Raw genomic sequence first — 57455 nt, 5'->3', positions numbered from 1 at the left:
CCGGCCGATGATCGCTCTTCGGCGGAATGGCGTCCGTCTGCCTGAAGGGTTCGGGCGCGATCTCGCCCTTCCTGCCCTCGGTCGTCAGGCCGTCTTTGGCGAAATCATAGCGGTCGATCCAGGCCTTGGCGGAATAATTGTCGACGACAAGGATTTCGTCCGGCAGGTAGAGCACCATGTCGCGCTGATCGGAAGGGCGCGTGAGCTTTAGATTGATCGCATCGAACTGGAAGGCGAGATCGTAGCCAAAGGCGCCATATAGGCCAAGACTGGCGTCAGCCTGCGAATAGAAGAGGTCGGTGACGGCGCGCAGAACGGTGAAGACCGTGGGCATCTTCGAGCGTTCTTCTTCGGTGAAAACGCGATCGGGCATCTTCACCTTGAGCTCGAGGCGGCGCGCGGTGGTAGCACCAAGCTCCAGCTCGGTAACGGTCTTCAGCCTCTCCGTCACGAAGGCGAGCAGCACTTCGCCACGCTCGTTATAGGCTTCGATCCAGACGTCGCGCCCGAAAGAGGAGAAGCCGAGCGGCGGATCGACGACGGCCGTGTCCCAGCGTGTATAACGACCCGGATATTCGTAGTTGGAGGAAAAGACCGCGCCGCGACGCTCATCGAGCTTGTCGACATAGGAGATCACGGCATCGGCATAGGGGATCGCCCTGCGCTGCCGGGTAACGGTAACGCCGCCCCTCGTCTCGTAGATTTCCGCACCATCGTCCCGAAGGATCGTTACCATTGTTCCACTCCGTTATCGGGGCCTGGACGACAGGCGGCCTTAAAAAACAAAAAAAGCCGCCTCGAAGTCTCGGGCGGCTCACTCGTCGTCTTTGAACACGATTGGTCGAGGCCGCCTCAGCGAGCCCACCACCAAACAGCAATGTTCAACGACGTCTTCATGGGAGGATTGTTAGCGTGAGATTGGGGGAAGCGCAAGAGCGGTTTTGAGCGGGTTCGGGTTCGCTTTCGCCGGCTGGCACCAGTTGAAGCGAACCCGCTAACCCGAACTACCAATCGAGCTGCTTGCTCAAAGTGATCTTGAACGTGCGCCCCTTGGCGTAATCGTTCGACGTGTTTTCCCGATAGTATTGATCGAAGAGATTGTTGACGCTGGCCTGGACCTGCCATCCCTGCATCTCACCGCTCTGCGGCCTCCAGGAGGCGAAGATATCCACTGTCGTCCAATCAGGTGCCGGCACGACGAGATGGTTGGGCGTGGAACCGGAGGATGCAGCCGTTCCGCGGACGCTGTTCTGCGCCTCGAAGGCATGCGTTACGCGGGTGCCGTATTCGATGTCGCGCTCGGGAAGCCGGCCGCCCAAGGTGAAGGCGATCTTGTGGGCCGGCACGGTCGGCAGCGGCTTGTTGTAGTTCACCCCATCACTGCGGTCCTGGCCCTGCGTGCCGGTATAGGCAAGCTTGGCGAAAGCGTAGTCCGATTCGTACGCCCCTTCGACTTCGACGCCATAGATGCGGGCCTTGCCGACATTGTAGAAATAGGAGGACGCGCCCGTGCCCGTCGTAGCGATGAGGTTCTCCAGGTCATTGTAGAAGGCCGTCGTCTTGAAACTGATGTTGTCCCCCGCCTGGAATATGTCATCGCGTGTTGCTGTAAAGCCAACTTCGTAGTTGTTGGACTTTTCCTTCTTGAGGTCCAGGCTTGTTCCCTTGCTCCAGGTGTAAAGCTCATCCAACGTTGGCAGACGTTCCGTGTGGGCAATCGATCCAAAAACGCCGAATTCGTCGGTGAGCTTGTAATGGGCGGCAAGCTTGGGCGAGAAAGCCTGATCGTTGACGTCGACGGCATTGCTGAAAGCCGCCGTGGAATCGCCGGGCTCTCTCCAGACGAAGTCGCCGCGAACGCCGCCGATGATGGTCAGCCGCTCGTTATAGACGAATTCGTTCTGCGCGAAGAGTCCGACCTTGTTGTCGGTGCCTTCGGGATGTGTGGCGATCGCACCGGGCGTCGGGCTGGTCGCAAGCGGCGAATCCGCGGTGCGGTCCTGATGGCTCAGTTGGGTACCGTAGGTCAGGTAGTTTACCCAGCTATCGCCGGAGAACTCAGATGTATTCTGGAGATTGGCCTGCCATGTGCGGTAGCCGTAATCGGCATCGATGATGTTCGAGAAACCGCCGAGCGTTCCATCGCTCTGGTCAACCGAAGTATCAGAGTATGAGAGACTGGCCTTGAGGTCGAGCCACGGATTGTCGCTGACGGGATTTTCATAGCTCAGTACCGCTGTATCATCGATTACATGGCGGTCAACAGTACCGAATGCGGCCTGTGTGCCGGTCTGTGCATAGTCCTGGTCGTTAGCATCGCTGTCCCAATGCTGATAGGACAAGCGCAGCGTCTGCTCGTCGCCATCGCCGAAATGGAAAGTCCCTTTGGCAAGACCTGACCACGACTGGAAGTCGGAACCCGACAGGTCGCTGCCGTCTCCCAACTCGAATTGGCTGGACCCACGCTTGTTAAGCATGCCGAGGAATTCGGCGCCTTCGTTGAAGCGATGCGCGAAAATAGACGAGCCGAGGTAGCCGTTGCCATTTGTTTCGTAGCTGCTCTTGAGCCTGAGAGCGTTGTCATAGCCCTCCTGCAGAAAGTCGGAGGCATCCTTGGTGGTGAAGTTGATGACGCCGCCGAGGGCACCGGCGCCGTAAAGCGTGGAAGAGGCCGGCCCGCGCAGTACCTCCACGGATTTGTAGAGCTCAGGGTCCGAGAAGAACGATCCCATCCGGTACTGTTCGTAGAATTTCTGGGCTCCGTCCACATTCACCACGATGCGCGAGCCGTCGGCGGAATCCTCGGTGGAGCCGATGCCGCGGATATTGAACGCCTCGCCGAAGACACGGTCGCTGCCGGCTATGGAGACGCCAGGCACATCCTTGAAGATATCACCGATCGTTTCGGCCTGGAGGTCATCGATATCCTTTTGATCGAGAACGGTAACGGCCTGCGGCGTATCTATGGCGATCTTGCGCTGTCCCGCACCGACGACGATCTTTTTAAGCGGCGTTACGCGATCGGTCTTCTGGGAAGCTGCCTCCTCTTCCTGGCTTTGCGAGTATGCCGGGAAGCCAGCGCCAAAGACGAACAATGCAGTGCAAGCCAAAAGAATGGCGCGCGAATTGCGGACTATCATTAAACCAACCCTCTAGGATGAATCGCTACCGGGCTGGCTGGTCGGTGCGCGTCAGGCGCTCGAGGGGCTGGCTAGGCTTTTCGGATTTGCGGCGGGACCCAACATTCCGCCTTCTTTCTGCCGCATAAAAAACATGAGTATGATTGTCAATATAAACGCTCGGTTTATGTTGAATTAAATCATCAAGTTTTGACGGCGTACCAAATCGTTGCGAAATTGCAACGAAATCCGCCCTCATGCGTTGCCCCTTTTCCATCGGCAGCCATGGACGGTTGAAGCTTGAAGAACATCGCAATTGCAGCGGCCACCGCAACCCTGATCATCCTTACTGGCGCAAGCCTCCCAGACAAAGGTCCCGTCCCGCACAAAAAGCCGCAGATTGCCGGCGAAGCCGAAACACCAGCACAAACGGCGCCAACCCCCGAACCGAGGCCATCAACCGTTAACGATGCACAGAGCACACCCACCCCTCAAAATGAGACGCCGTCGGAGGCGGCAAAGCCGCAGGACAAGAAGCCGGAGAAGTTCGGCCCGCCGGCACCCGGCACGTTGGAAGCTCAGAACTTGACCATCGAGCCGGAAAGCGAGGCCGATCACGCGGAATGCGTGAGGGAATTGCAGGCGCTTGGCTCGGTCTTCAAGGATATCCCGCGCATCGATGATGGCCACGGCTGCGGCATCGACAAGCCGATCAGTCTTGTGGAGGCGCTTCCCGGCATCAAGGTGAAGCCAGAAGCGACATTGCGCTGCCCGACGGCTCTGGCGCTTGCCCGCTGGATGAAGGAGAGTGTCGTTCCCGCCGCCAACGCCGCCGCGAAGGAACAGGGCCGGATCACGGCGGTCAATCAGGCGTCGTCATACGTCTGTCGCCTGCGCAACGGCGCGGAGATAGGAAAGGTTTCCGAACATGCCCGCGGCAATGCCATCGATATCGCAAGCTTCGGTTTCGAGAAGGGCGATGCCATTGCGGTAAAGCCGCGCCGGGATGATCCGACCCTCACCGGCGCCTTCCAACGCACAGTCAGCGCCTCCGGCTGCCTCTATTTTTCCACCGTGCTAGACCCCGAAAGCGATAGCGCGCATGAGACGCATTTCCACATGGACGTGCTGCAGCGCAAGGGAGGATTTCGGTATTGCCACTAGCGAGGGTCGCTAATGCTCCGATATCTGGATCTGGTTGCCGAGCCGATCGCCACCTCAGTTGTTTGCACGTCGCGTGCACACATACGGCTTCTTGACGCAGGCGATCTTTGGCGTGGAGCATTCGGCCCTGCCGTCGATCATGGCGCAGATCGAACACTGGTCGCTGAACTCCAAGCAGCCAGGGGTGTTCTTGATGAAATCCGCCATGCTCTGTTGCTCGGCGGACGGCGCATCGGCGGCCATGGAACCAGTCGCTGCACACATTGCAAGGACCGCCACTGCGGTGAAAATAGAGTTCCGCAGCAGACTCAAAACAATCCCTCGATATAACCCTGCTCATTTAGGAATATCCGCTCGGCGGATGGCGATTTCGGCAACCCCGGCATTGTCATGATTTCTCCTGTTATGACGACGACGAACCCGGCGCCTGCCGAAAGCCGCACTTCGCGCACCGATACGATATGGCCCTCGGGCGCGCCGCGAAGGTTCGGATCTGTCGAAAAGGAATACTGCGTCTTCGCCATGCAGACAGGCAGGTTGCCGTAGCCTTGCTCCTCCCAGATGATGAGCTGGTCGCGAACCGCCTTGTCCGCCGTCACCTCGCCGGCATGATAGATCTTCGAAGCAACGATCTCGATCTTTTCGAACAGCGGCACGCTGTCGGCATAAAGCGGCTCGAATCTCGCCTGGCCGGATTCCGCCAGTTCCACCACCTTGTAGGCGAGATCCTCGATGCCAGCCGAGCCCTCCGCCCAGTGGCGGCAGAGGATCGCTTCGGCGCCGTGGCGAGCAACGTATTCCTGGACGGCTGCGATTTCCTTGTCCGTGTCCGAAACGAAATGGTTGATCGCGACCACGACCGGGACGCCGAATTTCCGCACATTCGCGAGATGCCGCCCGAGGTTCGAACACCCCTTGACGAGTGCCGCGACGTTTTCTGCCGCCAGATCCTCCTTCTTCACGCCACCGTTCATCTTCAGCGCGCGCACCGTGGCAACGATCACCGCCGCATCGGGCTTCAGCCCCGCCTTGCGGCATTTGATATCGAAGAATTTCTCTGCGCCAAGATCGGCCCCGAACCCCGCCTCGGTCACGACATAATCGCCGAGCTTCAGAGCCGTCTTCGTCGCAATCACCGAGTTGCAGCCATGGGCGATATTCGCGAACGGCCCGCCATGGACGAAAGCCGGATTGTTCTCCAGCGTCTGGACAAGGTTCGGCTGCATCGCGTCTTTCAGGAGCACCGCCATCGCGCCGTCCGCCTTCAGGTCGCGGGCATAGACTGGCGTCTTGTCGCGGCGATAGCCGATGATGATGTTGCCGAGGCGGGCTTCGAGATCCTTTAGGTCCGTCGCCAGGCAGAGGATCGCCATGACTTCCGAAGCGACGGTGATGTCGAAGCCGTTCTGGCGCGGAAAGCCGTTGGCAACGCCGCCGAGCGAAGACACCATTTCGCGCAGCGCCCGGTCGTTCATGTCCATCACCCGGCGCCAGGTTACGCGGCGCAGGTCGATGTCCAGTTCGTTGCCCCAGTAGATATGGTTGTCGATCATCGCGGCGAGCAGGTTGTGCGCGGCGGTGACCGCATGGAAATCGCCGGTGAAATGCAGGTTGATGTCTTCCATGGGAATGACCTGCGCACAGCCGCCGCCGGCAGCACCACCCTTGACGCCGAAGCATGGCCCGAGTGACGCTTCGCGGATGCATACGACGGCCCTCTTGCCGATCCGGTTGAGACCGTCGCCGAGGCCGACGGTGGTCGTCGTCTTGCCCTCGCCCGCCGGTGTCGGGTTGATGGCGGTGACAAGAATCAGCCTGCCATCCTTCTTCCCCGCCTGCGCGGCGATGAACTCCGCGCGGACCTTCGCTTTGTCGTGACCATAAGGTGCGAGATGTTCTGCCGGGATGCCGAGCATCGCGCCGATCTCGAAAATGGGCTTCTTACTTGCCGCACGCGCAATTTCGATATCGGACTTGATGGCCACGCTGGTCTCCCCGGGAGCTTATGCTTCTCACCCCGGAACATGCCGCGATCCCCGCGCCGGAAACAAGACCCCGAATGCCGCTTTTTCACTGCCTCCACCACAATCGCACGTCACTCAGGGACGCAGCTTTCGAGAGCGTGTTCTAACGTTTAAAGTGCGGAAGCTTTCCCGAGGTGAAAACGGCAAAGGATCACGGCGTGCCGAGCCCGACCTATGTCGTTCAGCTCTATAACGCCCCGGCGCCATCAGATGTCGAGGGAATGGAACAGAAGGCTTGTTGTTACCAGGGCATCGGGACTGACGGCACGTGGTGGGACAAGGCGCTCGGCGGCAGCACCGGCAATGGGCGATACGGTCGGCTCGCTTGGCATTCCCGATGACATTGCGTTTCTCAATCTTTAGTTGCTGCCCGCTGCCGCCTTGTTGACCGAGATTACCTGTTCGAGCGCCAAGCTGCAGATTGTCGGGGCAGCCGCCGGCCATTGACCCGCGACGGCTCCGATATTTAAGCGGACCCCGTGAAGCATTCCGACGAGATCATGGAGTGCCCATGGTCAAAGGCGGCTTCGATTTTCTTGTCAAGGCACGCGTCGCCGGTATGGAGGCCCACCGGGCAATTTCTTTGCGAAGTGATTCTGCCGCTGCGCGGCGTGCGCAAGCCCACACTTATGCAGTAGAAGAAGAAACAAAGCCAGCCAGACTGCTACCTGTATAATACTAAAAACAACCACAGAGAGTGGCGGTGTGATTAATTTTTAACAGTATGATTTAATCAGCGTATCCCAAGTCGATTAGGGCTAGCGTGACCGCCAATTAGCGTATTTTATAGCTTTAATATGAAGGCAAGGCGGGGCGCATTATGTCTTACATGACTACCTCCGAAAGGCAGTCACTTTTATCGGCAGAATTGGCATCGGCGCGAACGCGCGCTCTTTTTGTCCAGGCCTTGCACAGGATTGCAGATGCTTTTGGGTTTGCCCACTATACGCTGATGAATAAGCCGTCCGCGGGAGACCTGTTTCTCAAACCGCTAGTAATCGAAACCTCGCTGACGGGCACGTATCTCAGAGAATTCGACCGCGCTCATACGTTGCGCGCTTGTCCATTTTCGATGGTGCTCGGAGAGTCCGTCGCCCCGCAAAAATGGAGCCTCTCTGATCCACCAACGTCTGAGATGTTTCGCTGCGAACTCCGAAGCCTGATGCTCCAGCACAAAATGCCGGTCAGCGTCGTTTTGCCGGTCAATGGGGCAGACGGCAAGCGGCTGGTTTTCTGGTTCTCGGGCGACCGAGCAGCGCTCAGCCAGAGCGAGATGAACGAACTCACGGTGATCGTGCTTCACGCCTTCGACGCCTTCAGTGCGGTCAAGCGCAACGAAGACAGCACCTATCATGCGCTTTCCGCACGCGAGCTCGAAGTTGTTCGCTGGACAGCCCAGGGCAAGACCTCGGTGGAAATCGGCCAGATCCTCGCCCTCTCCGATCACACCGTAAACGCCTACATGACGAACGCCATCAAAAAACTTGATTGCGTGAACCGCACACAGTTGGTTGCAAAGGCTATCCGATTGAAGCTCATCACCTGAGAAACCATAAGCCAATCAGGTAGCGCAGACCTTCGAGCACGAGAACCTGCCCACGGTTGGATTTCACTGCGCTGCAGGGTCGACAACCGGCGCGGCCGCTACAAGATGGCGATATCGATCAGACGTTTCCGCGGCACCGAGATCGTCCGCGTCACCGACGAATTGGTCGAAGCGGTTCGCATTGCGGAGATCAAAGACAATTCGACTCGACCCTGACGATCAGCGGTCGAGGACGGAACGCATTTCCACGAGGTTCGACCGGACCCGGAGGATGTAAAAGCCCATCGTCGCCAGATGGCTCGGCATGATCCAGCCGTCCTCGCGACCATTGGAAATGATCGCCGGCTGGATGCGCAGGGCCGCTCGAAACTGCTTTGTCGTGCCGCTCCAGATTGCGCCAAGATTGCGCTCAGCCACCACCTGCGAAAAGTCCGACTGTGCTGCCGAAAGGATGGCGTAATAAGCGTAGAGCTGCCCATAGGCGAACCAGAAACGGTCATCAGCGCGCGTGTCGAACCAGCCGCGATTGTGATTTTCGGAGCGCTCCGCCAGCATGTCGGACGTGCCGCCGAGATCGTTGGCAATGCGGTCGATGAACTGGATGAGGTTGTCGGCACGGCCGTCAAAAACAGCATTGCAGCTGGCAAGGTCGGCATTGAACTTGCGCAGGCTGCCGATGGCCGAACGGTAGTAGCTCGGCGTCGGCGTCTTCGGCCCGAACGGATTGAGCCCGAAATACCAGCTGTATTCGTCGAATTGCAGATTGCCGCGGGCGCTCTGAAGATCGTTGTTAATGCCGGAGGTGCCGCGCACGCGCCCGAGCGTATCGACAAGCTCGGCCGATGTCCGCCTGGCCGCCTGATTGACTCCGCGCTGGAAGGACGCCTTGTTGTCGAGGAACGGCGTATGATCCCAGTCGATGCCGAAAAGCCCGAAACGGTAGAGCAGCATGGACGATATCCATGCGTTCTGGTTGACGTTGAAGTCGGTCAGATCGGCAGCGACATCGACGATCGCAGAACGCTGGCAGGTCTTGGCCGCAGGTGCTGCACCGCCGGCAACAGGCAGCTCCTGGCCGGCCGGGACCTTGCGCTCCGAAAGACGGTACTGGTCGACGAAGGACGGATTGAAATTCGACCAGACCTGCGTCTGCCAGAAGAAGTAGGCGTAAAGGACCGCAAGCAGCGCCGCGAGCGCAATGATGGGAATTCGGATCATCCAAGTCCGGCGCTGATACCAGCCATGAGCGGCAAGGAAGGGCCAGAACGCCCAGGCGGCAAGAAGGCTGAACCAGCGGGCGATCGTGCGGCCGATCAGCCTGAAGAAACCGGCGATCCGGTCGAGCATGCCCTTCTCCTAGCAGAACGTCAGAAATTTCTGCTTTCACATATGTGTTTGCTCGATCGAGCACAACATGAAGGAGAGATTTTTAACGGATCGCGCAGGCCAGAAAGATCAGGGATCGCGATTATTGCCTTTAAGCCGTCATCTGGAGCGCAGGAAGCGCAGGGTGAACCTCGAAGGCTTTTGCGTCAGGTCGATGATCGGGGCATCGGCCGCGTCGTGGCTTTCGGCAAAAGTTGCGAACTTCCTGGCGAAGTCCGCATCCGCTGCCGCCTTGCGCCGTCCGATTTCCTGGGGAACAAGCATACCCTTTTCGAAGAGCGAGATCGGCCCGGCGATATGCGGAAACAGCTCTTGCGTTATCTTCCGTTTCGAACCCGGAGCGTCGGCATCCACCTGCGCCTGATAGATGATCAGCCGCTCTTCCGTATCGATCGAAAGCTTGCGGGCCAAGGCATTGCAAAGACCGATCTGGCTGTTCAACCCGTCGACAAGCGCCTGGAACATTGTAATGAAGCGTTCGCGGCGCTGGCTTTCGTGGCGCATCGTCTGCTCTTCTTCGACGATCTTGTCGGCCTCCACCTTGAGCGCGCGCCGCTCCGCCTCCATTCGCTCCCATTCGGTCTTGCCGCCGTAGAGGCCGATGCGCCCCTGCGTCGTCAGCGCTTTTGCGTTCAGCTCCTTTACGCGCAGCCGCGCAATATCGATGGCATCGACAAGGCGGCGGCGCTGCCCGACAATCGTGACAACGCCGCGCTCAGCCGCCTTGTGGCAGGCAAGTGCGAAGTCGCGGTGGCTGCCGACCAATCCCGCAATGGTGTTCGATTTCGACAGCAGGTCGAGCAGACGCTCGATCACGGGGGCTGCGCGCACACGTTGACTGTGGAGATGCCACATGCGCTGCCTCGAAAACCAGCCGGTCAGCTTCTCGCGCGCGGTCAGGCCGCGGAAGCTGTCCAGATCCGCCGAAACCTCCGCCGTCATGCGGTCGAGGCCGGCCATCATTTCGCCAAGCAGCCCATCGAACTCCACGCGCGCTGTGGCAAAAGCCTGGAACCGATCGCGCTGCGCCAGAAACGCCTCGTCGTCAGATTGCGCTGCGTTGCGCGCAAAGTCCTCGATGAAGGCAGCACACGCGGCTGCGTCGGTGCGCAGGGTTGAGACAAGCGCATCGGCTGCTTCAAATAGACTGTCGAACGAGGGAGTTTTGCGCACCGGCTTCTCCAGAGAATCTCCGAGCTTAGCCTAGCCGCTCGGAGGCCGAAGCTCAAACCGCCTCGGCGCGCCATTCGCCGTTCATTGCATCGTCCCAATGCCTGCGGCAGAGCGATACGTATTTCTCGTTGCCGCCGACTTCGATCTGCGCGCCCTCGCGCGCAACCTCGCCGTCAGCACCGAGCCGCACGACCATTGTCGCCTTGCGGCCGCAATGGCAGATTGTGCGCACCTCGCGCATCTCGTCTGCAATCGCCAGCAGTTCCTCGGAAGCCGGAAACAGCTTGCCCTGGAAGTCGGTGCGAAGCCCGTAGACCATGACCGGTATGTTCAGCCGGTCTACCACGCGGGCGAGCTGCCAGACGTGCTCGCGCGTCATGAAATTCGCTTCGTCGACGAAGATGCAGGCGATCGGGCCGCCTTCGCTGCTCAATTCCTTGATGAGACCGAAAAGATCGGTATGCCCCTCGAAAGCGATCGCGCTCGCTTCCAGCCCGATGCGCGAACCGATGATACCCTTGCCGGTGCGCTCGTCGAAGGCTGCGATCAAAAGCACGGTGCGCATACCGCGTTCCTGGTAATTATACGACGCCTGCAGCAGCATGGTCGATTTGCCGGCGTTCATGGTAGAGTAGTTGAAATAGAGTTTTGCCATCGATTTCTCCGTATTTTGCTTCCTGAACGCTGGAAACGGCAAAGAAAAGACCGCAGAATCGATAATCACAGGAAATCCGGAGGCAAAAATCGTAAAATGCCCGGGAAACCGGCCGTGTCATGAAAAATGCGACACGTCGCATTCGGGGTAGCCAATGCGGCGCAAACACACTGAGGTCGCTTGTAAATGTCGGCTATTGATGCTTGGCTTGGGAACCTAAGACTGGGAGTCTAAAATGAAAACAACAAGCGCATTCAAACTAATCACCGCCACTGCAGTTGCCGCACTTTCCATCGCAACCGCATCATTTGCCGCAGAACCCGAAAGTTGCTCTACCGTCCGTTTCTCGGACGTAGGCTGGACGGACATTACCGCAACAACCGCCGCCGCCGCGGTCGTTTTGAAGAGCCTCGGCTACGAGCCGGACGTCAAGGTCCTCTCTGTACCGGTCACTTATCAGTCGCTGAAGAACAAGGACATCGACGTGTTCCTCGGCAACTGGATGCCGGCACAACAGAAGGACGTCCAACCTTATCTCGACGACAAGTCGGTTGAATCCATCGGAGCCAATCTCGAAGGTGCCAAGTACACGCTTGCCACCAACGCCAAGGGAGCCGAAATGGGCATCAAGGACTTCAGCGATATCGGCAAGCACAAGGACGCTCTTGACGGCAAGATCTACGGGATCGAACCGGGCAACGACGGCAACCGCCTTGTCATGACCCTGATCGAGAAGAACGAGATGGGAATGGGCGGACTTGAAGTCGTCGAGTCCTCCGAACAGGGTATGCTGGCGCAGGTTGCCCGTGCCGAAAAGGACGGTAAGCCGGTCGTATTCCTCGGTTGGGCACCTCATCCGATGAACGAGAACTTCAAGATGACCTATCTCACGGGTGGCGACAGCACCTTCGGCCCCAACTTCGGCGGCGCGACGGTCTATACCAACACCCGCGCAGGCTTCGTCACCGAATGCCCGAACGTCGGCAAGTTCGTGTCCAACTTGAAGTTTAGCTTGGAGATGGAAAACCAGATCATGGGCAAGATCCTCAATGATGGTGAGGATCCGCAGGTCGCGGCAACCGAATGGCTGAAGGCAAATCCGACAGCAGTCGAGCCCTGGCTCGCCGGCGTCACGACCAAGGACGGCAAGGACGCCGCCGCGGCCGTCAAGTCCGGCCTCGGCCTTTGAAACTGATGAACGGGGCGGCCCACGCGCCGCCCCTTTTTGTTTCATCCTGATCTCTGCTCTTTCGGATAGGCGCGCTCGTTGAACTGGATCACCGACTACAAAATCCCTATTGGCCCCGTCGCCAAATCCACCGTTGACTGGCTGACGTCGAGCGGCGAATGGTTTTTCGATAGGCTAGCCTTCGCTCTCTCGCACGTGATCGGCGCATTGCTCTTCATTCTGCAGGCGCCACATCCGCTGATCGTGCTCCTCGCCATCACGGCGATTGCCTATTGGCTCCGTCGCTCGATCGGCGTTGCGGTCTTCACCTTGCTCGGTTTGCTGCTGATCATGAACCAGGGCTACTGGAAGGAGACGACGGAAACGCTGGCGCTCGTTCTCGCCTCCACATTCGTCAGTATGGCGATTGGCATTCCGCTCGGCATTGCCGGGGCAAGACGCGCCTGGGTCTTCTCCATCATGCGCCCCGTGCTCGACCTGATGCAGACGATCCCGACATTCGTCTACCTGATCCCCGCACTCATTCTCTTCGGCCTCGGCATGGTGCCAGGCCTGATCGCGACCGTGATTTTTGCCATCCCTGCGCCGATCCGTCTGACCCGCCTCGGCATCATCTCGACACCGCCCTCCCTCGTGGAGGCAGCCGAGTCCTTTGGCGCAACGCCGACGCAGGTGCTGCGCAAGGTCGAGCTGCCCTTCGCGATGCCGCAGATCATGGCCGGTCTCACGCAGACGATCATGCTGTCGCTGTCGATGGTGGTCATCGCTGCGCTCGTCGGCGCCGATGGCCTTGGAAAGCCCGTCGTTCGCGCCCTAAACACGGTGAATGTCTCCATGGGCTTCCAGGCCGGTCTCTGTATCGTCATCTTGGCGATCATTCTGGACCGCATGTTCCGCACGGCAGGCGAAGGAGACGGCGCATGACCTCGGTCCGCTTCGACAATGTCAGCATCATCTTCGGCGATAAGCCACAAACTGCCCTCTCTCTCGTCGATCAGGGAAAGACCCGCGACGAGATCGGCGCCGCAACCGGTCTCGTTCTCGGCGTCGCCGATGCCTCGCTCACGATCGAGGAAGGAGAAATTCTCGTGCTCATGGGCCTTTCCGGCTCAGGCAAATCGACGCTGCTGCGCGCCGTCAACGGCCTCGCTCCCGTCGTGCGCGGCAAGGTTTCGGTTTCCTCGGCAACTGGCCCGGTAGATCCCTATGCATGCAGCCCGAAGGCGCTCCGCGATCTGCGGATGCACACCGTCTCCATGGTGTTTCAGCAGTTCGCATTGCTGCCCTGGCGCACGGTTGCGGAGAATGTCGGCTTCGGCCTCGAACTTGCCGGCATGCCGGACGCCGAGCGCAAGAAACGGGTCGAGGAGCAGCTTGAACTCGTTAACCTGACGAAGTGGGCGGACCGCAAGGTCAACGAGCTCTCCGGCGGCATGCAGCAGCGTGTCGGCCTCGCCCGCGCCTTTGCGACCGGCGCGCCGATCCTGCTCATGGACGAGCCGTTCTCCGCGCTCGACCCGCTGATCCGCACCCGCCTGCAGGACGAGCTTCTCGAATTCCAGCGGCGCCTGAAGAAGACGATCCTCTTCGTCAGCCACGATCTCGACGAGGCCTTCCGCATCGGCAACCGCATCGCCATCATGGAAGGCGGGCGCATCATCCAGTGCGGTACGCCGCAGGATATCGTCAAAAACCCTGCCGATCAGTATGTCGCCGACTTCGTCCAGCACATGAACCCGATCAGCATGCTGACGGCGCAGGACGTGATGCAACCGGGCCTTGGCCATGCGGCGGGGGCGAGCGTCAGCGCCACGGCGCGCGCCCAAACGCCGCTCGTCGATATTCTCGACGCGCTCGCCCGCCAGCCAGGCAGCATCGGCGTCGTCGAAAACGGCGCCATCATCGGCACAATTTCGGCTCAGGATGTCGTTGCCGGGCTGACCCAGCACCGGCGCAAAGAACAGGCTTGATCCGGTCGTCTGCTTCCGTCAAGAAAGTGGACATGAAAGATCAGGCTTCCGTACTCAGGGAAACGGACGAAGAAGCGCGCAAGCTCGCGCGCGTTCTTTTGCGTTCCGCCCGCTATGGTGCACTTGCCGCGCTCGAGCCCGCGACCGGCTTCCCGTTTGCGAGCCGCGTTCTGCTCGGCACAGATATCGACGGCGTGCCCGTCATCCTCGTTTCGGCGCTGTCGACGCATACGAAGGCGCTGGAGACCGACCCGCGCGCGTCCCTCTTGACTGGCGAACCTGGCAGTGGCGATCCCCTTGCGCATCCGCGGCTCACCACTCAATGCATTGCCGAACCGGTCGAGCGCGGAAGCGCCGTTCACCAACGCATTCGCACCCGTTTCCTCGACCGGCATGCAAAGGCGAAGCTCTATATCGACTTCCCGGACTTCCGTTTCTTCCGTCTCACTCCGCAGTCGGCAAGCCTCAATGGCGGCTTCGGCCGCGCCTATCTTCTGGAAGGTGCCGACCTCATGATTCTCTCGCCCGCGAACGAGGCCGTTGCAGCGCAGGCAGCGCAGACAGTGCGAGATTTAGTAGAGGAGCATGCCGACCTGTCTGAAGTGCTTGCGAAGCTTTTTAAGGCGCCGAGGAATGCAGCATGGCGCATATGTGGAGTGGATTGCGCAGGGTTCGACGCTATTTCCGGTGATTTGCTCAACCGTTGCGAATTTGAGTCACCCATCGAGAATGCGACGGACATTAAGTCACACATATCTAAAATAGCATACTCGCTACGTGAAATTTAGGTATATACAATCTTCCGGACCAGTTGCTACGTTTTGAACGTCCGCCAACCCCCGTCTAACGCCCTGTGCCTATACGGATACATAATTCGCTTAGGAAGATTGGAAATATGGAAACCACTGACCTTTCAGACCACTCTAACGTGGCGGCCGCCCTTTTATCAGCGATGGCGAACCCCAAGCGCCTCCTGATCCTCTGCAGTCTCGTCAAAGGCGAGGTTCCTGTCGGCGTCCTTGCGACCCAGGTTGGCCTCAGCCAGTCCGCGCTTTCGCAGCATCTGTCAAAGCTGCGGGCCCAGAAGCTGGTAAAGACCCGCCGTGACGCGCAGACCATTTATTACTCGAGCAATTCGGAACCGGTGATGAAGATCCTGGCGACGCTCGAGGACATTTATGCAGTCCAGGGCCGCAGCAGATCTGCAGCATAATAACGCAGACATAATGTTTGCTAAAAAAGCCGTGCTGCCAAAGGGATGTCTCCGAAACCGCACGGCAAGCAGTATTTCAGCACGATAGTATAATTTTGGCCGGCAAATCTCTCGATTTGCCGGTTCTGTTGTTTGCGAGAACGCTGCGGCGTTTCATACGCCAAGGGCCGGAACGCGCCATCGACGGCGTCCATGGCTTGACGCCTCAAGAAGCGCTGATAATTTGACCGAACAGTAAAAATATGGGCGCAAAGCCCCGGGGACGGCCCCGCGACGGCCAGGAGAACAGCATGTCCAATCGCCTCAACGCACCGAACGATCTTCGCGCCTTCTGGATGCCCTTTACGGCAAACCGGCAATTCAAGAAGGAGCCGCGCATGTTCGTCGGCGCCAAGGACATGTACTACACGACCCATGACGGCCGTCAGGTCCTTGACGGCACCGCCGGTCTCTGGTGCGTGAATGCCGGCCACTGCCGGCCGAAGATCACCGAGGCGATCCGCGAGCAGGCCGGCGAGCTCGATTATGCCCCAGCCTTCCAGCTCGGCCATCCAAAGGCCTTCGAGCTTGCGAACCGCCTCGTCGATATCGCGCCGGAAGGCATGGATCACGTCCTCTACACCAACTCCGGATCCGAGTCGGTGGAGACGGCGCTCAAGGTGGCTCTTGCCTACCATCGGGTGAAGGGCAACGGCTCCCGCTTCCGCCTGGTCGGGCGCGAACGCGGCTATCACGGTGTCAATTTCGGCGGCATCTCGGTCGGGGGCATCGTCTCCAACCGCAAGATGTTCGGTACGCTTCTGACCGGCGTCGACCACATGCCGCATACGCACCAGCCGGGCAAGAACACCTTCACCCGCGGTGAGCCGGAACATGGCGGCGACATCGCAACCGAGCTGGAGCGCATCGTCACGTTGCATGATGCCTCCACGATCGCCGCTGTCATCGTCGAGCCGGTCGCAGGTTCCACCGGCGTTCTCATTCCTCCGAAGGGCTACCTGCAGAAGCTTCGCGAAATCTGCACCAAGCACGGTATCCTTTTGATCTTCGACGAAGTCATCACCGGCTTCGGCCGCCTCGGCGCTCCCTTTGCAGCGCAGTACTACGATGTGAAGCCCGACATCATCACCACCGCCAAGGGCCTCACCAACGGCGTCATCCCGATGGGCGCCGTCTTCGTCACCTCCGAGATTCATGACGCCTTCATGAATGGCCCGGAGCACATGATCGAGTTCTTCCACGGCTACACCTATTCGGGCAACCCGATCGCCGCCGCCGCCGCGCTTGCCACCCTCGACACCTACAAGGAAGAAGGCCTGCTCACCCGTGCTGGCGAACTCGCGGATTACTGGGCCGACGCCCTTCACTCGCTGAAGGACTGCCCGAACGTCATCGACATCCGCAACACCGGTCTGATCGGCGCGATCGAACTCGACCCAATCGCCGGCGAACCCACCAAGCGCGCCTTCACCGCCTTCCTGAGGGCCTATGAGAACGGCTTGCTGATCCGCACCACAGGCGACATCATCGCCCTTTCCCCGCCGCTCATCATCGAAAAGAAGCACATCGACGAGCTCTTCGGCAAACTGCGCGGGATTTTGCAGAACAACATTTGAGACCGGCGCAAGCGTCTGCCCTCACCTTAGCCTCTCCCCGCAAGCGGGGAGAGGCTTCGCGCTAACGCGGGGCGGATACTGCCATCAGAATTAATCCATGCAGATTTCTCTACTGGTCGCGACGATGTTCATGGCCACAGCCTCGTCGAAGCTGCCGGAAGGCTTTTCGACGGGAGGAACCCTATACGCGGATTGTCTGAGCTCTCGTGAATTCGTTAAGGGCTACGTAACGGGGTGGCTAGAGAAGTGGGGACGGGACGAATACCTTGCTCGCCGGAACCTCGAAACGCCGCCCTTTCGAGCTGACAGAATGGTCGATGGTGCGTACTATGGCCAATCAGGTGGGATGAACTTTTGCCTTCCAACAAATGTGTCTGCCAAAGAAATATCGGACGATCTCTGCAGGTTTTTGAAGGCCAACCCCGCCGCCCATGATGCGACAGGTGATGATCTCATGATCGTTTGGATGAAAGGCCGCTTCGAATGTAACGGCAGATAGCCAGAGCGTTTTGGAACACGGACGGTTGCCAAAGCGCGTTGGCCACCTAGCCGCCGTCCCCCGAGTTAATACGCGGTGTCGGCCGGTAGAGCCGCCGTCGTTGGTTTCACGCATTCGCTCCATGGAACCACATCCATGAGAGAGCCGTGATTTCCGCGAACGCGGCGACCTCGATCGCGTTGCGGGTCGCTGCCCGCACACGTTCCCGGCAGGAAGGACGAGTTCATTTCCAGCCGGAGGTTTTCCATGCTCAAGTTCATGCTTCTTATCGCCTTGCTCGTCTCATTCTCCGCCCAGTCAGCATTCGCCGCCGTTGGGTTCCGCGAGATGATCTTGCCGGACGAACAGGGCAGCCGCCCCATGCATGTCAGCATCTGGTATCCCACGGACACCGACCGGGTGCCGGTACTGCTCGGCGAAACGCCCGCCTTCAGGGGCCAGCCTGTCGTCAAGGATGCCGAAACCCAGACCGGTCCTCACCCGCTGGTGCTTCTTTCACACGGCTATGGCGGCAGTTGGCGCAACCTTGCCTGGCTCGCAAGGGAACTAGTCCACAAGGGCTATGTCGTCGCAGCCCCCGACCACCCCGGCACGACCACCTTCGATATGCGGCCACCTGAAGCCGTAGTTCTCTGGAAGCGTCCGCGCGATCTTAGCCGCGTTATCGACGCGTTGCTTTCCGTTCGGGAGTTAACCGGCGGCATTGCGAGCGACCGCATCGCTGCCATCGGTCATTCGCTTGGCGGATGGACGGTCATCGAACTTGCCGGAGGTCGCTTCGATGCCAAGGGTGCAATGACGAATTGCATGACGCAGTTCGGCTCTGTCTATTGTAAGATATTCAAGGCGTTGGGTGTCGGGCGGGACGCAGCCTCTACTTTAGCGTTGGGTGCCGATCTCAGCGATCGGCGGATCGGCGCGGTCGTCACGCTTGACCTCGGCCCAGGACGCGGCCTTACGCCGCAAAGCCTCGCGTCCGTCCGCGTGCCAGCGCTCGTGGTCGGAGCGGCCGAGGATGTCGACAAGGAGACCGCCGCCAAAGCGGATATCGCCGCCACCAACAAGGACTCTGCCTATTTGGCCCAGTATCTGCCTTCTGCCACGACCTCCTATGCTTTCGTCCCCGGCTCTCTGCATTTCAGTTTCATGCAGTCTTGCAAACCGGGAGCGGCAGCGCTGATTGAGCAGGAAGCTCCGGGCGAAAGCATCGTCTGCAAGGATGGTCAGGGCGCGGATCGAAACGCCATTCATCGGCAAGTTGCCGATATGATCGTCGCCTTCCTGCAAAGAGCCCTTCCAACAAGGTAGATCGTGAAAACTTAAAAAAATCGCGATCGACGCCTGTTTCTTCCCGAATTTACCGAAGACGGGCCGCGCTTTGTTATCTCCTTGCGTAATCGCAGCAAAATTCATAGAAAATTGGTTGTGCCTTCCGAAGCCAAAAGTGGCCGGAAGGCGCGTTGACCGCACCGTAGCCGTCGTCTTTTGGCGCATCCCTTTGAGGTGTTGAGCGAACGGGTTTCGTTGTCGCGGCAGTCATCGCGGGCCGGAAGGCCCCACCCCAAGGAGAACGAAAATGAGTCTGAAGACTTTGACTGGCGCGACCCTTGTCGCATCGCTGGCCTTTGCGCCATTTGCCTATGCCGACATCACCATCGGCCTGATCGCACCGCTGACCGGCCCCGTTGCCGCCTATGGCGACCAGGTCAAGAATGGCGCGCAGACCGCCGTTGACGAGATCAACAAGAAAGGCGGCATCCTCGGCCAAAAGGTAGTCCTGAAGACTGCCGACGACGCGGGCGAGCCGAAGCAGGGCGTTTCCGCCGCAAACCAGCTCGTCGGCGAAGGCATCCGCTTCGTCGTCGGTCCGGTCACCTCCGGCGTCGCCATCCCCGCTTCCGACGTGCTTGCCGAAAACGGCATCCTGATGGTGACCCCGACGGCGACAGCACCGGATCTCACCAAGCGCGGCCTCACCAATGTGCTGCGCACCTGTGGCCGCGACGACCAGCAGGCCGAAGTCGCCGGCAAATACGTGCTCAAGAACTTCAAAGACAAGCGCGTCGCCATCGTCAACGACAAGGGCGCCTATGGCAAGGGCCTTGCCGACGCCTTCAAGGCAACGCTCAATGCCGGCGGTGTCACCGAGGTCATCAATGATGCGATCACCCCCGGCGACAAGGATTTCAGCGCGCTCACCACCCGCCTCAAGGCCGAAAATGTCGACGTGATCTACTTCGGCGGCTACCACCCGGAAGGCGGCCTGCTTGCCCGTCAGCTCGCTGATCTTTCCGTCAAGGCAACGATCATCGGCGGTGACGGCCTCTCGAATAGCGAATTCTGGAATATCGGCACGGAAGCTGCTGCAGGCACCGTCTTCACCAACGCATCCGACGCGACGAAGAGCGCTGACTCCAAGGCAGCCTCCGACGCGCTTGCCGCCAAGAACATCCCGGCCGAAGCCTTCACGCTGAATGCTTACGCGGCCGTCGAAGTCCTCAAGGCCGGCATTGAGAAGGCTGGCAGCGCCGAAGACTCCGAAGCTGTTGCCGCCGCCCTCAAGAGCGGCGAACCGATCGCAACCGCGATCGGCAAGCTCACCTATGGCGAAACCGGCGATCTCACCTCGCAGAGTTTTGCGCTCTACAAGTGGGAAGGCGGCAAGATCGTCGCCGCCGAATAAGGCCCGACAGTCGAATCCCATTGACCGGGCGTCTTATCGGCGCCCGGTTTTCATTTGTGGAGCAGTCTCGCTTATAGCGCTTTGTCCGGCACTTCAGCTATAACGGACGGATAGCCAGAACGAGGATGTCCATGACCACCAAGCTCGAACGCCTCATCGACCAGGGCACAGGCCGCGTGCCGGCCGATATCGTCTTGAAAGGCGGACGTTTCTTCGATCTCGTGACCGGCGAGTTGGTCGAATCCGACATCGCCATCGGCAGCGACCGCATCGTCGGCACCTGCGGCACATATGAGGGGGAAACCGAGATCGTCATCTCCGGCAAGATCGTCGTTCCAGGTTTCATCGACACGCATCTCCACATTGAATCCTCACTCGTCACGCCGCATGAATTCGACCGCTGCGTTCTGCCCTATGGCGTCACCACCGCCATCTGCGATCCGCACGAGATCGCCAATGTGCTCGGCGCCGACGGTATCCAGTTTTTCCTCGATTCGTCGCTCGAAACGATCATGGATATCCGCGTCCAGCTCTCCTCCTGCGTGCCTGCCACGCATCTTGAGACATCCGGGGCGGATCTGCCGATCGAGAAGCTCCTGCCCTTCCGCGATCATCCCAAGGTCATCGGCCTTGCGGAGTTCATGAATTTCCCCGGCGTGATCCACAAGGACCCGGTCTGCATGGAAAAGCTAGAAGCGTTCCAGGGCAGCCATATCGACGGTCACGCCCCGTTGCTGCGCGGGATAAACCTCAACGGTTACCTCGCGGCCGGAATCCGCACCGAGCATGAATGCACGACTGTAGCAGAGGCCCTCGAAAAGATCAGCAAAGGAATGCACATCCTCGTCCGCGAAGGTTCGGTCTCGAAGGACCTGAAGGCCTTGATGCCGATCATCACCGAGCGTCTGTCGCCCTATCTCGCGCTGTGCACCGACGACCGCAATCCGCTCGACATTGCCGAGCAGGGCCATCTCGACTACATGATCCGCACCGCAATTGCGAGCGGTGTCGAGCCGCTTGCGATCTACCGCGCCGCCTCGATCTCCGCCGCCCGCGCCTTCGGATTGATGGATCGCGGCCTCATCGCGCCTGGCTGGCGCGCCGATCTCGCCGTCATCGATAGCCTGGAGCGCTGCAAAGCCGAGATCGTCTTCTCTGCCGGCCGCCGCGTCAGCGATGAACTCTTCGCCACCCGCAAGCCGGTCGCGCCAGTGGGTCTCGACAGCGTGAAGGCGCGACCCGTCAGCGCCACTCATTTCGGCGTCCCGGCCACCGAAGGCGAGACGCCGGTCATCGGTGTCACCCCCGGCAAGATCATCACCGAATTTCGCCGGCATCGCCTTCCGGCAAAGGGAAACCAGACCGGCATCGATCTCGAAAACGACATCATCAAAGTCGCTGTCATCGAGCGTCACGGCAAGAACGGCAACCACGCCAACGGCTTCGTCCAGGGCTTTGGTCTAAAGAAAGGAGCGATCGCCTCCACCGTCGGCCATGACAGCCACAACATCTGTGTCGTCGGCGTCAGCGAGGATGATATGGCGTTCGCGGCCAACCGCCTCGGCGAAATCAAAGGCGGCTTCGTGGTCGTCGAGGACGGCAAGGTGACGGGCGAAATCGCCCTCCCCGTCGCCGGCCTGATGAGCCTCGAACCTTACGAAACGGTCCGCGACACTCTCCACCATCTCCGAAAGGCAGCCTACGCGCTCGGCGCGACGCTGGAAGAACCCTTCCTTCAGCTCGCCTTCCTGCCGCTGCCCGTGATCCCGCACCTGAAGATTTCGGACCGGGGCATGGTGGACGTGGACCGGTTTGTGCTGATCGGGTGAAAGGCATTTTGATAAGCCGTTGAAGTGATCCCTTCGACCGCCTGCGTCAAATGCGGCTACAATGCGCGCTCAGCGCTTCAAGCTGGATCGACTCTTTTCCAGCCAATTCGCCAGAGCCCGGCATGTCGACGTGCTCGCCAAGCGTCATTCCCACGGGCAATCTGAACTCCGCCGGCTTGCGGGTCAGGTTGAAGACGAAGAGCAGTTTCTCTCCATTTTTCTCGCGTGTGAATGCCAAGAGATCCTGATTTGTACCGATGAAATCCATATCGCCGTCAAGCAACGCTGGATGCCGCTTCCGGAATTCCAGCATCCGGCGATAATGAGTAAGGACCGAGTTTACGTCCTCTTCCTGCGTATCGACGGAAAGGGCTGCCTGCTCGTAGGGAACAGGCAGCCAGCTTTTCTCTGCCGACGTGAAGCCTGCATGCGCCTTGCCGGCCTCCCAGGGCATCGGCGTGCGGCATCCGTCGCGACCTTTGAAGGCAGGCCAGAAGCGGATGCCGTAAGGATCGCGCAGATCCTCGAAGGCAAGTTCCGCTTCGGCAAGTCCCAGCTCTTCACCCTGATAAAGGCAGATCGAGCCGCGCAGCGCCGCCAACACGGAAATTGCCAGCTTGGCGATCATCGGCCGCTCCTCCTCGGCTTTTGCGAAACGGCTCACATGGCGCTTGACGTCGTGGTTGGAGAAGGCCCAGCACACCCAGCCGTCGACAACCGTCTTTTGAAAGGTCTCGACGCAGTTGCGGATATGCGCGGCCGTGAAATCCGGTCCGAGCAGATCGAAGGTGTAGCACATGTGCAGCTTGTCGGCGCCGCTCGTATAGGCCGCGACAGTCTTCAGCGACCGCGCGCCGTCACCGACCTCGCCGACCGTCGCTCGCGCTTCATATTGATTGAGCAGCGTCCGGAAGCGCTTCAGGAAATCGAGGTTTTCCGGCTGCGTCTTGTCATGGAGATGGTTTTGCATGCCGTAGGGGTTGCTGTCCGGTGCATCGAGACCGCCGTCGCTCGTATCCGGCTCATGGGGCGGATTGTCGCGAAGCAGCTTGTCGCAGAAGTAATAGTTGACCGTATCGAGCCGGAAGCCGTCGACCCCGCGGTCGAGCCAGAACTTCACGGTCTTCAGCACCGCATCCTGGACTTCCCTGTTATGGAAGTTGAGGTCCGGCTGCGAGGTCAGGAAATTGTGCTGGTAATATTGCCGCCGTACGCCATCCCATTCCCAGCCCGGCCCGCCGAAGATCGAAAGCCAGTTGTTCGGCGCCGTGCCGTCGCGCTTCGGGTCGGCCCAGACATACCAGTCCGCCTTGGGATTCGTGCGGCTCGAGCGGCTTTCGACAAACCACGGATGCTGGTCGGACGTATGGGAGATCACCTGGTCGATGATGACCTTTAACTTCAGCGAATGGGCAACAGCCATCATCTCGTCGAAATCATCGAGCGTCCCGAAGATCGGATCGACGTCGCAGTAGTCCGAGACGTCGTAGCCCATGTCAGCCATCGGCGATTTGAAGAAGGGCGAAAGCCAGATCGCATCGACGCCGAGATTGGCGATATGAGGGAGGCGGCGGGTAATGCCCTTGAGGTCGCCGAGACCGTCACTGTTCGTATCCTGAAACGATCGTGGATAAACCTGATAGATGACCGCACCCCGCCACCACTCCGCTGCCTGTATCGCCATTTGCCGGATTCTCCGCGCCATTCGAAATGCGCACAGACTAAAGCCCGGAAAACAAAAAACAACTGCGCCGGCGACCTCTTTTGGGCGGGACGCACATAGAAAAGGAAACGCCGCCCACGGGCTTGTCCACACCTCGAGCAACCCTCTTTCATTGGGGGTTGCAACGCCAAACCTTTGCGATAAGGTGCGCATTGACTTGCACGTAACAGGTCAAAAACCGGGAACAAATGACTAAGAATAGGCAAAAAAGCCTGGAAAGGTGGCCCAATATGACCCATACAACGAAAAAATTTCTAGCCTCAGCAATGCTTGGCACATTGCTGGCTTTCTCGGCCCACGCGGTCACGCTCAATATCCACAATGGCGGCGATCCGGCATCGCTCGATCCGCAAAAGCTCTCCGGCGACTGGGAGAATCGCATTGCCGGCGACATCTTCGAAGGGCTGGTGGCTGAAGATGCTAAGCTCGATCCGATTCCGGGCCAGGCCCAAAGCTGGACCGTCTCGGATGACGGCAAAGTTTACACCTTCAAGCTGCGCGACGGCATCAAGTGGTCCGACGGCCAGCCGGTAACGGCCGGAGACTTCGTCTTCGCCTTCCAGCGCCTCATGGACCCGAAGAATGCCGCCGACTACGCCTATCTGCAGTTTACCATCAAGAATGCCGAAAAGATCAACAAGGGCGAGATCACCGATTTCAACCAGCTGGGCGTCAAGGCAATCGACGATAAGACGCTCGAGATTACGCTCGAAGCCCCGACACCGTATTTCATCGGCGCGTTGACTCACTACACCGCATATCCGCTGCCGAAACATGTCGTCGAAGCCAAGGGCGCGGACTGGGTCAAGATCGGTAACATCGTCACCAACGGCCCCTACAAGCCCGTCGAGTGGGTGCCTGGATCGCACGTTACAACCGTCAAGAACGACCAATATTATGGTGTCAAAGATCTGAAGATCGACGGCGCGAAGTTCTTCGTGCTTGAAGACCAGGAAGCCGCGCTGAAGCGCTACCGCGCCGGCGAGTTCGACATCCTTACGGACTTCCCGACCGATCAGTACGAATGGATGAAGAAGAACCTGCCCGGTCAGGCCCACGTGGCTCCGTTCTCCGGCCTCTATTACTACGTGATCAACTCGACCAAGCCGCCATTCAGCGACAAGCGCGTCCGCCAGGCTCTTTCCATGGCGATCAATCGCGAGGTCATCGGCCCGCAGATTCTCGGAACGGGTGAACTGCCGGCTTATTCGTGGGTGCCGCCGGGTACGGCCAACTACGGCGAGCCGGCCTACGTCTCCTGGAAAGATTTGCCCTACAGCGAGAAGGTCGTCGAAGCGAAGAAACTGCTTACGGAAGCAGGTTTCGGCCCTGATCATCCACTAAAGGCACAGCTCAAGTACAACACCAATGACAACCACAAGCGCATCGCCGTGGCGATTGCCGCCATGTGGAAGCCGCTCGGCGTGAATATCGAACTCGTCAATGCCGAGACCAAGGTGCATTATGATCAGCTGAAAAGTGGTGAAGTGGAAATCGGCCGCGCCGGCTGGCTTGCCGATTACAACGATCCGGACAACTTCCTGAACCTGCTCGTTACCGGCGTTCAGATGAACTATGGCCGCTGGTCTAGCCCCGAATACGACAAGCTGATCAAGGAAGGCAACGCGCAGACGGATCTGGCCAAGCGCGCCGAAATCTTCAAGAAGGCCGAGCAGCTGGCGCTGGACGATTCCGCCGCCTTGCCGATCTACTACTACGTCTCGAAGAACGTCGTCTCGCCGAAGATCGAGGGCTTCGTCGACAACGTGCAGGACATCCACCGTACGCGCTGGCTGTCGATGAAAGAGTAAGGAAAACGGCCCTTCCCGCGGTCTGCGGGAAGGGCCGGCCCACGATCATGATCAAATATGCACTCCGTCGATTGCTGTCGACGATCCCCGTTCTCTGGATCGCCGTCACAGCCTGCTTTTTCGTTTTGCGCCTTGCCCCCGGCGGCCCCTTCGATGGCGAAAGGCCATTGCCGCCGGTCATCATGAAGAACCTTGCGGCCCACTACAATCTGGATAAGCCGCTGATCCAGCAGTATATGATATATGTCAGCGACCTGTTGAAAGGCGATCTTGGTCCGTCCTTCGCCAGCGAAGATTTCACCGTCGGGCAGCAGATCTTGATCGGCCTGCCCTATACCTTCACGATCGGCACCGCCGCCTTCCTGCTCGCCATCCTTGTCGGCGTTACCGTCGGCTGTCTGGGAGCGCTCTACCAGAACAAGACGCCCGACTATGTCCTGGGCGCACTCATTCTGATCGGCGTCGTGCTTCCCAACTTCCTGATCGCCCCGATCCTGCAGCTCGTTTTCGGTATCCGTCTCGGATGGCTTCCAGTCGGCGGCTGGGGTGACGGCTCCTTCAAATTCCTTGTCATGCCAATCGTCGTTCTGGCGCTGCCGCATGCCGGACGCATATCGCGCATCACACGCGGCTCGATGATCGAGGTCATGAACCAGAACTTCATCCGGACGGCCAAGGCAAAAGGCATCGGTCCGCGCCTGACGGTCATGCGCCACGCGCTGAAGCCCGCCATGATGCCCGTCGTCTCCTATCTCGGACCGGCGGCAAGCTATCTTCTCACCGGCTCGCTGGTTGTCGAGAGCGTCTTCGGACTGCCCGGCATCGGCCGCTATTTCATCACTGCAGCGCTGAACCGCGACTACGGCATGGTTCTCGGAACGGTCATCTTCTACATGGTGCTGATCGTCTTCCTCAACCTTCTCGTCGACATCGCCTATGCGTGGCTCGATCCGAAAGTGAGAAACCGATGATCCTCAACCCCGCAAAACGCGAGCTGCTCGCCGCCGAGTTGCTGCAGGCCGAAGGCCTAGCCCCCGAAGGCCGCTCGCTCACCAAGGATGCGCTTCGGCGCCTGTCACGCAACAAGGCGGCGGTAATCTCCATCGCGGTGCTGGCGCTGCTCGTCCTCCTCGCCTTTCTCGGCCCTTATTTCATTCCCTTCAACTATGAAGATCCGGACTGGGCCGCCTTCCGCACACCTCCGGACTTTGCAAGCGGGCATTACTTCGGCACCGATCCGAACGGCCGCGATCTTCTGGCCCGCGTGCTTTACGGCACCCGCGTCTCGCTTGCCGTCGCGCTGACGGCAACCGTCGTCTCCGTCGTCATCGGCGTGCTCTACGGCGCCGTCTCCGGCTATATCGGCGGCAGGCTGGATTCGGTCATGATGCGTTTCGTCGACATAATGTATGCACTCCCCTACATCCTGTTCGTAATCTTGCTGATGGTGATCTTCGGCCGTAACGTCTATCTGCTCTTCGCCGCGATCGGCGCGCTGGAGTGGCTGACCATGGCCCGCATCGTCCGCGGCCAGACACTGTCGATCAAGCAGCGCGAATTCATCGAGGCTGCACGCGCCTCAGGGCAGAGGCCTTTCAAGATCATCCTCAAGCACGTCATTCCGAACCTCGTCGGCCCGGTGGTCATCTTTGCGGCACTTACCGTTCCCGAAATCATCGCCACGGAGAGCTTCCTTTCCTATCTCGGCTTCGGCGTTCAGGAGCCGCTGACCTCGCTCGGCACGCTGATTGCCGAAGGCACCGATGCAATGGAAAGCATGCCCTGGCTGCTGGTCTTCCCGGCAAGCTTCCTCGTCGCCCTGCTGCTCAGCCTGCTCTTCATCGGCGACGGCCTGCGCGACGCGTTCGACCCGAAGGATCGCTAAACGATGACCGACAACCTTCTCGAACTCAAAGACTACTCGATCACCTTCGAAACGCCGGACGGCCAGGTGAAGGCCGTCTCCAACATGAACCTCACGATCAAGCGCGGCGAGCGCATCGCGATCGTCGGCGAGTCCGGCTCCGGCAAAAGCCAGACCTTCCTAGGCATCATGGGGTTGCTCGCCAAGAACGGCAAGACCAGCGGCCAGGCGCTGCTCGAAGGCAGGGATGTGCTGTCGCTGAAGCCACGTGAACTCGATCAGGTGCGCGGCAAGGACATGGCCATGGTCTTCCAGGACCCCATGACCGCCTTGAATCCGTCTCTCAGGATTTCCCGCCAACTGACGGAACAGCTTGAGGTTCATCGCGGTTTCACGGCGCGCGCAGCTTCTGCCGAAGCGCTCGATATGCTGAAGCGGGTCGGCATCCCCGACCCCACGCGCCGCTTCAACCTCTATCCGCACGAGCTCTCGGGCGGCATGCGCCAGCGCATCGTGATTGCCATGGCATTGCTTACCAAGCCGAAGCTCCTGATTGCCGACGAGCCCACCACCGCGCTCGATGTCACCATCCAGGCCCAGATCCTCGATCTCTTCAACGATCTGACGGCCGAGATGAATACGGCGCTCGCGATGATCACCCACGATCTTGGCGTCGTTGCCGGCCTCGCCGATCGCGTCGCAGTCATGTATGCCGGCCGCATCGTCGAGGAAGCGCCGGTCGATGAGCTCTTTGAAAATCCGGCACATCCCTATACGGCGGCACTGCACGCAGCGATCCCGCGCCCGGACCAGGACGTCGACCAGCTCGTCGTCATTCCCGGGCGGCCGCCGAACCTGCAGCACCTGCCGAAAGGCTGCAACTTCTCGCCGCGCTGTCCCAAGGTAGAAGACGATTGCATCGATCGTCCGCCGCCGCTCGAAACGCTGTCACCGCGCCATTGCGCAGCCTGCTTCCACCCCTTCCCGCGTATCGAGGAGCTTCTCAATCATGGCTGAACGATCGCTGTTGAGGGTCGAGAACCTGACGACCCAGTTCGAACTGCCCTCCAAAGGCTTCTTCAAGCCGCCGGTGATGCTGACGGCCGTCAACAATGTCAGCTTCGACTTGAAGGAGGGCCGCACGCTCGGCATCGTCGGCGAATCCGGCTGCGGAAAGTCCACGCTCGGCCGCTCCATCCTGCGGCTCCTACGCTCGCAGGAGGGCCGCATCCTCTGGCAGGGCCGCAATCTGCTGGACCTGTCGGACGAAGAGATGCGCGCCGCGCGCCGCGACATGCAGATCATCTTCCAGGATCCGATCGCATCGCTCGACCCGCGCATGACGGTCGGCGACATCATCGCCGAGCCGCTGAGCGTCTTCGAGCCGAAGCTTTCCAAAGCGCAGCGCCTCGAACGTGTTCGCGAGATCATGAGCGCTGTCGGCCTCGTGCCGGAAATGATCAACCGCTACCCGCATGAATTTTCCGGCGGTCAAGCACAGCGCATCGGCATTGCCCGCGCGGTGGTGACGAGGCCGAAGCTCATCATCTGCGACGAGCCGGTATCGGCCCTTGACGTTTCGATCCAGGGGCAGGTCATCACGCTGCTGCGCAGGCTCCGGAAAGAGTTCGGCCTGACGCTGATCTTCATCAGCCACGACCTTTCCGTCGTGCGGCTGATCTCGGACGACGTGCTGGTGCTCTATCTCGGCAAGGTGGTGGAAGCCGGCGATTGCCAGACGGTCTTCGAACATCCTGCGCATCCTTATACGCAGGCACTGTTTTCGGCCGCACCGATCCCCGATCCGAAACTTGCCCGCCAGCGCACACGCATCCGCCTTCAGGGCGATCCGCCCTCGCCGCTGAACCCGCCAAAGGGCTGCGTCTTCTCGCCTCGCTGCTGGAAGGCGACGGATATCTGCCGGACGGAAATGCCGCCGACCGAGCATGTGCGCCCGGGTCAAACGGCAGCCTGTTACCATATGGACCGGTAAATCGCGTCCGCTCTGGGTCAGCTCGCGCGCAACACGCGCGTTGCCCAGCGCCTGCCCCGGAGCGGAACAATCGCGCTTCGGGGCAGTTCTCCCCTTACAGCATGCGGGTCACTGCAGGGTTCCGAAGGAGGAAAAATTGCTCAAGCTGATATCCAATGCCGGCCTTGTGCTGGCGCTCACACTAGGCGCTGTCGCGCCCGCGTCCTTTGCTCAGGCTCAGGACGTCCAGTTCCGTATCGGCCCGGACGGCGTGCGTATCTACGAACGCGATCGCTATGATCGTTATCGCGACGACTACCGCCGGGGCTGCAGCCCGCGCGAGGCACAAATCGCCGCTCGCGATTCCGGCCTCCGCCGACCTGAGGTCGTCCGTGTGACGAGACGCAGCGTCACGGTACAAGGCTGGACGCGTTACGGCCCGGACCGCATCGTCTTCGCCAACCGCCGCGGCTGCCCGGAGATCGGATAGGCAAACGAACGATTTGCGCCATGAGCCCGCCGTCACACCGGCGGGCTTGTTCACCAACTATTTCCGGGTCGGTATGCCCCGTTTGGTGAGACTGTAACGTCTTGACGATTGCCCTTCCATTGGCCTCCGCTAAGAGGGTTCTGCCCAATCATGGGTGGGGGATTCTTTCATGGTATACAAATGCAGCGCTGCTGTTTGCGACCGCCTTTCCAGCCCGGGCCGAAGATCTGGCGTTCAATCTCATCAACGGCACCCAGTCCGAGTTGACGCGTATCTACACCTCTCCGACGGGCATCGAAGAGTGGGAGGATGATGTTTTCGGCGAGCAGGTCCTGAAACCGGGCGAAACGATCAGCATCACCATTGCCGATGGCCGCGATGTCTGCAAATACGACATGCGTTTCGAATTCGACGAGGCTTCCGAGCTCGATGCGACCGAAGACACGCAGGATCTCTGCCAGCTCGGCAGCTACACGATCCACGAATAGCAATCCGCCTTTGGTCTTCAAACCTGCCTCGCAAACAGAGCGGGCTGGCTCTTCCGGTGCTACCGTTCGGCAAACAGGCCGCAACCGGCAATGCCGGTGCTTGCCTCCAAACGCCTCTGCGCGTAAGCAGCAGACGCGGAGATTTTTCGGGAGGCAGTTTTGAACGGACGGTTCTTGTCGATCGGTGAGTGCATGGTGGAGCTTTCGCAGGCAGGCGGCGGCCTGCTGAGAAAGGGTTTCGCCGGCGATACGCTGAACACCGCCTGGTACGCTCGCGCCTGCATGCAGCCCGCCTGGAGCGTCGATTATTTCACCGCGCTTGGCGATGACGCCATGTCCGACGAGATGATCGCCTTCTTCGAAGAAGCAGGCATCGGCACGAAGCTCATCAGGCGCATCAAGGGCAAATCGCCCGGCCTTTACATGATCAACCTCAGGAACGGCGAACGCTCCTTCAGCTACTGGCGCGACAACTCCGCCGCCAGGCAGCTTGCCGCCGATCCCGACCGATTGCGCGAAGCGATCGAAGGCTCTGACGTCGTCTATTTTTCAGGCATCACGCTCGCCATTCTGCCGCGCGAAGACGCCGACACGCTGCTTGCCGAAACCCGCCGCGCCAAGGCTGCGGGGAAATTCGTCGTCTTCGATCCGAACATCCGCCCGCGCCTCTGGACGAGCTATGACGTCATGCACACGACGATCAGCGAAGGCGCCCGCTCCTCTTCCCTCGTCATGCCGAGCTTCGACGACGAGGCCTTGCATTTCGGCGACGACTCCATCGAAGCCACCATCCATCGCTACCGTGCCCTTGGCGCACCGAACGTGCTGATCAAGAACGGCGCCGACGGCGCCACGCTGGACTTTGCCGGCCAGCAGAACTTCGTGCCGGCCGAAAAGGTCAACGAGGTCGTCGATACCACCAGCGCCGGCGACAGCTTCAACGGTGCGTTCCTCGCCAAATATCTCGAGACGAAGGATGCGGTCGCCAGTGCCTGTTTCGCAGTGAAGGTTGCTGCGCGTGTCGTCAGCGAGCACGGTGCACTCGTGGCAAGGGATAAGCTCGGGCTCTGAGCCCGATCAGCAGCCTGTAATAAATCCATCACAGAGAAGCCTCAAAATAAGCACGCGGGAATCACGTTCCTTACGCCCGCTTGGGGTTGTGCCGTTGCCGTCCGATACGGCGCGGCGTGGATGGAAAACGGGACATGCTGCAACATCCGTCGAATAACTATCGCAGCGAGAGCTGGGCCGATACCGCGCCTGGAAGCTTGCCGGAGAGGCTGGTGATCGTCACCGACGCCTGGCATCCGCAGGTGAACGGCGTTGTCCGCTCGATCGAGAATACCAACCGCGAACTCGCGAAACTGGGGGTCGAAGTGTCCATGGTGACGCCCGAGCGCTTCAGTAGCTTCCCCTGCCCGACCTATCCGGAAATTCGACTTTCGATCGCCAATTACCGTCGGGTCGCTCGCGAGATCGAAAAACACAAGCCGTCCTATGTGCATATCGCCACCGAGGGCCCGCTCGGGTTGACGGCGCGGCGCTGGTGCCTGAGGAACCGTATGCCGTTTTCCACCAGCTACCACACGCGCTTCCCGGAATATGTCTCCGCCCGTCTACCGATACCAAAGCGCTGGCTCTACGCCTTCGTGAAGTGGTTCCACAATTCCGGCGCCGGCTGCATGGTGGCAACGCCGAGCCTTGCCCGCGAACTGTCGGAAAAGGGCATCCGCAACCTGATGCCCTGGAGCCGCGGCATCGACGCCACGCAGTTCCGCCCGATGGCACCGGAAGAAAAGCCTTTCGGCCTGCAGCGCCCCATCTACATAACGGTTGGACGGGTGGCGTTGGAAAAAAACCTGCCTGCCTTCCTCGATCTTGACCTGCCCGGCTCCAAAGTCGTGGTCGGCGACGGCCCTGCCCGCGCCGAGCTGGAAAAGCGCTATCCGGACGTGCTCTTCACCGGCCTGAAATTCGGCGAGGAGCTTGCTAGGATCTATGCGCAGGCCGATGTCTTCGTCTTCCCGTCGCTGACCGATACATTCGGCAATACGATTCTGGAAGCGCTTGCCTGCGGCGTTCCCGTTGCCGCTTATCCCGTCACCGGCCCGCTCGACATCATCGGCGAGGATGGCGAAGTCGGCGCACTGGACGAAGATCTGCAGGCGGCCTGCCTCGGCGCATTGTCCGCCTCACGCGAGAAGGCACGGGATCTTGCCCTGCAATATTCCTGGGAAGCGGCAACGCAGCAGTTCATCAACAATATCCGCGCCGCCAATGGCGTCATTACGCCGAAGTGGAAGAAGGCCTGGCAATATGCCAAGACCTTACCCAAAAGCAGAAAGGCCGGCGATGCCGCCGGCCCGGTGAAATCCGGAACCTGATTTATTAGTTGTGCAGAGCGCTGCGCAGCGTGTCGTTGGCAAGCGTGATGGCGCTGCGGACGGCCGGGGTTTCGCTGATGGCGTTCAAGAGCACGAAGTCGTGGATCGTACCGTTATAGCGGACCGAGGTGACCTTCACGCCGGCCTGCGACAGCTTGCGGCCATAGGCCTCGCCTTCGTCGCGCAGCACGTCGTTCTCATCGGTGATCACAAGCGCCGGCGGCAGGCCGTTCAGCTGTTCCAGCGGAGCATTGAGCGGCGTTGCCGTCGGCTCCTTACGCTTGGCTTCGTCCGGCAGATAAGCGTTCCAGAACCACTTCATCGCTTCCTTCGTGAGCCACGGGCCGTTGGCGAATTGATTGTATGAGCCGGTCTCAAAGTTGGCGTCGGTCACCGGGTAGAACAGTACCTGCTGATTAATGGCCGGGCCGCCGCGCGCCTTGGCAAGTAGGGTGACGGCCGCTGTCATGTTGCCGCCGACGCTGTCACCGGCAACGGCGAGGCGGCGCGCATCGACCTTAAACTCCTGGGCATGCTCGACGACATACTTCGTTGCGGCATAGGCCTGCTCGATGGCGATCGGATAGCGCGCCTCGGGCGAACGCTCGTAATCGACGAAAACGACCGCAGCATTGGCGCCATTGGCAATCTCACGGACGAGGCGGTCATGCGTATCGGCATCGCCCAGCACCCAGCCGCCGCCGTGGAAATACATGACGACCGGCAGCGCAACCTTGGCATTTTCAGGGCGGACGATCCGGAGCTTGATGCTGCCCGTTGGGCCGGCCTTGATGGTCTTGGTTTCTGCATGCGCTGCGGGCTTCTTCACCTCGCCCTTCTGGGCACCGGCGAGAATATTGCGAGCCTCAGCCGGAGAGAAGGTGTAGATCGGCTTGCTGCCGGCAACTGCATCGATGAATTTCTGCGTGGCCGGTTCCAGCACGGGATCGGCAGCGGCGCCAAGGGCGGAGGCGGCCAAGATCGTTGCTGCAGAAAGTGCGGTCTTGATGGTCGACATTGTCTTTTCCTCTCAGTTTGCAGTTCGTTGCGAATTTTATATCGCGCACGATTGTTTCTTGCGCTACTGAAAATAGTGCATGGCTGTTATGCGCTAGAATCGCTTGCTATTATTTATCGCACGATATAAATTGATGTATTTCTGGAGAAATGCCATGCAGGTGCAACCAAAGCTCGACAATTTCATCTGCTTCGCCATGTATACGGCAAGCCACGCGATGAACCGCGTCTACAAGCCGTTGCTCGACGCGCTCGGCCTCACCTATCCGCAATATCTGGTGATGGTCTCGCTGTGGCAGGAAGACGGCCAGACCGTCGGGGGCCTTGGCGAAAAGCTCTTCCTGGAATCGAGCACGCTTACCCCTTTGCTAAAGCGCCTCGAAGCCGCCGGCTATATCCGTCGCGAGCGCAGTAAGGAAGACGAACGCGTCGTCGTCATCCGCCTGAGCGGCGAAGGCATCGGACTGCAAGAAAAGGCCGCCGCGATTCCCGACTGCATCGCCGGCGCTACCGGCCTTGATGCCGTAGGCCTCGCGCGCCTGCAGGCCGAGATCGTGGCCCTCCGCGAGGCTTTGAACAAAAGTGTCGAGGCCTGAAAAGGGCGAATGTTAGCTGTCGAGTGGCAGACACCGACTTCGCCTTCCGGCTTAACACCAGGCATCGGCGAGCGGGCGCAACGCCATAGCTGCAACAGACGGTGCAATTGCAAAATCGTAGCACCGGTATTTGTGCTCGAAAGTCCCAGCGTGCAGCGCTCCCTGCCAGGCGTTATCTGAGGTGCGATTTGTGTCGGTCGCGCCGTGGTCATCCTTTCACTTTTGTACGCCCCTGCATGTTTTGCAGAGCAAGAAACGATGACTTTGCCGGTCAGTGGATCTTGATCGCCCGCCAGCAAATCAGGCCTGCCCGAAAACGCTGACGATGACGCAAAAAGCCGCCTCGATGAGCATCGTGATTGGACTTCCGCGCCCGCAAGAGTCAATCTTATTCTAGGGCAAAAGCGTAAGGGGGCGGAGCAGCCATCGTCTGAATCGGAGGCTAAAATGAAACATCAAGCACTTGACCAACTGCGGACCGTCGCAAACGTCAACCCGGATCAGCCGCGCCGGCAGATGTCGCGCAGCGAGCGCCTGCAGCGCTGGGCAGAGATCCTCGAGCAGTTCCCTAATCGGCATCTCTCGACACTGCACCAGACAGAATATCAGCCGGAAGCAGGGCGCGACATCATGCGCGCCGACAATTCGCCGATCTCCGTCGCGTTCAAGGATCCTGTGCTGCGTGCAGCCGGGATGGAAAACGACACATATGGCGAAGCTAAGCGGTTTTTCGAGTTGACCGACAGGGAGCTGCATAAGGTCATCTGCTACTGCCACTTCGGCGCTACGGTAAACGCTGCAACCGCTGCCCGGCAAATCCGCTCTTTCTACGCTGAAGGAAAGCGCGGCATGTTCCATCGGCTGCGCGCGGCGTTCCTCGACTAGGAGCGCCAAGTTTCGCAGGGTCATTGCTGGAGCGGCCCGCTCGGCAGCTCCAGCTTTTCCGCGCGCCGTGTGGCGGCGCATTTCCCGAACAGGAGTGAAAGGCGGCTACCGCTTCTTCTTCGACTCGTACGGATTGTCGGGCGAGCGGTAATGGATGCGGATCGGCACGCTTGGCATGTCGAAATCCTCGCGTAAACCATTGATGAGATAGCGCGTATAGGATTCCGGCAGCGCGTCGGAACGCGTGCACGAAATCATGAAGGCCGGCGGGCGGGCCTTTACCTGCGTCATGTATTTCAGCTTGATGCGGCGGCCGGAAACGGCCGGCGGCGGATGCTGCACCTGTTGTTGCTCCAGCCAGCGGTTGAGCCGCGCCGTCGAAATGCGCTTGTTCCACACCTTGTCGGTATCGATGATCGACTGCATGAGCTTGTCGAGCCCGCGTCCGGTCTGGCCGGAAATCGGAACGGCGCGGATGCCGCGCGCCTGCGGCAGCAGGCGATCGGTCTTTTCGCGCAGGTCGGCGAGAACCGCCTGCGGATCCTCGATCATGTCCCACTTGTTGAAGGCGAGAACGGCCGCACGGCCTTCACGCAGCACCAGGTCGACGATGTGCAGATCCTGTTTCTCGAAGGGGATCGTCGCGTCGAAGACGACGACAACAAGTTCGGCAAAACGGATCGCGCGCAGCGCATCGGCAACCGAAAGCTTCTCCAGCTTTTCGATCACCCTCGCCTTGCGGCGCATGCCGGCGGTGTCGAACATCTTGATCGTGCGGCCGCGCCAATCCCACTCGACGGATATGGAATCGCGCGTGATGCCAGCTTCCGGCCCGGTCAACAGCCGGTCTTCGCCGAGGAAGCGGTTGATGAGCGTCGACTTGCCGGCATTCGGCCGCCCGACGATTGCAACGCGGAGCGGCTTGGTATCGTCGTAGGCGGGCTCTTCATCCTCTTCGCCCTCCACTTCGGACCGCGGAACGTCCACGTCGGTAACGGCGACATCTTCCTTCGGCGGATAGGCGCGCTCCTTGCCGAGTGCGGCGACGATCGCGTCGCGCAGGTCGAGCATGCCCTGCCCGTGTTCGGCCGAAATCGGCGTCGGTTCGCCGAGACCGAGCGTATAGGCGTCGTAGAAACCGCTATCGGAGCCCTTCGCTTCGGCCTTGTTGGCAACAAGGACCACCGGCTTGCCGCGGCGGCGCAGCATTTCGGCCAAGGCAGTATCGACCGGCGTCAGACCGGTCTTGGCATCGACGACGAACAGCGACAGATCGGCCTCGTCGATTGCAGCTTCCGTCTGGGCACGCATGCGCCCCAGCAGACTTTCGGCATCGGCCTCCTCGAGACCGGCGGTATCGACGATCGTAAACTTGAGGTCGATCAGCCGCGCATCGCCCGGCCGGCGGTCGCGGGTAACGCCCGGCGTATCGTCGACGAGCGCCAGTTTCTTCCCAACCAGGCGGTTGAAAAGCGTCGACTTGCCGACATTCGGGCGACCGACGATCGCGACCGTAAAGCTCATTAGAGATCCTTAGATTCAGCCCTGCGCGGCGGGCGCCTTGCCGGATGCGGTGATATTATCAAGCATGATCTGGGCGCGGTTTGCAATGTTGCGCGGGCTTGCGGCATCGTCGGCGATCGCCTGATACCACTGGCGGGCCTGCACCATGTTGCCGGCCTTGTAGGCGGCAAGGCCCAGCGCTTCGCGGGCCGAGTGGCGGAAGGCGTTCGCCGGAATGGCCATTTCCTCGACGGCGGCGGAAACCTGCTCGTAAGTGCCGCTTTCGATCAGCAGCCAGCCGGCGCGCATCCTGGCGGCATCGCGGACGGCTTCCGGAACGGACTGGTCCTTGCCGATTGCTTCGAAGGCGGCGGTAGCCGTGGCATTGTCGCCCTTTTGCGCTTGGACCGAGGCTGCACGCATGCGGGCGAGAACCGGATAGGCGCCGTGGCCTTCCTTTTCGAGCGTGGCGAGCGCGGCAAGCGCCTCGTCGCTCTTGTTCTCGTCGGCAAGCTTCATCGCCGCCAGGAACTGGTCGCCGGTGCCGGACGAGCGGTTGTCGTCCCAGTAGTCAAAGGCAACTTTGCCAGCCGTACCGACCACGATCAGAACGGCGATGGCGATGACATAGCGGCCGAAACGGCGCCATGCGCCCTTCATCTGGTCGGAACGAAGTTCCTCGTTGACTTCACGGATGAAGCTGTCGTCGTTGAATGCCATTCTCGTCTCCGGCACGGATAAGCCCATTGCATGCGTTGCCGCATATTGTTGGGCCTTCTACTCCATTTTGCGGCACTTGTAAGGGGGATCGCAAAGATTCGTCACACGGCAAGCGGCGAAACGCCGATCAGCCATTCGTGCGCTCTCCAGATCAGCAGCCCCCAGGCAACAACGCCGATGACGGCGGCATAAAGATCATACTTGGCTGAAACGAAGGGCCGCAGCGTTAACTCGCCCGCCCGCTCGCGCCGCTTCAGGGCGATGCGGAGAATGACGCCCCAGGCGAGGAAGGCCGCAAACAGCAGGACGGACGAGGTCTCGCCATTGGCAAGCAGATGCGAAAGCGCCCAGATCTTCACCGAAAGCACCATCGGATGCTTGGTCCGAACCGCGATGTGCCCCGCCGGCAGCAGCGAGGCGGCAAGACAGATGAGCGCAATCAGCATCAGCGTCACTGCGATATGCGCCATCCACACCGGCGGCATGTACAGCATGCCGGTCACCTGCCGCGCCTGGCCAAAACCATAGATCAGCAGGATCAGCGAAAGAAGGCTTGCGATCGAATAGGCGATCTTCCAGCCGTTCTCGCCGAGGCTTGCGATCATCGATTGGCGGAAACCGGGTGCAACCACCCGCACCAGATGAATACCGAGGAAAAGTATGATGCCGACGATAAGCAAGGCCATGGCGCGCGTCTCCTATCCGTTTCCCGAGGCTTAGCCGCAGCCGCAGGAAAATGCCAGCGGCACCGCAGCTTTGCCGCAATTCTGTAACAGGAAAGCCGCAAACAATTGTTGCGGTGCCCATGTTTCGTTTCATTTTCCCTGCTTGCCTCGGCTTTTCCTTCCTCACCTCCCTTCCCGCCCAGGCAGCCGACCAGCCGCCGAAGCAGCTGGTGATCGTGTCCTTCGATGGCGCCCACGACAACGCGCTGTGGCAGAAGAGCCGCGAGATGGCAGCAAGGAACGGCGCGCACTTCACGTATTTTCTCTCCTGCACGTTCCTGATGAATCAGGCTGCGAAGAAAGCCTACCAAGCCCCTCATCAGAAACGCGGAAAGTCCAATGTCGGCTTTGCCCAAAGCGACGACGAAATCCGCGAGCGGCTCGGCAACATCTGGCATGCGCATCTCGAAGGCCACGATATTTCGAGCCACGCCTGCGGCCATTTCGACGGCCGCAAATGGAGCGAGGCCGATTGGTCCGCCGAATACGCGACCTTCAAGGCGACGCTGAAGAATGCTTGGAAAAGCGTCGATCTTGACGAGCCGCAAGGCTGGCAGGATCTGGTCGAGCACGGCATCAAGGGTTTTCGTGCACCCTATCTTTCCGCAACGGCGGGCGGCGACATGATCGCTGCGCAGAAGAAGGCCGGCTTTTCCTATGACGCCAGCCTCGTCACCAAGGGTCCGGCCACGCCCGTCGTCGAAGACGGCATCATCCGCTTCGGCCTGCCGCTGATCCCCGAAGGTCCGAAGGAAAAGCCGGTTATCGGCATGGACTACAACCTCTTCATCCGCCATTCCAAGGGCGAAGAAGACAAGACCGACAGCAAGGTCTTCGAAGAGCGCGCTTACGCGGCTTTCAAAGAAGCATTCGACAAGCAATATGCCGGAGACCGCATTCCCCTCCAGCTCGGGTTCCACTTCGTGGAAATGAACGGCGGCGCTTATTGGCGTGCGCTCGACCGCCTGGTGAGCGACGTCTGCCGAAGAACGGATGTTGCCTGCGTCAGCTACGCGGAAGCGATCCCGATGATCGAGGCGCGCGGGAAATTGCAGGAACAGGAAACTTCGGGGCTTTGAGCGTGCCCCTGCGCGCCCTTTGAAACTCCTGCCGGGCCGCCCCCTCGTCCGCCCTTCGGGCACCTTCTCCCCGCTGGGGAGAAGGGCAAATGGGGCGCGCCACCCTTATTTCTGCTCCCAGCATTGATCAGCCACACCGCCACCCTCTATCTTTGGAGTGACGTAAACGTCACCACGAGCGCCGGCAGGCGGGTGAGCGGGTTGCCGAAAACGGGACGTTCCAGCGAAGCGCGACCCATGTCTTAGCCGTCCGGTTGGACGACGCCCTCACGCTCGAGATAGCGCTGATCGATCTCCGGCAACGGCTCGTCGTCGATCGCCGCCTCGAAGGCCCTGAGACGCTTGTGGATCGACAGAAGCTCGATGATCGTCGTCCAGGAATTGACGAGATACTGGAAGGAGTTGCTGACCTGGCCGAAGGCCGTCAGGATCTGCTGATAGATCCCATAGGTGATCTTTCCCGCCACGATCGTCGGCACCAGCATGAAGGTCACGAACAGCGCGTCGGCCTGCAGATAGAAGTACCGGGCAACATTGAAATAGAGATAGTGGAAATACATCCGGAAATAGTTGCGGCGGACGTTCGCAAACAGCTCGTTAACCGTCGGCGGCTGGGCTCGGTCGGCATAATCTTCGCCGTAAACCAGTTCTTTGCGGTAAGCAGCTTCCACGCGCTGGTTGCGGAAGTTCAATCCCGGCAGCTTGATACCGGCGACGGCGAGAAGCACCGTTCCGAACGCGGACCAGAAGAGCGCCAGCCAGAACAGCGTATGCCCAATTTCACCGACGATCGGCAGTTCGGAGACGTAACTTGAAAGCGCAAACAGGATCGGCAGGAATACGATCAGCGTCATCACCGAATTGATCAGGTTGATGCCAAGGCCTTCAAGAATGCTCGAAAAACGCATCGTATCTTCCTGAACACGCTGCGCAGCACCCTCGATATGGCGAAGCTTCTCCCACTTGGACATGTAGAAATCATTCATGGCCGTTCGCCAGCGAAATACATAATGGCTGGTGAAGAAATCAGTGATGATTGACACGAACATGCTGAGAAACGCGATCTGCGCAAAGATCAGCATAAGGCTATAGAAGTCCCAGACGGTGACAGGGGCCGTTTTCGCCAGCGCATTCTGCAACGTATCACCAAACGGACGGCGCCAGTTGTTGATGGCAACGGAAATCTGAACCCCGAAATATGTCGCCATGATAATGAGCGCAGAACCCCATACGGACCAGAGCCTCCAAGGATGGTCTTTCGCTCGCAGGTGCCAAAAACCGCAGAAGAGACCGACGCATATCAGGAAGAAAGCGTAAAAAAACAGATTGTCGGGCAAGAGGAAAAAGTCGAGTCCGATTGGGGGCTCCTGCCCCTCGGGAAGCGGCCCGAAGCCTAGAGAAAGACCCGTCGATTCTCCGACGCCATACCAGACGGCGATACAGATAAGTGCCCAGATGGCTACCGACGGGAAGAAGAGTTTCGGCTGCGGGAAGAAGGAATGGAACACGAGCAGTCGCTTTCCTGAACTGGAATCTTGGGAGTATCAGCTAGCTGATTGTGCCGGAAACTATGGCAGTTCGAAGAAGGCAGCAATGGGTTCGGCCCATTGTTACGCATTTGTAACGGCTTATCCCAATCTCTTGATGACGGGAAGCACAAGGGCGGCGCACAGGATGAGGGCTGCGGCAGCGATAAAGGTCGGCATGGTGAAGCTGCCCGTCTGCTCGGCAATCCAGCCCGCGACGATGGGGCCGATGATCTGGCCGAGACCGAAGGCGGCGGTCATTGTCGCGAAGATGCGGCGCGCGCTTTCCGGAGCCAGCTTGCGGCCGATCTGCAGCCCGTAGGCGGTGATGGCGAGGAAGGTGGCGCCGAAGAGAGCGCCGCCGATCAGCGGTGCCATCGAATGCGGCAAAAGCACGGTTGCGAGAACCCCGACCGCCTCCATCAACAGAGCGGCGACATAGACCCAGCCGAGGCCAAGCCGATATACCAGCGGCCGCCATGCAAAAAGCGCAACGGCTGCCGTGAGCCCAGCGATGAACCAGCAAAGGAATTCGACCGTCTGCCCCGCCGCGTCCATGCGCGCGATTGCGACGAGGAAGGTGGCGGTGATCACGTAGCCGAAACCGAAGATGCCATAGGAAACCGTGAGCAGGGCCACAGGCGGGTTCCAGACGATCAGCGGCTCCTTGCCGGCATTGCCTGATCGTACCGGCGCCGATGGCAGCAAAACCCAAACGGCGGCGAGGCTGATTGCCGAAAAGATCGCACCGCCGATCCAGTCGGCTCGCCAGCCGGAGGCGCCGGAAAAGATGAAACCTATCAGCATCACCATGACCGAAGAGAGCGCAATGCCAGCACCCGGGCCGCCGAAATGCGCCGCCTGAACGTGGTCGTTGTCCGCCGCAGCGCCATGGCTCAAGACGATCGACGAGGTGAAGATCATCGCAAATGCGCTTGCCAATCCGGCCAGAAAACGGATGACAGCGAAGACCGGAACGGACGTCGTGGCGGCCATGGCGGCAAGCAGCAGCGCGTTCGCCAGAAGCGCCGAGAGCGCGACCTTGCGTTCACGGCCGGCGGCCCAGCTGTAAGTGGCAAGCACGGCGCCAGCGAGATAGCCTGCAAAATTGGCCGAAGCGATGAAGCCTGCATCGGCGGCCGAAAGCGGCACGCCGCTCATCATGCCGGGCAGGATCGGCGTATAGGAAAACCGGCCGAAACCCATGGCCGCCGACATCGCGATCATGCCGGCAAGCGCCGTCCGGAATAGGTTCACTGGTTCGGTATCGCTGCGTACCAACATGCTTGGCTTTATCGCGCTGCACAATGGCGGGGACAAACGAGAAAATCTGATCGATCGATCAATTCCACAAATCCTCGGGGCCTCTTGAAGTGACATATCTTCCGACGTATGTTTTACGATATAGTGAACGATACATCGAGAGCAAAGGAAGCGGGACCATGAGAGGTTTCAGAGGTACCGGCATGTTCGGCGAAGCGATGCGGATGGGAATGGGCCGCAAGTTTTCGGCTGGCGATCTTCAACTGGTGCTGCTGGCGCTGCTCGACGAGCGGCCACGTCACGGCTACGAGCTGATCAAGACCCTGGAGGAGCGCTCGGGCGGCTTCTACGTTCCAAGCCCGGGCGTCATCTATCCGGCGCTGACCTATCTCGAAGAGACGGAACTGGCGGAAGTCCAGATCGAAGGCACCAAGAAGCTCTACAAGATCACCGAACGCGGCAGACAAACGGTCGAGGAGAATCGCGCCATGATCCAGCACACGCTGAACAAGCTCGATCGCATCGGCGAGAAGATGGCTTTCGTTAACCGCATGTTCGATCCGGACCACCACGGCCGCCACCGCGACGCCGAGGACGAGGAAGATTTGATGCGCGACAATGGCGACATTCGCGCCGCCCGCACGCTGCTGCGCGCCGCACTCAGGATGCGTTACCCCTGGTCGAAAGCCGAAGCCGCCCGCATCGCCGGCATCCTGGAACGCGCAGCCACGGAAATTCTGCAAGGTGGCAAGCCGGAGACGAAGGGGTAAGGCAGGCTCCCTCGCCCACAGACGAGAGGATACGAAATCTTGTGCCTGGCCACCGGCCAAGGCTTAGAAGGGTGACACTACCCCGGGAGAAATCGCCGCTAAATCCCGCCATCCGGCAGCGTCAAGATCAGCGGCCCGTTCCGGGTCGCCACCACCGTGTGCTCGAACTGCACGGTTGGGGCCTGCGGGTCGGCGTAGAGCGTCCAGGCGTCGTCGCCGCCTTCGGCCCATGTCGCGCCGAGCGACAGGAAAGGCTCGACGGTAAAAACGAGGCCTTCGGTCATCATCCGCTTCTCGGAAGGATCGGGCCAGGTGGAAAGCTCGGCCGGCTCCTCGTGCAACGAGCGGCCGACACCGTGGCTCGCGAGGTTGGCGACCAGTGTATAGCGGTTTTTTGCCGCAAAGGCGCCGACGGCCTTGCCGATCTTGGCCAGCGGCTCGCCGGCCTTCACCTGGTTGAGGCCGACCCAGAGCGCCCGCTTGCCGTCGCGGCAAAGCCTTTCGATCTTCGGCTTGACCGGCGGCACGGTGAAGGAGGCGCCGGTATCGGCGAAGAAACCGTCCTTTTCGGCCGAGACGTCGATATTGATGAGATCGCCCGGGCGGACCATGCGCGATCCCGGAATGCCATGGGCGATTTCCTCGTTGACGCTGATGCAGGTCGCACCCGGAAACTGATAGCAGAATTCCGGCGCCGAACGCGCGCCCGCATCTTCCAGCACCTTGCGACCGATCTGGTCGAGCTCCAGCGTCGTCATGCCGGGCTCGACTGCTGCCGCCATCACCTGGATGGCATTGGCGCAGATGCGGCCGATCTCCTTGAGCTTTACCAGTTCGTCGTCGTTTTCGATTACCATCGCTTTTCCCGGCCTGCCGCAAGGCGCAGGCCATTGCGGGTTCAGGCCGTGGCTTTCGCCCCTTCGCCCGTGCCAGTCAATGCCTTTCTGACAAGCGGGGCCACTTTCGTGCCGTAGAGCTCGATGCCCCGCATGACTTGATCATGCGGCATGAGGCCGATCGCCATCTGCAGCAGGAAGCGGTCGTTCCTAAAGATCTTGTGATGTGCGACGATCTTTTCGGCCACGACCTGCGGGTCTCCGACGAAGAGCGCGCCGGAAGGGCCGCGCGACATATCGAAATGCGCCCGGCTCGTCGGTCCCCAACCCCGCTCTCGGCCGATGCGGTTCATGACCTCCGCCTGCGGACCGTAGAATTGATCGGCAGCCGCATCCGTCGTGTCGGCGATGAAACCATGGACGTTGATGCTGGTCTTCAGCTTCGCCTCGTCCTGCCCTGCCCGACGCGCTGCCTCGCGGTAGAGATCGAAGAGCGGCGCAAATCGACGCGGCTCGCCGCCGATGATTGCAAGCGCCACCGGCAAGCCGAGCGCACCGGCGCGCGCCACCGACTGCGGCGTGCCGCCGACAGCGATCCAGAGCGGCAACGGGTCCTGCAGCGGGCGCGGATAGACACCGCGGCCGTTGACCGGCGCCCGCAGCTCGCCCTGCCATTTGACGGTCTCGCTTTCGCGTAGCGTTATCAGCAGATCGAGCTTCTCTTCAAAAAGCTGGTCGTAGTCTTCGAGGTTGTAGCCGAAGAGCGGAAAGGATTCGATGAACGAGCCGCGCCCTGCCATGATCTCGGCACGACCGTTGGAAATCAGATCAAGCGTCGCAAACTGCTGGAACACGCGAACCGGATCGTCTGAGGAGAGCACGGTCACGGCGCTGGTCAGGCGGATATTCTTCGTCTTGACCGCAGCCGCGGCAAGCGCAACGGCGGGCGCCGAGACGGCATAGTCGGGCCGATGATGTTCGCCGAGCCCGAAGACGTCGAGCCCCACCTGATCGGCAAGCTCGATCTCCTCAATCAGATGCTTGAGCCGCTCGGCTCCCTCCGCACCCTTGCTGCGTTCAGGGTTCGGATTGACGTCGGCAAAGGTATATAGGCCCAATTCCATAATCGGCATCCCGTTGAATGTGCGCCCATGGAGATAAGAAGACAAGCAGCGGAGGGCAACCGGAAATTCTGGAACGGACCGTTCGATGAAGTTGATGGGTAATTGCCCTGTTCTTGAATGGAAAGCTGCAAGTCCGCTGGCAGGCTGCAGAGTTTCTAGGCTTGCGGACGCAAGCCGGCTCATTTCCTCTGCTCGTCACAGGGGCAGCCGCAGCCGGTCTTCAGGCGAAAAACTCGTATTTCCAATCACTTCGAAGCTTCAACGGAACCACTTTCAACAGCTTCATAATGACGATGGTCGGTCAGGAGAGCGGCGTTCAGCACCGATCTCCTGCTCCACTGCTAAAAGTCAGATGCGGGCCAGAAGCTCTGCAAGCTGATCGGCAGCCTTGCCCCAGCCTTCGTGGAAGCCCATCTTTTCGTGCTCTTCCTTGTCTTCGGCCCGCCAATGCAGTGCCTTGGCGGTGTACTTGGTCCGGCCGTTTCCGAGGTCTTCGAGAAGCACCACGGCAGTCATGAAGGGTTTTTCGGATGGAACCCAGGCGCTGGTATAAGCGTCCGTCAGAACGATCTTCTCGTTTTCGACAACTTCCAGATAGACGCCGTGGTTTGGAAATTCCTGGCCTTCCGGGCTGCGCATGACGACAAGGCTCGAACCACCCGGGCGAACGTCGCTTTCGACCTTCGACACAGTCCAAGGGCGTGGGACGAACCATTCCTTCATAAGTTCCGGATCGGTCCAAGCCTTGAATATCTTTTCGCGCGGGGCATCGAATTCGCGGACGAGAACGAGTTCATGTTTTGCAGCAGCAATCATTTCAGCATTCCTCCTGTTGAGCAAAACCTGTTTTCCATCAGGTTGTTACAAAGACGTGTCGCCATTTGCCGTTCCGACATCGACCACGATTTTTTATTGAAATTTATGTCGCACCCGGGTGTGCCGGCTCGCACTGCAGCTTGTCGATCTGCAGGCGGATGTGAGCCGCTTCGGCAGCGGAATTTGCAAGCGCGATCGCACGGTCGAAGGCTTCGCGCGCCTCCTTCGCCCGGCCCATCTGCTTCAGCAGACCGCCGCGCAGGCCATGATAGTAGAAGTAGCCGTCGAGCTTTTCACCGAGCGTTTCGACGAGCCGAAAGGCCTCCTCCGGCCCCTTGAGCTTCGAAATCGCAACCGCCCGGTTGAGCGTGACGACCGGGGACGGCTGGAGGCGCTCGAGCACGCTGTAGAGCAGATCGATCTCTTCCCAGTCCGTGTCTTCGGCTCGCTTTGCCCGGGAATGGATGGCCGCAATCGCCGCCTGCAACTGATAGGGTCCGGGCCGGCGGTGGCGGATCGCCTTGTCGAGCAGATTGAGAGCTTCGTTGATCAAAGCATGATTCCAGCGCGAGCGGTCCTGATCTTCGAGCAGTACCAGTTCGCCATTTGCGTCGAAGCGCGCGTCGCGCCGCGAGATCTGCAGCAGCATCAGCGCCAAGAGCCCCATGATCTCCGGTTCGCCCGGAAAGATGCGAAGCAGGAGACGGCCGAGCCGGATCGCCTCGTCGCTGAAGGCGGCGGCCTCGCGTTTCGGATCGCCCTGAGAATAGCCCTCGTTGAAGATCAGGTAGATCATCGTCGAGACGATCGACAGACGCTCCGCCCGCTCCTCGGGACCCGGCGTCTCGAACGGCACGCCGGCTTTCGCGACGCGTGCCTTGGCGCGGGTAATCCGCTGCTCCATGGCACTTTCGCCGACGAGAAAGGCGCGCGCAATCTGCTGCACGGAGAGCCCGCAAACGATGCGCAAGGCCAGCGCGATCTGCTGGGTGGCCGGCAGGTCCGGATGACAGCAGATGAAGAGAAGCCGCAAAATATCGTCGCGATAGTTGGATTCGTCCAGCCGGTCGGCGATATCGCTTTCGGCATCCTCCTTGTCGGAAATCAGGTCTTCGTCCGGCAACGCCTGGGTCTTTGCCTGCTTGCGCAGGGCATCGATACCGCTGTTGCGGCCGACGAAGATCAGCCAAGCGGTCGGATCGCGCGGCGGGCCTTTGTCCGGCCAAGTGCGGATCGCCCGCAGACACGCCTCCTGAAACGCTTCTTCCGCAATATCGAGATCGCGGAAGTAGCGCAGGAGTGCGCCCAGCGCCTTCGGCCGGGCAGCAGTCAGCGCAACGTCGATCCAGGCGATATCCGTCATGTCGAGGTTTCTCCGGGCCGGAAAACGTAAAACGGCCGAATTTCATAGGACGTCGAGCCTGGATTGACTGCCGACAGCTCCTTCGAAAAAGCGATCGCCTCGTCCAGTGTCTCAAAATCGACGACGTAAAAACCGAGAAGCGCTTCCTTGGTTTCAGCGAAAGGGCCGTCGAGCACGAGCGGTTCTTCCTTGCCCTTGCGCACGGTTGTCGCCGCTGTCGTCGGCATCAGCCGTCCGGTCGGACCGAGTCTTCCGGCCTGAGCGACGGGGGCCTGCACGGCATGGAGCTTCGCCATGACGGCGTCTTCCTCCTCCTTGGACCAGGAGAAAACCGTCTCTTCATTGGCATAGCAAAGGATTGCGTAAAGCATCTCTCACTCCTCTTCCTCAATGACGAAGAAGTAACCCGGCATCCGACAGGGCGCAGCAAAAAATTATCGTTGAGAGGATCGGCCGCCGTGATGGTGAAAAGGCTTGCGAGAGCCGGCAGCCGCGTTGGCGCACCGGCTATGGTCAAGACGTGATCAATCGCTTCGCCATCTGATCCAGCGCCCGCTTGAACAGAGCCTTGTCATCGAGCGCACGCGACAGCACAAGAGCCCCCTGTATCCCGAGCACGGCGTTTTCCGCCGCCGCCCTCGCCTCGCTGGCCGGGCGGCCGCTGCGGACAAGGGCACCGGCGAGCGCATCGATCCACCGCTGGAAATAGTCGTTGATGGTGGTCGCAAATCGTTCACGGGTTTCATCCAGCGCGAAGGCGCCGACCAGGCAGATACGGCCGCCGGAGCGGAAATAGGCGTCGGCGTTCTTCCACATTGCCGCGATCGCTTCGGCAGGATCGTCGCGGCGCAGCGGCTCGTAAACGAATTGTTCGAACCAGGTGTCGACTTCGGCAAGTACGGCTGCTGCCATCTCTTCCTTTCCACCAGGAAAGAAGTGATAAAGGCTGCCCTTGCCGATGCCAGTCCGCTCGGTGATGCGGCTGAGCGTCGCCCCTTCGAAGCCCAGCTCGCGAAAGATTTCCGCAAGTAGCGGCACGACATCGGCGCGTTCGTAGAGCGTTCTCAGAGCTGACACCTTCCGTCAGAGACCAAGGTCGCAGAGGCCGGGATGATCATCCGGCCGCCGGCCGAGCGGCCAGTGGAACTTGCGGTCCGTTTCCTTGATCGGCAGATCGTTGATGCAAGCGAAACGCCGCTGCATCAAGCCCGCTGCATCGAATTCCCAGTTCTCGTTGCCGTAGGAGCGAAACCAGTTGCCACTGTCGTCATGCCACTCATAGGCGAAGCGCACGGCAATGCGGTTCCCGCCGAAGCTCCAGAGCTCCTTGATCAGGCGATAATCCAGCTCCTTTGCCCATTTGCGCGTCAGGAACGCAACGATCTGTACCCGGCCGTTTATGAATTCCGCCCGATTCCGCCAGTTGCTGTCCGGCGTATAGACGAGCGATACCCTTTCCGGATTGCGGCTGTTCCAGCCGTCTTCTGCCATGCGGACTTTCTGCGTTGCGGTTCCCTGTGTGAAAGGCGGGACGAGTGCACTCATATCAACTCCTGTACTGATTAGAACGCATTGTACCTATCAGTACACAACTAGCAAGCGGGCCTGCTGCGGCATTCCATCCCATCAAGAGATTGGCGATTCGCCCACGTTTTTGACGCATTTCGTCTATTTGTTTCCTGCTGCAGTGCACGGTCGAGAGAGGGAACCATGCGGCAGGAAAAGACCCGCATCGATTGGCTCGACATCGCCAAGGGTATGTCGATCATCCTCGTGGTCATCTACCACACGCTCCTCTACCACGACTTCCACGAGATTGCGCCGGACCTTTATGCCCGCATCAGCGCCATCATGACGCCGATCCGGATGCCGCTGTTTTTCACCGTCTCCGGCTTTCTTGCCGCATCGGCCGTACAGGCGCCCTGGCACGACTTCCTGCGCCGGAAGATCTGGCTGCTCATCTATCTCTTCGCCGTCTGGAGCAGCGCGCGCTGGCTGTTCTTCCGCTATATCCAGACCAATGCCCTGGTACCGACCGAAGGCAGCGATGCCTACCAGCTGATTGCGATGTGGTGGGCGCCCAATACAGGCATCTGGTTCATCTGGGCACTGGCGATCTTTATGGTCGCCACGAAGCTTCTTTCTTGCGCCCATCATGCGACGACCATCGCGATCGCCGCCATGGTCTCGATCCTGACTTTCGGCGAGCATCTGCAGATCGATCTCTTTACCCATCGCAATGTGCTGCAGTATTTTGTCTTTTTCCTCTTCGGTTGCTGGTACGGAAAATCCGTAGTCGGCACGATCACTCAGCGCCCGCTTCTGATGGCGTTCGGCGGCTTCCTGCTGTTTGCGGCACTCTATCTGTTGCGATGGCGGCTGCAGGCCGTCGAGAAAGGCAGTTGGGCGCTGCTCTCTTCCATCGCCGGCCTGGCATGGCTTTGCGGAACCGCCGTACTGATGTCGCGGCTGCAGCCTGTTCGGCACGCTTTCGCCTATTTCGGGCGCAACACGCTTCCGGTCTATGTGACGCACGTCATGATCGTTTCGCTGCTGGTGGCGGCGATCGCAACGCTGGTGAAGGCGCACGCGGCAAACGGCTATGTGACCACGCCTCTTGTCGTGATCGTCGCGATCGGCCTGTCGCTCGCCATCAAGGCAGTTGCCGATCGCAGCGGCGCCGGCTGGCTCTACGTTCCCCCCGCAAGGCGCAAGCGGCAAGCGCTTGCCGCTTGAAGCGGTCGAGGCGATAGCCTGGGCCAAAACAAACTCTAAAGTTCGCTCAGCGTCCGCTTGACAGCATTGCGCCATCCCTTGACCTTCGCAGCCCGCGTCTTTTCATCCATGTCCGGCTCGAATCGCCGGTCGCGTTTCCACGTGGCTGAGAAGGTCTTGCGGTCTGGCCATACACCTGCCCTGCTTCCGGCAAGCCAGGCAGCACCGAGGGCAGTGGTTTCGAGGATAACCGGGCGATCGACGGGCGCTTCGAGCAAATCTGCCAGCCGCTGCATCGTCCAGTCGGAGGCAACCATGCCGCCGTCGACACGCAGCACCGTGTCGTCCTTGCCGTTCTTCCAGTCCTTTTGCATGGCATCGAGCAGGTCGCGGGTCTGGTAGCAGACGGCTTCGAGCGCAGCGCGGGCGAATTCGGCTGGACCGCTGTTGCGGGTGAGGCCGAAGATAGCGCCACGCGCCTCCGGGTCCCAATGGGGCGCACCAAGGCCGGTGAAGGCAGGGACGAGATAGACCTCCTGTGTCGGGTCGGCCCGTTCCGCAAGCTCGCCGGTCTTCGAAGCGCGGTCGATGATTCCGAGTCCGTCGCGCAGCCACTGCACGGCCGCGCCCGCAATGAAGATCGAGCCTTCGAGCGCATAGGTCGTTTCGCCGTTTAGGCGATAGGCGATCGTGGTGAGCAGCCGGTTCTTGGAGCGCACCATGTCGGCGCCGGTGTTCAAGAGTGCGAAGCAGCCTGTGCCGTAGGTGGATTTCATCATGCCAGGCTCGAAACAGGCCTGGCCGATGGTCGCAGCCTGCTGATCGCCGGCTACGCCGAGAATCGGGATCGCAGCGCCGAAGATCGAGGCATCGGCAACGCCGAAATCATCCGCGCAGTCCTTCACATGCGGCAGCATGGCGGCCGGCACGCGCAGAATTTCGAGCAGGTCTTCGTCCCATGTGTTCTCGGCGATGTTATACATCAGCGTGCGTGAGGCATTCGTGGCGTCGGTGACGAAGCTTTTGCCGCCTGTCAGCCGCCAGATCAGGAAGGTGTCGATGGTGCCAAAGCAAAGCTCGCCCTTGGCGGCGCGCGCCCGTGCTCCCTTCACATTGGCCAGCAGCCAGGAAAGCTTGGTGCCGGAGAAATAGGGATCGAGGATCAGCCCGGTCTTCTTGGTGAACGTCCTTTCGAGACCCTGGCGCTTGAGATTGTCGCAGTACCTCGCCGTGCGGCGGTCCTGCCAAACGATGGCGTTCTGGATCGGCTTGCCGGTCTCGCGTTCCCAGACGACAACAGTCTCGCGCTGGTTGGTGATGCCAAGTGCCGCAATGTCCTTGGCCTCGATCTTCGCCTCGCGCAGCGCCATGTGGACGGTGGAGACCACCGAATCCCAGATCTCCTCCGGATCGTGTTCGACCCAGCCGGAACGGGGATAGATCTGCGTGAACTCCTTTTGGCCCGCGCCGGCGATCCTCAGCTCGCTATCGAAAATGATCGCCCGCGTCGACGTCGTGCCCTGATCGATCGCCAAAACATATCCGCTCACGCTGTCCCTCCCATGCGCATTGCTTTGTTGCAGAAATCAATAAGGCACCAAAGCGAACCTGAAAAGAAAATAAAACGAAAAAGAAGCAGCGCCCATCCCGCGCTCGGCTGCTCTCTTTCCAGCCTGCAAATCGTCTCTCCCGCGCGATTGCCAGGAACGCCGCTTTGGGCATAACCTTCGCGATATTGCGTCGCGAAAACAAGCCATAGGGAGAACAGCATGAAGAGAACCGTTGTCGTCACCGGATCCACCAGCGGCATTGGGCTTGCGATCGCCACCGCCTTTGCCGGAAAGGGCGACAATGTCGTCATCAACGGCTTCGGAAAGGCGGACGAAATCAAGGCGATAGTGGAGCGGCTTGAATCGCTTTCCGAGGGAAGTGCCCTCTACCACCCGGCCGACATGACAAAACCCGCGGAGATCGCAGACCTGATCGCCACGGCGGCGAAGACCTTCGGCACCGTCGACGTGCTGGTCAACAATGCCGGCATCCAGCATGTCGAGAAGATCGAGGATTTCCCGATCGAGAAATGGGACCAGATCATCGCCATCAACCTGTCGAGCTCGTTTCATACGATGCGCGCCGCCATCCCGCAGATGAAGGCGAAGAAGCATGGCCGCATCATCAATATCGCCTCAGCGCACGGCCTCGTCGCCTCGCCTTTCAAATCCGCCTATGTGGCCGCAAAACATGGTATATTAGGCCTGACGAAGACAGCGGCGCTCGAGCTTGCCGAATTCGGCGTGACGGTGAACGCCATCTGCCCCGGCTATGTGCTGACGCCGCTCGTCGAAAAGCAGATACCGGATACCGCCAAGGCCCGCGGGATGACGGAGGAACAGGTGAAGACCGAGGTCATCCTCAAGGCTCAGCCGACGCGCGAATTCGTCAAGGCCGAGGAGATCGGCGCCATGGCGCTCTACCTCGCCAGCGACGACGCCCGGCAGGTGACAGGCACCCACATCTCGATTGACGGGGGCTGGACCGCGGCATAACCATTTCAAAAACAAGAACAAGGAACAACATGAAAGACAGCATCCGCTTCATCCTCAACGGCGAGGACATCACGCTGAGCGATGTCCACCCCTCCGAGATGCTTCTCGATTTTCTGCGGTTGAGGCGCCGGCTGACCGGCACGAAGGAAGGATGCGCCGAGGGTGATTGCGGCGCCTGCACGGTGCTCGTCGGCCGGTTGCTCGACGGCAAGCTCTTCTATGAGACGGTCAATGCCTGTATTCGGCTGTTAGGATCGCTGAACGGCACGCATGTCGTCACCGTCGAGCATCTGGCCGCCAGGAACGGCACGCTGCATCCGGTACAGCAGGCGATGGTGGACTACCACGGTTCCCAATGCGGCTTCTGCACGCCGGGCTTCGTGATGTCGCTCTATGGCCTCTGGCTTTCCAACGAGAAGCCCGGACGGGCCGAGATCGAAAAGGCGCTTCAGGGCAATCTCTGTCGCTGCACCGGGTACGAGCCGATCGTCAAGGCGGCCGAAGCCGTCAGCCGTGCGCGCCCGAGCACGCTCTTTGATCCGCTCGAAAAGACGCGCTCCGAAATCGTTTCCAGGCTCTGGGCGATGCAGACACGCGAAACGATCACCATTGTTTCCGGCGAGGATCGACTGATCGTTCCCGGCTCGGTCGAGGCGTTGGCGCGCTTGCTGGCCGATGAGCCGCAGGCAACCGTCATCGCCGGTTCCACCGATGTGGGGCTCTGGGTGACGAAGCAGATGCGCACCTTGAGCCCCGCCGTCTTCATCAATCACCTGAACGAACTGCAGGCGATCAAGACCACGGACGGCGGCGTGACGATCGGCGCGGGCGTCACCTATACCAAGGCTTTCGAAATCCTCGCGCCGAAGGTACCGACGCTCGGCAATCTCATCAACCGCATCGGCGGCGAGCAGGTGCGCAACATGGGTACGATCGGCGGCAATATCGCCAACGGCTCGCCGATCGGTGACAGCCCGCCGCCTTTGATCGCGCTCGGCGCCACGCTGAAGCTACGCTCGGCAACCGGGACGCGTATGCTGCGACTCGAGGACTATTTCCTCGAATACGGCAAGCAGGACCGCAAGCCTGGCGAATTCGTCGAGAGCGTCTTCATGCCCTACCCGGCCGAAGGCAGCCAGTTCGCGGTCTACAAGATCACCAAACGCCGCGACGAGGACATCACTGCCGTGCTCGGCGCCTTCTATCTGACACTCGATGAGGCAGGCGACGTCAACGACATCCGCATCGCCTTCGGCGGCATGGCCGGAACGCCGAAGCGCGCCCGCACCGTCGAATCCGATCTCATCGGCAAGCCGTGGAACGAGGAAACCGTCGACAAGGCACGCGACGCCTTCGACGCCGATTTCCAGCCGCTGACCGACTGGCGCGCCACCGCCGAATATCGGCAACTGACGGCAAAGAACCTGCTGAGGCGCTTCTACCTGGAAACGGTGGGCACGCCGGTGGAATTGAAGCGGTTCGAGGGGGTGGCGTGATGACGATCATCACCATGGCCGCAAGCAGCCGCCCTCATCCGGCTGCCACCACCTTTTCCCCGCCCGGTTCGCCATGCTCGGGCTTGAGCCGAGCATCCACGCCTGAGCGGCTAGAGCGGACACCAAACGCCAGTGCAGGCAACTCGGAGGAGCCAACTGATGGATAAATCCACCTTCGACACCGCCAAGGTCGTCATCAGCGGTCCCATGCACAGCGCGCTGAAACATGATTCAGCGCATAAGCATGTCACCGGAACTGCCGATTATATCGACGATATTCCGGAACCCGCGGGCCTGCTGCACGGCGCGCTCGGAATGTCCGACCGCGCCCATGCCGAGATCCTCAGCATGGACCTTTCCGAAGTCCGCAGGCACCCCGGCGTCGTTTGGGTCTTCACTGGCAAGGACGTGCCGGGCGTCAACGATGTCAGTTCCAACGGCAGTCATGACGAGCCGCTGCTTGCCGAAACCGGGGTCGAGTTCCATGGCCAGGCGGTCTTTGCGGTGATCGCCGAGACCCGCGATGCAGCGCGGAAGGCCGCACAGAAGGCGAAGATCGAGTATCGCGATCTGCCGCACTGGAGCGATATCGACGGCGCGCTCGAAAACGGCAGCCCGCTCGTCATCGCGCCGATGACGCTGCAGCGCGGCGACGCCAAGGCCGAGATAGACAACGCCCCGCACCGGCTGAAAGGCCAAATGCGCATCGGCGGGCAGGAGCATTTTTACCTCGAAGGCCACGTCGCCATGGCGATCCCCGGCGAGGATGACGAGGTGACAGTCTGGTCCTCCACGCAGCACCCGAGCGAAATCCAGCATATCGTCGGCCATGTGCTGAACATTCCGTCGAATGCCGTTACGGTGAATGTGCGCCGCATGGGCGGCGGCTTCGGTGGCAAGGAAACGCAGGGAAACCAGTTTGCAGCGCTTGCCGCCATCGCCGCCAAAAAGCTGAAACGTGCCGTTAAATTCCGCCCCGACCGCGACGAGGACATGAGCACCACCGGCAAGCGCCACGACTTTGTGGTGGATTACCAGCTCGCCTTCGACAATGAAGGCCGCATCCACGCCGTCGACGCAACCTACGCGGCGCGCTGCGGCTTCTCGTCGGACCTGTCCGGCCCGGTGACGGACCGCGCGCTCTTCCATGCCGATTCCAGCTATTTCTATCCGCATGTGCATCTGACCTCGATGCCGCTGAAGACGCATACCGTCTCGAATACTGCCTTCCGCGGTTTCGGGGGGCCGCAGGGCATGCTGGGAGCTGAGCGCTTCATCGAAGAGATCGCTTATGCGATTGGCAAGGACCCGCTCGAAATCCGCAAACTGAACTTCTACGGTCAGCCGGGTTCTGGCCGCACAACGACCCCCTACCACCAGGAAGTTGAAGACAACATCATCCTGCGCATCGTCGAGGAATTGGAGGAAAGTGCCAATTACCAGGCGCGCCGCAATGCCATCATCGGCTTCAACCGCGACAGCCGCTACATCCGCAAGGGCATTGCGCTGACGCCGGTGAAATTCGGCATCTCCTTTACGATGACCGCCTTCAACCAGGCGGGCGCGCTGGTCCATATCTATCAGGACGGTTCGATCCATCTGAACCATGGCGGCACGGAGATGGGCCAGGGCCTTTATACCAAGGTGGCGCAGGTGCTGTCGGACAGTTTCCAGGTCGATATCGACCGCGTGAAGATCACCGCGACGACCACCAGCAAGGTTCCGAACACGTCTGCGACCGCCGCCTCCTCCGGTTCCGACCTGAACGGCATGGCCGCCTATGACGCTGCTCGGCAGATCAAGGAGCGGCTCGTTGCCTTCGCCGCAGACAAATGGAGCGTCGATCCGGCTGAAATCGTCTTCCTGCCGAACCGGGTGCGCGTCGGCGAGAAGGAAATCCCCTTCCCCGATTTCATCAAGCAGGCCTATTTCGCCCGCGTGCAGCTCTCGGCAGCGGGCTTCTACAAGACGCCGAAAATCCATTGGGATCGGGCAGCAGGGCGCGGCACGCCGTTCTATTATTTCGCCTATGGCGCGGCCTGCAGCGAAGTCTCGATCGACACACTGACCGGCGAATACCTGATCGACCGCACCGACATCCTGCACGACGTCGGCCGCTCGCTGAACCCGGCGATCGACATCGGCCAGGTGGAAGGGGGCTTCGTGCAGGGCATGGGCTGGCTGACGACGGAAGAACTCTGGTGGGACGACAAGGGCCGACTGCGCACGCATGCCCCCTCGACCTACAAGATCCCGCTTGCCTCCGACCGGCCGAAGATCTTCAACGTCCGTCTTGCCGAATGGTCGGAGAATGCCGAGCCCACCATCGGCCGCTCGAAGGCCGTCGGCGAACCGCCGCTCATGCTGGCGATCTCCGTTTTCGAAGCACTCTCGATGGCGGTGGCCAGCGTCGCCGACTACAAGGTCTGCCCACGGCTCGACGCCCCTGCAACGCCTGAGCGGGTATTGATGGCAGTGGAGCGGATGAAGCGGGTGTAAGAGTGGCTGGCTTACTGATGCCTCAAGCCAAGGTGAATGAGCGGGGGAGAAAGACCTACCCGGTTAGAGGCGATGGCTCCCTGCAATCTGCAGGCTGCGGTGATTCGCCCATTGTTTGGCGTCAAGCACCAATATCAATCTTTTCTCCTGTGAGGGAAGTGTCAGGCAGGCCCGAGGGGGGTGCTTTCGGGCCATGACATCCTCGTTCCTCGCCTTCACGTCCGCTCACCCCGCCATCATCCTCATCGACATTGTCGAAACCCAAGGCTCCACGCCGCGCGAAGCCGGCGCCTTCATGCTCGTCGCTGAAAATGCCACCTGGGGCACGATCGGCGGCGGGCAGTTGGAGTTCATGGTGATCCGAAACGCACGAGAGCTGCTTATAGGCAGCGGCAGGGCGACCATGGATATTCCGCTTGGGCCGGAGATCGGGCAATGCTGCGGCGGGCGTGCTAAGTTGCGGTTCCGGCGGGTGACGGATGATCTGATGACAGAGCTGAAAGCACGGCAGGCCGAGGAAACGGCGCGCCTTCCGGAGGTCTATCTTTTCGGCGCAGGCCATGTCGGGCATGCGCTCGCAGCCGCACTTGCGCCGCTGCCGGTCTTCGTGACAGTGGTTGAGACGCGTAAGGAAGAGCTTGCGAACCTACCGCCGGAAGCGACGACGCAGCTTACGCCGATGCCGGAAGCGCTGGTGAAGGAGATGCCCGAGGGCTCCGCCGTCGTCATCCTGACGCACGACCATGCGCTGGACTTTCTGATCGCCCGCGAGGCGCTGGCGAGAACCGACCTTGCCTATACCGGCATGATCGGCTCGGCCACGAAACGGGCGACCTTTGCAAACTGGCTTTCGCGAGAAGGCGGTGAGCGGAACTGGCTCGACCGCCTCACCCTGCCGATCGGCGGCTCAGCAGTCAGGGACAAGCGGCCGGAAGTGATCGCCGCCATGACCGCTGCCGAAATACTGACGGCACTTTCGGCTTATCGGCAGAGATCGCTCTCGTAACGGGGATCGCGCCCGTCCAGGAAGCCAAGATCGCGCTTCACGCGATCCGGAATGCCGTCGAGATCGAGCCGCGACGGGTGGAAAATCTTGCCATAAGCCCAGCCTGTCAGGCCTGAAATAAGTGACAAAAGCGAAAGATTGACGAGATTTGTGTTCTCTTCGATAGCATGGC

The 57455-nt window shown here is 60.3% G+C and carries 55 protein-coding genes (2 of these 55 cut by a window edge); 31 read left to right on the top strand and 24 right to left on the bottom strand.

The window, feature by feature from the left end:
* Both BLP23_RS11755 and BLP23_RS11750 read right to left on the bottom strand, forming a co-directional pair.
* A protein-coding gene (locus BLP23_RS11755; RefSeq protein WP_092585067.1) for an anthranilate synthase crosses the window boundary here: on the bottom strand, positions 1 to 736 show its 5' end (the start). Its footprint begins 1454 nt before the window's first position; the window shows 736 of its 2190 coding nt (coding positions 1-736); its start codon is at positions 734 to 736; the stop codon falls past the left edge of the window.
* Positions 737 to 1004: 268 nt separating this feature from the next.
* A complete protein-coding gene (locus BLP23_RS11750; protein WP_092585066.1) occupies positions 1005 to 3140 on the bottom strand; it encodes a TonB-dependent receptor domain-containing protein in 2136 nt (711 codons plus the stop codon).
* Positions 3141 to 3419: 279 nt separating this feature from the next.
* Here BLP23_RS11750 and BLP23_RS11745 point away from each other — a divergent pair, with 279 nt between their 5' ends.
* Entirely contained in the window at positions 3420 to 4283 is an 864-nt protein-coding gene (locus BLP23_RS11745) for an extensin-like domain-containing protein (RefSeq protein ID WP_092585065.1), read from the top strand.
* 54 nt (positions 4284 to 4337) lie between these two features.
* Here the strand turns inward: BLP23_RS11745 and BLP23_RS11740 are convergent, their stop codons facing one another.
* Complete coding sequence (locus tag BLP23_RS11740) at positions 4338 to 4526, bottom strand: hypothetical protein (protein ID WP_233426683.1); 189 nt, start codon at positions 4524 to 4526, stop codon at positions 4338 to 4340.
* Between the two features lie 65 nt (positions 4527 to 4591).
* Positions 4592 to 6268, bottom strand: a complete 1677-nt coding sequence (locus BLP23_RS11735; RefSeq protein WP_092585063.1) for a formate--tetrahydrofolate ligase — start codon at positions 6266 to 6268, stop codon at positions 4592 to 4594.
* A gap of 173 nt (positions 6269 to 6441) precedes the next feature.
* Between BLP23_RS11735 and BLP23_RS33100 the strand changes: the two genes are divergently transcribed.
* Together BLP23_RS33100 and BLP23_RS11725 are read left to right on the top strand one after the other, a co-directional pair.
* On the top strand, positions 6442 to 6648 hold the full coding sequence (locus BLP23_RS33100; RefSeq protein ID WP_139187054.1) for a DUF2235 domain-containing protein: 207 nt from the start codon (positions 6442 to 6444) through the stop codon (positions 6646 to 6648).
* A gap of 479 nt (positions 6649 to 7127) precedes the next feature.
* A complete protein-coding gene (locus BLP23_RS11725; RefSeq protein ID WP_092585062.1) occupies positions 7128 to 7853 on the top strand; it encodes a helix-turn-helix transcriptional regulator in 726 nt (241 codons plus the stop codon).
* A gap of 219 nt (positions 7854 to 8072) precedes the next feature.
* Here the strand turns inward: BLP23_RS11725 and BLP23_RS11720 are convergent, their stop codons facing one another.
* The 3 genes from BLP23_RS11720 to BLP23_RS11710 form a co-directional block, all read right to left on the bottom strand.
* On the bottom strand, positions 8073 to 9200 hold the full coding sequence (locus BLP23_RS11720; RefSeq protein WP_092585061.1) for a DUF2333 family protein: 1128 nt from the start codon (positions 9198 to 9200) through the stop codon (positions 8073 to 8075).
* Between the two features lie 138 nt (positions 9201 to 9338).
* On the bottom strand, positions 9339 to 10412 hold the full coding sequence (locus tag BLP23_RS11715; RefSeq protein ID WP_092585060.1) for a hypothetical protein: 1074 nt from the start codon (positions 10410 to 10412) through the stop codon (positions 9339 to 9341).
* Between the two features lie 52 nt (positions 10413 to 10464).
* Positions 10465 to 11067 carry a thymidine kinase gene (locus tag BLP23_RS11710; RefSeq protein ID WP_092585059.1) on the bottom strand — a complete coding sequence of 201 codons (603 nt, stop codon included), beginning with the start codon at positions 11065 to 11067 and terminating at the stop codon, positions 10465 to 10467.
* A 235-nt stretch (positions 11068 to 11302) separates the two neighbouring features.
* On the opposite strand from BLP23_RS11710, the gene BLP23_RS11705 reads away from it, so the two are divergent.
* From BLP23_RS11705 to ade, 10 genes are all read left to right on the top strand, one after another.
* Positions 11303 to 12256, top strand: a complete 954-nt coding sequence (locus BLP23_RS11705; protein WP_092585058.1) for a choline ABC transporter substrate-binding protein — start codon at positions 11303 to 11305, stop codon at positions 12254 to 12256.
* Positions 12257 to 12334: 78 nt separating this feature from the next.
* Positions 12335 to 13180: a choline ABC transporter permease subunit gene (choW, locus tag BLP23_RS11700; protein WP_022714157.1), complete on the top strand. Its 846-nt coding sequence runs from the start codon at positions 12335 to 12337 to the stop codon at positions 13178 to 13180.
* Positions 13177 to 14226, top strand: a complete 1050-nt coding sequence (gene choV / locus BLP23_RS11695; RefSeq protein ID WP_022714156.1) for a choline ABC transporter ATP-binding protein — start codon at positions 13177 to 13179, stop codon at positions 14224 to 14226. The genes choW and choV overlap by 4 nt, the downstream gene beginning before the upstream one ends.
* Before the next feature lie 32 nt (positions 14227 to 14258).
* The gene (locus tag BLP23_RS11690) at positions 14259 to 15014 is read left to right on the top strand and encodes a HugZ family pyridoxamine 5'-phosphate oxidase (protein ID WP_092585555.1); all 756 of its coding nucleotides are present in this window, start codon (positions 14259 to 14261) and stop codon (positions 15012 to 15014) included.
* A 107-nt stretch (positions 15015 to 15121) separates the two neighbouring features.
* The gene (locus tag BLP23_RS11685; RefSeq protein ID WP_022714154.1) at positions 15122 to 15439 is read left to right on the top strand and encodes an ArsR/SmtB family transcription factor; all 318 of its coding nucleotides are present in this window, start codon (positions 15122 to 15124) and stop codon (positions 15437 to 15439) included.
* Positions 15440 to 15729: 290 nt separating this feature from the next.
* On the top strand, positions 15730 to 17055 hold the full coding sequence (locus tag BLP23_RS11680) for an omega-aminotransferase AptA (RefSeq protein ID WP_092585057.1): 1326 nt from the start codon (positions 15730 to 15732) through the stop codon (positions 17053 to 17055).
* Between the two features lie 97 nt (positions 17056 to 17152).
* A complete protein-coding gene (locus tag BLP23_RS11675) occupies positions 17153 to 17554 on the top strand; it encodes a Rap1a/Tai family immunity protein (protein WP_092585056.1) in 402 nt (133 codons plus the stop codon).
* A 246-nt stretch (positions 17555 to 17800) separates the two neighbouring features.
* Positions 17801 to 18862, top strand: a complete 1062-nt coding sequence (locus BLP23_RS11670) for an alpha/beta hydrolase family protein (protein ID WP_092585055.1) — start codon at positions 17801 to 17803, stop codon at positions 18860 to 18862.
* 268 nt (positions 18863 to 19130) lie between these two features.
* The gene (locus tag BLP23_RS11665) at positions 19131 to 20237 is read left to right on the top strand and encodes a branched-chain amino acid ABC transporter substrate-binding protein (RefSeq protein ID WP_092585054.1); all 1107 of its coding nucleotides are present in this window, start codon (positions 19131 to 19133) and stop codon (positions 20235 to 20237) included.
* A 131-nt stretch (positions 20238 to 20368) separates the two neighbouring features.
* Positions 20369 to 22066, top strand: a complete 1698-nt coding sequence (gene ade / locus BLP23_RS11660; protein ID WP_092585053.1) for an adenine deaminase — start codon at positions 20369 to 20371, stop codon at positions 22064 to 22066.
* A gap of 46 nt (positions 22067 to 22112) precedes the next feature.
* On the opposite strand, the gene bglA is transcribed toward ade, so the two are convergent.
* A complete protein-coding gene (gene bglA, locus BLP23_RS11655) occupies positions 22113 to 23750 on the bottom strand; it encodes a beta-galactosidase BglA (RefSeq protein ID WP_092585052.1) in 1638 nt (545 codons plus the stop codon).
* A gap of 269 nt (positions 23751 to 24019) precedes the next feature.
* Between bglA and BLP23_RS11650 the strand changes: the two genes are divergently transcribed.
* The 9 genes from BLP23_RS11650 (at position 24020) to BLP23_RS11610 (ending at position 32798) form a co-directional block, all read left to right on the top strand.
* Positions 24020 to 25600: a peptide ABC transporter substrate-binding protein gene (locus BLP23_RS11650; protein ID WP_092585051.1), complete on the top strand. Its 1581-nt coding sequence runs from the start codon at positions 24020 to 24022 to the stop codon at positions 25598 to 25600.
* Between the two features lie 47 nt (positions 25601 to 25647).
* Entirely contained in the window at positions 25648 to 26571 is a 924-nt protein-coding gene (locus BLP23_RS11645) for an ABC transporter permease subunit (RefSeq protein WP_092585050.1), read from the top strand.
* Complete coding sequence (locus BLP23_RS11640) at positions 26568 to 27485, top strand: ABC transporter permease subunit (RefSeq protein WP_092585049.1); 918 nt, start codon at positions 26568 to 26570, stop codon at positions 27483 to 27485. The genes BLP23_RS11645 and BLP23_RS11640 overlap by 4 nt, the downstream gene beginning before the upstream one ends.
* Before the next feature lie 3 nt (positions 27486 to 27488).
* Positions 27489 to 28481 carry an ABC transporter ATP-binding protein gene (locus BLP23_RS11635; protein WP_074069096.1) on the top strand — a complete coding sequence of 331 codons (993 nt, stop codon included), beginning with the start codon at positions 27489 to 27491 and terminating at the stop codon, positions 28479 to 28481.
* On the top strand, positions 28474 to 29457 hold the full coding sequence (locus tag BLP23_RS11630) for an ABC transporter ATP-binding protein (protein ID WP_092585048.1): 984 nt from the start codon (positions 28474 to 28476) through the stop codon (positions 29455 to 29457). The genes BLP23_RS11635 and BLP23_RS11630 overlap by 8 nt, the downstream gene beginning before the upstream one ends.
* 136 nt (positions 29458 to 29593) lie before the next feature.
* Positions 29594 to 29926, top strand: coding sequence for a hypothetical protein (locus BLP23_RS11625; RefSeq protein WP_092585047.1), 333 nt, complete (start codon positions 29594 to 29596; stop codon positions 29924 to 29926).
* 161 nt (positions 29927 to 30087) lie between these two features.
* Positions 30088 to 30414 carry a hypothetical protein gene (locus BLP23_RS11620; protein ID WP_092585554.1) on the top strand — a complete coding sequence of 109 codons (327 nt, stop codon included), beginning with the start codon at positions 30088 to 30090 and terminating at the stop codon, positions 30412 to 30414.
* A 159-nt stretch (positions 30415 to 30573) separates the two neighbouring features.
* Positions 30574 to 31485 (top strand): sugar kinase, encoded by a 912-nt coding sequence (locus BLP23_RS11615; protein WP_092585046.1) that lies wholly within the window; start codon positions 30574 to 30576, stop codon positions 31483 to 31485.
* A gap of 134 nt (positions 31486 to 31619) precedes the next feature.
* Complete coding sequence (locus BLP23_RS11610; protein WP_092585045.1) at positions 31620 to 32798, top strand: glycosyltransferase family 4 protein; 1179 nt, start codon at positions 31620 to 31622, stop codon at positions 32796 to 32798.
* Between the two features lie 4 nt (positions 32799 to 32802).
* Here the strand turns inward: BLP23_RS11610 and BLP23_RS11605 are convergent, their stop codons facing one another.
* The gene (locus BLP23_RS11605; protein ID WP_092585044.1) at positions 32803 to 33816 is read right to left on the bottom strand and encodes an alpha/beta hydrolase; all 1014 of its coding nucleotides are present in this window, start codon (positions 33814 to 33816) and stop codon (positions 32803 to 32805) included.
* 154 nt (positions 33817 to 33970) lie between these two features.
* Here BLP23_RS11605 and BLP23_RS11600 point away from each other — a divergent pair, with 154 nt between their 5' ends.
* Together BLP23_RS11600 and BLP23_RS11595 are read left to right on the top strand one after the other, a co-directional pair.
* Positions 33971 to 34411: a MarR family winged helix-turn-helix transcriptional regulator gene (locus BLP23_RS11600; protein WP_092585043.1), complete on the top strand. Its 441-nt coding sequence runs from the start codon at positions 33971 to 33973 to the stop codon at positions 34409 to 34411.
* 447 nt (positions 34412 to 34858) lie between these two features.
* Positions 34859 to 35296: a hypothetical protein gene (locus tag BLP23_RS11595; RefSeq protein WP_092585042.1), complete on the top strand. Its 438-nt coding sequence runs from the start codon at positions 34859 to 34861 to the stop codon at positions 35294 to 35296.
* Positions 35297 to 35401: 105 nt separating this feature from the next.
* Here the strand turns inward: BLP23_RS11595 and der are convergent, their stop codons facing one another.
* The 3 genes from der to BLP23_RS11580 form a co-directional block, all read right to left on the bottom strand.
* The gene (gene der / locus BLP23_RS11590; RefSeq protein ID WP_022714135.1) at positions 35402 to 36820 is read right to left on the bottom strand and encodes a ribosome biogenesis GTPase Der; all 1419 of its coding nucleotides are present in this window, start codon (positions 36818 to 36820) and stop codon (positions 35402 to 35404) included.
* Between the two features lie 15 nt (positions 36821 to 36835).
* Positions 36836 to 37519 carry a tetratricopeptide repeat protein gene (locus tag BLP23_RS11585; RefSeq protein WP_092585041.1) on the bottom strand — a complete coding sequence of 228 codons (684 nt, stop codon included), beginning with the start codon at positions 37517 to 37519 and terminating at the stop codon, positions 36836 to 36838.
* Between the two features lie 101 nt (positions 37520 to 37620).
* Positions 37621 to 38205, bottom strand: a complete 585-nt coding sequence (locus tag BLP23_RS11580; RefSeq protein ID WP_092585040.1) for an NnrU family protein — start codon at positions 38203 to 38205, stop codon at positions 37621 to 37623.
* A 119-nt stretch (positions 38206 to 38324) separates the two neighbouring features.
* Between BLP23_RS11580 and BLP23_RS11575 the strand changes: the two genes are divergently transcribed.
* Positions 38325 to 39323: a polysaccharide deacetylase family protein gene (locus BLP23_RS11575; RefSeq protein ID WP_092585039.1), complete on the top strand. Its 999-nt coding sequence runs from the start codon at positions 38325 to 38327 to the stop codon at positions 39321 to 39323.
* A 242-nt stretch (positions 39324 to 39565) separates the two neighbouring features.
* On the opposite strand, the gene sbmA is transcribed toward BLP23_RS11575, so the two are convergent.
* Together sbmA and BLP23_RS11565 are read right to left on the bottom strand one after the other, a co-directional pair.
* The gene (gene sbmA / locus BLP23_RS11570) at positions 39566 to 40831 is read right to left on the bottom strand and encodes a peptide antibiotic transporter SbmA (RefSeq protein ID WP_092585038.1); all 1266 of its coding nucleotides are present in this window, start codon (positions 40829 to 40831) and stop codon (positions 39566 to 39568) included.
* Positions 40832 to 40951: 120 nt separating this feature from the next.
* A complete protein-coding gene (locus BLP23_RS11565; protein WP_092585037.1) occupies positions 40952 to 42133 on the bottom strand; it encodes a YbfB/YjiJ family MFS transporter in 1182 nt (393 codons plus the stop codon).
* 158 nt (positions 42134 to 42291) lie between these two features.
* Here BLP23_RS11565 and BLP23_RS11560 point away from each other — a divergent pair, with 158 nt between their 5' ends.
* The gene (locus BLP23_RS11560) at positions 42292 to 42882 is read left to right on the top strand and encodes a PadR family transcriptional regulator (RefSeq protein ID WP_092585036.1); all 591 of its coding nucleotides are present in this window, start codon (positions 42292 to 42294) and stop codon (positions 42880 to 42882) included.
* 98 nt (positions 42883 to 42980) lie between these two features.
* On the opposite strand, the gene map is transcribed toward BLP23_RS11560, so the two are convergent.
* From map to BLP23_RS11525, 7 genes are all read right to left on the bottom strand, one after another.
* Positions 42981 to 43739, bottom strand: coding sequence for a type I methionyl aminopeptidase (map, locus tag BLP23_RS11555; RefSeq protein ID WP_092585035.1), 759 nt, complete (start codon positions 43737 to 43739; stop codon positions 42981 to 42983).
* Between the two features lie 41 nt (positions 43740 to 43780).
* Positions 43781 to 44842: an LLM class flavin-dependent oxidoreductase gene (locus tag BLP23_RS11550; protein ID WP_092585034.1), complete on the bottom strand. Its 1062-nt coding sequence runs from the start codon at positions 44840 to 44842 to the stop codon at positions 43781 to 43783.
* Positions 44843 to 45190: 348 nt separating this feature from the next.
* The gene (locus BLP23_RS11545) at positions 45191 to 45658 is read right to left on the bottom strand and encodes an SRPBCC family protein (protein WP_092585033.1); all 468 of its coding nucleotides are present in this window, start codon (positions 45656 to 45658) and stop codon (positions 45191 to 45193) included.
* Between the two features lie 103 nt (positions 45659 to 45761).
* Positions 45762 to 47021, bottom strand: coding sequence for an RNA polymerase sigma factor (locus BLP23_RS11540; protein ID WP_092585032.1), 1260 nt, complete (start codon positions 47019 to 47021; stop codon positions 45762 to 45764).
* Entirely contained in the window at positions 47018 to 47392 is a 375-nt protein-coding gene (locus tag BLP23_RS11535; RefSeq protein ID WP_092585031.1) for a YciI family protein, read from the bottom strand. Before BLP23_RS11535 ends, BLP23_RS11540 begins: the two co-directional genes overlap by 4 nt.
* Positions 47393 to 47534: 142 nt before the next feature.
* A complete protein-coding gene (locus tag BLP23_RS11530; protein WP_092585553.1) occupies positions 47535 to 48089 on the bottom strand; it encodes a TetR/AcrR family transcriptional regulator in 555 nt (184 codons plus the stop codon).
* A 15-nt stretch (positions 48090 to 48104) separates the two neighbouring features.
* Complete coding sequence (locus tag BLP23_RS11525) at positions 48105 to 48566, bottom strand: nuclear transport factor 2 family protein (protein ID WP_092585030.1); 462 nt, start codon at positions 48564 to 48566, stop codon at positions 48105 to 48107.
* A 165-nt stretch (positions 48567 to 48731) separates the two neighbouring features.
* On the opposite strand from BLP23_RS11525, the gene BLP23_RS11520 reads away from it, so the two are divergent.
* The gene (locus BLP23_RS11520) at positions 48732 to 49757 is read left to right on the top strand and encodes an acyltransferase family protein (protein ID WP_092585029.1); all 1026 of its coding nucleotides are present in this window, start codon (positions 48732 to 48734) and stop codon (positions 49755 to 49757) included.
* Between the two features lie 35 nt (positions 49758 to 49792).
* On the opposite strand, the gene glpK is transcribed toward BLP23_RS11520, so the two are convergent.
* Positions 49793 to 51286, bottom strand: a complete 1494-nt coding sequence (gene glpK, locus BLP23_RS11515; RefSeq protein ID WP_092585028.1) for a glycerol kinase GlpK — start codon at positions 51284 to 51286, stop codon at positions 49793 to 49795.
* Positions 51283 to 51528 (bottom strand): hypothetical protein, encoded by a 246-nt coding sequence (locus BLP23_RS11510; protein WP_139187053.1) that lies wholly within the window; start codon positions 51526 to 51528, stop codon positions 51283 to 51285. The genes glpK and BLP23_RS11510 overlap by 4 nt, the downstream gene beginning before the upstream one ends.
* On the opposite strand from BLP23_RS11510, the gene BLP23_RS11505 reads away from it, so the two are divergent.
* The 4 genes from BLP23_RS11505 to xdhC all read left to right on the top strand — a co-directional run bounded on the left by BLP23_RS11505 (position 51506) and on the right by xdhC (position 57283).
* Positions 51506 to 52282 (top strand): 3-hydroxybutyrate dehydrogenase, encoded by a 777-nt coding sequence (locus BLP23_RS11505; protein WP_092585026.1) that lies wholly within the window; start codon positions 51506 to 51508, stop codon positions 52280 to 52282. The two genes, BLP23_RS11510 and BLP23_RS11505, sit on opposite strands and share 23 nt — an antisense overlap.
* A gap of 29 nt (positions 52283 to 52311) precedes the next feature.
* Positions 52312 to 53778, top strand: coding sequence for a xanthine dehydrogenase small subunit (gene xdhA / locus BLP23_RS11500; protein WP_092585025.1), 1467 nt, complete (start codon positions 52312 to 52314; stop codon positions 53776 to 53778).
* A gap of 159 nt (positions 53779 to 53937) precedes the next feature.
* The gene (gene xdhB / locus BLP23_RS11495) at positions 53938 to 56277 is read left to right on the top strand and encodes a xanthine dehydrogenase molybdopterin binding subunit (protein WP_092585024.1); all 2340 of its coding nucleotides are present in this window, start codon (positions 53938 to 53940) and stop codon (positions 56275 to 56277) included.
* 193 nt (positions 56278 to 56470) lie between these two features.
* Complete coding sequence (gene xdhC, locus BLP23_RS11490; protein WP_092585023.1) at positions 56471 to 57283, top strand: xanthine dehydrogenase accessory protein XdhC; 813 nt, start codon at positions 56471 to 56473, stop codon at positions 57281 to 57283.
* Here xdhC and BLP23_RS11485 read toward each other — a convergent pair.
* Positions 57259 to 57455, bottom strand: partial view of a hypothetical protein gene (locus tag BLP23_RS11485; protein WP_092585022.1) — the 3' portion only. It continues 7 nt past the right edge of the window; only the last 197 of its 204 coding nucleotides appear in the window; its start codon lies off the right edge, out of view; it ends in the stop codon at positions 57259 to 57261. The genes xdhC and BLP23_RS11485 overlap by 25 nt on opposite strands.

The organism is Rhizobium mongolense subsp. loessense (assembly GCF_900099775.1).
GTDB classification, from domain to species: domain Bacteria; phylum Pseudomonadota; class Alphaproteobacteria; order Rhizobiales; family Rhizobiaceae; genus Rhizobium; species Rhizobium loessense.
Note: the sequence above shows the minus strand (reverse complement) of the source record. Positions and strands in the feature narration are given on the sequence as shown.

Coding starts and splice junctions, on each gene's coding strand:
- BLP23_RS11750 (WP_092585066.1), bottom strand. CDS start 3,140: ATGATAGTCCGCAATTCGCGCGCCATTCTTTTGGCTTGCACTGCATTG.
- BLP23_RS11740 (WP_233426683.1), bottom strand. CDS start 4,526: ATGGCCGCCGATGCGCCGTCCGCCGAGCAACAGAGCATGGCGGATTTC.
- BLP23_RS11725 (WP_092585062.1), top strand. CDS start 7,128: ATGTCTTACATGACTACCTCCGAAAGGCAGTCACTTTTATCGGCAGAA.
- BLP23_RS11720 (WP_092585061.1), bottom strand. CDS start 9,200: ATGCTCGACCGGATCGCCGGTTTCTTCAGGCTGATCGGCCGCACGATC.
- BLP23_RS11710 (WP_092585059.1), bottom strand. CDS start 11,067: ATGGCAAAACTCTATTTCAACTACTCTACCATGAACGCCGGCAAATCG.
- BLP23_RS11705 (WP_092585058.1), top strand. CDS start 11,303: ATGAAAACAACAAGCGCATTCAAACTAATCACCGCCACTGCAGTTGCC.
- choV (WP_022714156.1), top strand. CDS start 13,177: ATGACCTCGGTCCGCTTCGACAATGTCAGCATCATCTTCGGCGATAAG.
- BLP23_RS11690 (WP_092585555.1), top strand. CDS start 14,259: ATGAAAGATCAGGCTTCCGTACTCAGGGAAACGGACGAAGAAGCGCGC.
- BLP23_RS11685 (WP_022714154.1), top strand. CDS start 15,122: ATGGAAACCACTGACCTTTCAGACCACTCTAACGTGGCGGCCGCCCTT.
- BLP23_RS11680 (WP_092585057.1), top strand. CDS start 15,730: ATGTCCAATCGCCTCAACGCACCGAACGATCTTCGCGCCTTCTGGATG.
- BLP23_RS11675 (WP_092585056.1), top strand. CDS start 17,153: ATGCAGATTTCTCTACTGGTCGCGACGATGTTCATGGCCACAGCCTCG.
- BLP23_RS11670 (WP_092585055.1), top strand. CDS start 17,801: ATGCTCAAGTTCATGCTTCTTATCGCCTTGCTCGTCTCATTCTCCGCC.
- BLP23_RS11665 (WP_092585054.1), top strand. CDS start 19,131: ATGAGTCTGAAGACTTTGACTGGCGCGACCCTTGTCGCATCGCTGGCC.
- ade (WP_092585053.1), top strand. CDS start 20,369: ATGACCACCAAGCTCGAACGCCTCATCGACCAGGGCACAGGCCGCGTG.
- bglA (WP_092585052.1), bottom strand. CDS start 23,750: ATGGCGATACAGGCAGCGGAGTGGTGGCGGGGTGCGGTCATCTATCAG.
- BLP23_RS11650 (WP_092585051.1), top strand. CDS start 24,020: ATGACCCATACAACGAAAAAATTTCTAGCCTCAGCAATGCTTGGCACA.
- BLP23_RS11645 (WP_092585050.1), top strand. CDS start 25,648: ATGATCAAATATGCACTCCGTCGATTGCTGTCGACGATCCCCGTTCTC.
- BLP23_RS11640 (WP_092585049.1), top strand. CDS start 26,568: ATGATCCTCAACCCCGCAAAACGCGAGCTGCTCGCCGCCGAGTTGCTG.
- BLP23_RS11635 (WP_074069096.1), top strand. CDS start 27,489: ATGACCGACAACCTTCTCGAACTCAAAGACTACTCGATCACCTTCGAA.
- BLP23_RS11630 (WP_092585048.1), top strand. CDS start 28,474: ATGGCTGAACGATCGCTGTTGAGGGTCGAGAACCTGACGACCCAGTTC.
- BLP23_RS11610 (WP_092585045.1), top strand. CDS start 31,620: ATGCTGCAACATCCGTCGAATAACTATCGCAGCGAGAGCTGGGCCGAT.
- BLP23_RS11605 (WP_092585044.1), bottom strand. CDS start 33,816: ATGTCGACCATCAAGACCGCACTTTCTGCAGCAACGATCTTGGCCGCC.
- BLP23_RS11600 (WP_092585043.1), top strand. CDS start 33,971: ATGCAGGTGCAACCAAAGCTCGACAATTTCATCTGCTTCGCCATGTAT.
- BLP23_RS11595 (WP_092585042.1), top strand. CDS start 34,859: ATGAAACATCAAGCACTTGACCAACTGCGGACCGTCGCAAACGTCAAC.
- der (WP_022714135.1), bottom strand. CDS start 36,820: ATGAGCTTTACGGTCGCGATCGTCGGTCGCCCGAATGTCGGCAAGTCG.
- BLP23_RS11585 (WP_092585041.1), bottom strand. CDS start 37,519: ATGGCATTCAACGACGACAGCTTCATCCGTGAAGTCAACGAGGAACTT.
- BLP23_RS11580 (WP_092585040.1), bottom strand. CDS start 38,205: ATGGCCTTGCTTATCGTCGGCATCATACTTTTCCTCGGTATTCATCTG.
- BLP23_RS11575 (WP_092585039.1), top strand. CDS start 38,325: ATGTTTCGTTTCATTTTCCCTGCTTGCCTCGGCTTTTCCTTCCTCACC.
- BLP23_RS11565 (WP_092585037.1), bottom strand. CDS start 42,133: ATGTTGGTACGCAGCGATACCGAACCAGTGAACCTATTCCGGACGGCG.
- BLP23_RS11560 (WP_092585036.1), top strand. CDS start 42,292: ATGAGAGGTTTCAGAGGTACCGGCATGTTCGGCGAAGCGATGCGGATG.
- map (WP_092585035.1), bottom strand. CDS start 43,739: ATGGTAATCGAAAACGACGACGAACTGGTAAAGCTCAAGGAGATCGGC.
- BLP23_RS11550 (WP_092585034.1), bottom strand. CDS start 44,842: ATGGAATTGGGCCTATATACCTTTGCCGACGTCAATCCGAACCCTGAA.
- BLP23_RS11545 (WP_092585033.1), bottom strand. CDS start 45,658: ATGATTGCTGCTGCAAAACATGAACTCGTTCTCGTCCGCGAATTCGAT.
- BLP23_RS11540 (WP_092585032.1), bottom strand. CDS start 47,021: ATGACGGATATCGCCTGGATCGACGTTGCGCTGACTGCTGCCCGGCCG.
- BLP23_RS11535 (WP_092585031.1), bottom strand. CDS start 47,392: ATGCTTTACGCAATCCTTTGCTATGCCAATGAAGAGACGGTTTTCTCC.
- BLP23_RS11525 (WP_092585030.1), bottom strand. CDS start 48,566: ATGAGTGCACTCGTCCCGCCTTTCACACAGGGAACCGCAACGCAGAAA.
- BLP23_RS11520 (WP_092585029.1), top strand. CDS start 48,732: ATGCGGCAGGAAAAGACCCGCATCGATTGGCTCGACATCGCCAAGGGT.
- BLP23_RS11505 (WP_092585026.1), top strand. CDS start 51,506: ATGAAGAGAACCGTTGTCGTCACCGGATCCACCAGCGGCATTGGGCTT.
- xdhA (WP_092585025.1), top strand. CDS start 52,312: ATGAAAGACAGCATCCGCTTCATCCTCAACGGCGAGGACATCACGCTG.
- xdhB (WP_092585024.1), top strand. CDS start 53,938: ATGGATAAATCCACCTTCGACACCGCCAAGGTCGTCATCAGCGGTCCC.
- xdhC (WP_092585023.1), top strand. CDS start 56,471: ATGACATCCTCGTTCCTCGCCTTCACGTCCGCTCACCCCGCCATCATC.